The organism is Pseudoalteromonas sp. DL2-H2.2 (assembly GCF_021532535.1).
Lineage (GTDB): Bacteria > Pseudomonadota > Gammaproteobacteria > Enterobacterales > Alteromonadaceae > Pseudoalteromonas > Pseudoalteromonas rubra_A.
The window spans coordinates 173,014-230,684 of sequence record NZ_JAKGBD010000004.1 but is presented as its reverse complement, the minus strand read 5'-3'; the positions used below and the strand labels follow the sequence as shown (position 1 = coordinate 230,684).

The 57,671-nt window shown below is 51.0% G+C and carries 55 protein-coding genes (1 of these 55 running past the window's edge); 33 read left to right on the top strand and 22 right to left on the bottom strand.

The features are described from left to right. Positions 1-5 precede the first annotated feature (5 nt). The 4 genes from L1285_RS09145 to ykgO all read left to right on the top strand — a co-directional run bounded on the left by L1285_RS09145 (position 6) and on the right by ykgO (position 2,387). Positions 6-227, top strand: coding sequence for a hypothetical protein (locus L1285_RS09145; RefSeq protein ID WP_235412068.1), 222 nt, complete (start codon positions 6-8; stop codon positions 225-227). Positions 228-421: 194 nt separating this feature from the next. Next, positions 422-1,822 carry an ATP-dependent RNA helicase DbpA gene (gene dbpA / locus L1285_RS09140; RefSeq protein ID WP_235412067.1) on the top strand — a complete coding sequence of 467 codons (1,401 nt, stop codon included), beginning with the start codon at positions 422-424 and terminating at the stop codon, positions 1,820-1,822. 164 nt (positions 1,823-1,986) lie between these two features. Then, complete coding sequence (locus L1285_RS09135; RefSeq protein WP_010384175.1) at positions 1,987-2,244, top strand: type B 50S ribosomal protein L31; 258 nt, start codon at positions 1,987-1,989, stop codon at positions 2,242-2,244. Positions 2,245-2,249: 5 nt separating this feature from the next. Beyond that, positions 2,250-2,387, top strand: coding sequence for a type B 50S ribosomal protein L36 (ykgO, locus tag L1285_RS09130; RefSeq protein WP_046003577.1), 138 nt, complete (start codon positions 2,250-2,252; stop codon positions 2,385-2,387). 85 nt (positions 2,388-2,472) lie between these two features. Here ykgO and L1285_RS09125 read toward each other — a convergent pair whose 3' ends face one another. Next, positions 2,473-3,213, bottom strand: a complete 741-nt coding sequence (locus tag L1285_RS09125) for a hypothetical protein (RefSeq protein WP_235412065.1) — start codon at positions 3,211-3,213, stop codon at positions 2,473-2,475. A gap of 274 nt (positions 3,214-3,487) precedes the next feature. On the opposite strand from L1285_RS09125, the gene L1285_RS09120 reads away from it, so the two are divergent. Then, the gene (locus L1285_RS09120) at positions 3,488-3,892 is read left to right on the top strand and encodes an ExbD/TolR family protein (protein WP_235412063.1); all 405 of its coding nucleotides are present in this window, start codon (positions 3,488-3,490) and stop codon (positions 3,890-3,892) included. 33 nt (positions 3,893-3,925) lie between these two features. Here L1285_RS09120 and L1285_RS09115 read toward each other — a convergent pair whose 3' ends face one another. Continuing rightward, a complete protein-coding gene (locus tag L1285_RS09115) occupies positions 3,926-4,684 on the bottom strand; it encodes a substrate-binding periplasmic protein (protein WP_235412061.1) in 759 nt (252 codons plus the stop codon). Positions 4,685-4,779: 95 nt separating this feature from the next. After that, positions 4,780-5,166, bottom strand: a complete 387-nt coding sequence (locus L1285_RS09110) for a hypothetical protein (protein ID WP_235412059.1) — start codon at positions 5,164-5,166, stop codon at positions 4,780-4,782. Positions 5,167-5,379: 213 nt separating this feature from the next. On the opposite strand from L1285_RS09110, the gene L1285_RS09105 reads away from it, so the two are divergent. Together L1285_RS09105 and L1285_RS09100 are read left to right on the top strand one after the other, a co-directional pair. Further along, positions 5,380-6,201 carry a spondin domain-containing protein gene (locus tag L1285_RS09105; protein WP_235412057.1) on the top strand — a complete coding sequence of 274 codons (822 nt, stop codon included), beginning with the start codon at positions 5,380-5,382 and terminating at the stop codon, positions 6,199-6,201. Positions 6,202-6,394: 193 nt separating this feature from the next. Then, positions 6,395-8,839 carry a family 20 glycosylhydrolase gene (locus tag L1285_RS09100; RefSeq protein WP_235412055.1) on the top strand — a complete coding sequence of 815 codons (2,445 nt, stop codon included), beginning with the start codon at positions 6,395-6,397 and terminating at the stop codon, positions 8,837-8,839. Between the two features lie 29 nt (positions 8,840-8,868). Here L1285_RS09100 and L1285_RS09095 read toward each other — a convergent pair whose 3' ends face one another. Beyond that, positions 8,869-9,807, bottom strand: a complete 939-nt coding sequence (locus tag L1285_RS09095; RefSeq protein ID WP_235412053.1) for a LysR family transcriptional regulator — start codon at positions 9,805-9,807, stop codon at positions 8,869-8,871. A 106-nt stretch (positions 9,808-9,913) separates the two neighbouring features. On the opposite strand from L1285_RS09095, the gene chrA reads away from it, so the two are divergent. From chrA to L1285_RS09080, 3 genes are all read left to right on the top strand, one after another. Then, positions 9,914-11,062, top strand: coding sequence for a chromate efflux transporter (chrA, locus tag L1285_RS09090; RefSeq protein WP_235412051.1), 1,149 nt, complete (start codon positions 9,914-9,916; stop codon positions 11,060-11,062). Between the two features lie 150 nt (positions 11,063-11,212). Continuing rightward, positions 11,213-12,046, top strand: coding sequence for a mechanosensitive ion channel family protein (locus L1285_RS09085; RefSeq protein WP_125779564.1), 834 nt, complete (start codon positions 11,213-11,215; stop codon positions 12,044-12,046). 128 nt (positions 12,047-12,174) lie between these two features. After that, the gene (locus tag L1285_RS09080) at positions 12,175-14,895 is read left to right on the top strand and encodes a methyl-accepting chemotaxis protein (protein ID WP_235412049.1); all 2,721 of its coding nucleotides are present in this window, start codon (positions 12,175-12,177) and stop codon (positions 14,893-14,895) included. 164 nt (positions 14,896-15,059) lie between these two features. Here the strand turns inward: L1285_RS09080 and L1285_RS09075 are convergent, their stop codons facing one another. After that, a complete protein-coding gene (locus tag L1285_RS09075) occupies positions 15,060-15,308 on the bottom strand; it encodes a hypothetical protein (RefSeq protein WP_046003699.1) in 249 nt (82 codons plus the stop codon). Positions 15,309-15,392: 84 nt separating this feature from the next. Beyond that, a complete protein-coding gene (locus tag L1285_RS09070; protein WP_235412048.1) occupies positions 15,393-17,273 on the bottom strand; it encodes a monovalent cation:proton antiporter-2 (CPA2) family protein in 1,881 nt (626 codons plus the stop codon). Positions 17,274-17,522: 249 nt separating this feature from the next. On the opposite strand from L1285_RS09070, the gene L1285_RS09065 reads away from it, so the two are divergent. Next, the gene (locus L1285_RS09065) at positions 17,523-18,047 is read left to right on the top strand and encodes a cytochrome b (RefSeq protein WP_235412046.1); all 525 of its coding nucleotides are present in this window, start codon (positions 17,523-17,525) and stop codon (positions 18,045-18,047) included. Between the two features lie 125 nt (positions 18,048-18,172). Next, positions 18,173-19,354, top strand: a complete 1,182-nt coding sequence (locus tag L1285_RS09060; RefSeq protein ID WP_235412044.1) for an acyltransferase family protein — start codon at positions 18,173-18,175, stop codon at positions 19,352-19,354. A gap of 50 nt (positions 19,355-19,404) precedes the next feature. On the opposite strand, the gene L1285_RS09055 is transcribed toward L1285_RS09060, so the two are convergent. Continuing rightward, positions 19,405-21,492, bottom strand: a complete 2,088-nt coding sequence (locus L1285_RS09055) for a S9 family peptidase (protein ID WP_235412042.1) — start codon at positions 21,490-21,492, stop codon at positions 19,405-19,407. Between the two features lie 138 nt (positions 21,493-21,630). On the opposite strand from L1285_RS09055, the gene L1285_RS09050 reads away from it, so the two are divergent. Together L1285_RS09050 and L1285_RS09045 are read left to right on the top strand one after the other, a co-directional pair. Continuing rightward, positions 21,631-22,146: a hypothetical protein gene (locus L1285_RS09050; RefSeq protein ID WP_235412041.1), complete on the top strand. Its 516-nt coding sequence runs from the start codon at positions 21,631-21,633 to the stop codon at positions 22,144-22,146. Positions 22,147-22,149: 3 nt separating this feature from the next. Then, positions 22,150-22,362: a helix-turn-helix domain-containing protein gene (locus L1285_RS09045; protein ID WP_046003591.1), complete on the top strand. Its 213-nt coding sequence runs from the start codon at positions 22,150-22,152 to the stop codon at positions 22,360-22,362. A 50-nt stretch (positions 22,363-22,412) separates the two neighbouring features. On the opposite strand, the gene L1285_RS09040 is transcribed toward L1285_RS09045, so the two are convergent. Further along, on the bottom strand, positions 22,413-23,207 hold the full coding sequence (locus L1285_RS09040; protein WP_235412040.1) for a putative porin: 795 nt from the start codon (positions 23,205-23,207) through the stop codon (positions 22,413-22,415). A gap of 207 nt (positions 23,208-23,414) precedes the next feature. Between L1285_RS09040 and L1285_RS09035 the strand changes: the two genes are divergently transcribed. The 4 genes from L1285_RS09035 (at position 23,415) to L1285_RS09020 (ending at position 27,987) form a co-directional block, all read left to right on the top strand. Continuing rightward, entirely contained in the window at positions 23,415-23,735 is a 321-nt protein-coding gene (locus L1285_RS09035) for a hypothetical protein (RefSeq protein WP_235412039.1), read from the top strand. A 148-nt stretch (positions 23,736-23,883) separates the two neighbouring features. Beyond that, a complete protein-coding gene (locus tag L1285_RS09030; protein WP_235412038.1) occupies positions 23,884-25,734 on the top strand; it encodes a hypothetical protein in 1,851 nt (616 codons plus the stop codon). Beyond that, positions 25,731-27,428: a HEAT repeat domain-containing protein gene (locus tag L1285_RS09025; protein WP_235412037.1), complete on the top strand. Its 1,698-nt coding sequence runs from the start codon at positions 25,731-25,733 to the stop codon at positions 27,426-27,428. Before L1285_RS09030 ends, L1285_RS09025 begins: the two co-directional genes overlap by 4 nt. A gap of 175 nt (positions 27,429-27,603) precedes the next feature. Further along, positions 27,604-27,987: a winged helix-turn-helix transcriptional regulator gene (locus L1285_RS09020; RefSeq protein WP_235412036.1), complete on the top strand. Its 384-nt coding sequence runs from the start codon at positions 27,604-27,606 to the stop codon at positions 27,985-27,987. On the opposite strand, the gene L1285_RS09015 is transcribed toward L1285_RS09020, so the two are convergent. From L1285_RS09015 to L1285_RS09005, 3 genes are read right to left on the bottom strand one after another with little or no spacing between them, the layout of a single operon-like run. Further along, positions 27,988-28,194, bottom strand: coding sequence for a tautomerase family protein (locus L1285_RS09015; RefSeq protein WP_235412035.1), 207 nt, complete (start codon positions 28,192-28,194; stop codon positions 27,988-27,990). It lies immediately after the preceding gene. Positions 28,195-28,196: 2 nt separating this feature from the next. Then, on the bottom strand, positions 28,197-28,580 hold the full coding sequence (locus L1285_RS09010; RefSeq protein ID WP_235412034.1) for a nuclear transport factor 2 family protein: 384 nt from the start codon (positions 28,578-28,580) through the stop codon (positions 28,197-28,199). Beyond that, on the bottom strand, positions 28,580-29,188 hold the full coding sequence (locus L1285_RS09005) for a glutathione S-transferase family protein (protein WP_235412033.1): 609 nt from the start codon (positions 29,186-29,188) through the stop codon (positions 28,580-28,582). The genes L1285_RS09010 and L1285_RS09005 overlap by 1 nt, the downstream gene beginning before the upstream one ends. Positions 29,189-29,376: 188 nt before the next feature. Here L1285_RS09005 and L1285_RS09000 point away from each other — a divergent pair, with 188 nt between their 5' ends. Then, entirely contained in the window at positions 29,377-30,297 is a 921-nt protein-coding gene (locus tag L1285_RS09000) for a LysR family transcriptional regulator (protein ID WP_235412032.1), read from the top strand. Here L1285_RS09000 and L1285_RS08995 read toward each other — a convergent pair. Together L1285_RS08995 and L1285_RS08990 are read right to left on the bottom strand one after the other, a co-directional pair. Beyond that, the gene (locus L1285_RS08995) at positions 30,264-30,971 is read right to left on the bottom strand and encodes a nitrilase-related carbon-nitrogen hydrolase (protein WP_235412031.1); all 708 of its coding nucleotides are present in this window, start codon (positions 30,969-30,971) and stop codon (positions 30,264-30,266) included. The two genes, L1285_RS09000 and L1285_RS08995, sit on opposite strands and share 34 nt — an antisense overlap. A gap of 15 nt (positions 30,972-30,986) precedes the next feature. Further along, the gene (locus tag L1285_RS08990; protein WP_235412030.1) at positions 30,987-31,571 is read right to left on the bottom strand and encodes an alpha-ketoglutarate-dependent dioxygenase AlkB; all 585 of its coding nucleotides are present in this window, start codon (positions 31,569-31,571) and stop codon (positions 30,987-30,989) included. A 151-nt stretch (positions 31,572-31,722) separates the two neighbouring features. On the opposite strand from L1285_RS08990, the gene rluA reads away from it, so the two are divergent. Further along, positions 31,723-32,376: a bifunctional tRNA pseudouridine(32) synthase/23S rRNA pseudouridine(746) synthase RluA gene (gene rluA / locus L1285_RS08985; protein WP_235412205.1), complete on the top strand. Its 654-nt coding sequence runs from the start codon at positions 31,723-31,725 to the stop codon at positions 32,374-32,376. Here the strand turns inward: rluA and L1285_RS08980 are convergent. Then, complete coding sequence (locus L1285_RS08980) at positions 32,354-33,679, bottom strand: M20 metallopeptidase family protein (protein ID WP_209052525.1); 1,326 nt, start codon at positions 33,677-33,679, stop codon at positions 32,354-32,356. The genes rluA and L1285_RS08980 overlap by 23 nt on opposite strands. Positions 33,680-33,850: 171 nt before the next feature. Between L1285_RS08980 and L1285_RS08975 the strand changes: the two genes are divergently transcribed. Continuing rightward, complete coding sequence (locus tag L1285_RS08975) at positions 33,851-35,053, top strand: HD-GYP domain-containing protein (RefSeq protein WP_235412029.1); 1,203 nt, start codon at positions 33,851-33,853, stop codon at positions 35,051-35,053. 29 nt (positions 35,054-35,082) lie between these two features. On the opposite strand, the gene L1285_RS08970 is transcribed toward L1285_RS08975, so the two are convergent. Continuing rightward, positions 35,083-36,180, bottom strand: a complete 1,098-nt coding sequence (locus L1285_RS08970; RefSeq protein WP_235412028.1) for a general secretion pathway protein GspB — start codon at positions 36,178-36,180, stop codon at positions 35,083-35,085. A 9-nt stretch (positions 36,181-36,189) separates the two neighbouring features. Next, the gene (locus L1285_RS08965; protein WP_046003605.1) at positions 36,190-37,104 is read right to left on the bottom strand and encodes an ExeA family protein; all 915 of its coding nucleotides are present in this window, start codon (positions 37,102-37,104) and stop codon (positions 36,190-36,192) included. A 92-nt stretch (positions 37,105-37,196) separates the two neighbouring features. Between L1285_RS08965 and L1285_RS08960 the strand changes: the two genes are divergently transcribed. The 3 genes from L1285_RS08960 (at position 37,197) to L1285_RS08950 (ending at position 40,402) form a co-directional block, all read left to right on the top strand. Continuing rightward, complete coding sequence (locus L1285_RS08960; protein WP_235412027.1) at positions 37,197-38,303, top strand: tRNA nucleotidyltransferase; 1,107 nt, start codon at positions 37,197-37,199, stop codon at positions 38,301-38,303. Positions 38,304-38,666: 363 nt separating this feature from the next. After that, complete coding sequence (locus L1285_RS08955; RefSeq protein WP_235412026.1) at positions 38,667-39,515, top strand: alpha/beta hydrolase; 849 nt, start codon at positions 38,667-38,669, stop codon at positions 39,513-39,515. Then, positions 39,512-40,402 carry a hypothetical protein gene (locus L1285_RS08950; protein ID WP_235412025.1) on the top strand — a complete coding sequence of 297 codons (891 nt, stop codon included), beginning with the start codon at positions 39,512-39,514 and terminating at the stop codon, positions 40,400-40,402. Before L1285_RS08955 ends, L1285_RS08950 begins: the two co-directional genes overlap by 4 nt. Positions 40,403-40,407: 5 nt before the next feature. Here the strand turns inward: L1285_RS08950 and L1285_RS08945 are convergent, their stop codons facing one another. The 5 genes from L1285_RS08945 to L1285_RS08925 form a co-directional block, all read right to left on the bottom strand. Continuing rightward, positions 40,408-41,340: a glycosyltransferase family 2 protein gene (locus tag L1285_RS08945; protein WP_235412024.1), complete on the bottom strand. Its 933-nt coding sequence runs from the start codon at positions 41,338-41,340 to the stop codon at positions 40,408-40,410. Beyond that, a complete protein-coding gene (locus tag L1285_RS08940; protein ID WP_235412023.1) occupies positions 41,300-42,436 on the bottom strand; it encodes a polysaccharide pyruvyl transferase family protein in 1,137 nt (378 codons plus the stop codon). The genes L1285_RS08945 and L1285_RS08940 overlap by 41 nt, the downstream gene beginning before the upstream one ends. Positions 42,437-42,682: 246 nt before the next feature. Beyond that, a complete protein-coding gene (locus L1285_RS08935; protein ID WP_209052535.1) occupies positions 42,683-43,366 on the bottom strand; it encodes a sugar transferase in 684 nt (227 codons plus the stop codon). Between the two features lie 2 nt (positions 43,367-43,368). Beyond that, on the bottom strand, positions 43,369-44,616 hold the full coding sequence (locus L1285_RS08930) for a WecB/TagA/CpsF family glycosyltransferase (protein WP_235412022.1): 1,248 nt from the start codon (positions 44,614-44,616) through the stop codon (positions 43,369-43,371). A 199-nt stretch (positions 44,617-44,815) separates the two neighbouring features. After that, a complete protein-coding gene (locus tag L1285_RS08925) occupies positions 44,816-45,565 on the bottom strand; it encodes a hypothetical protein (protein WP_235412021.1) in 750 nt (249 codons plus the stop codon). A gap of 281 nt (positions 45,566-45,846) precedes the next feature. Between L1285_RS08925 and L1285_RS08920 the strand changes: the two genes are divergently transcribed. The 8 genes from L1285_RS08920 (at position 45,847) to L1285_RS08885 (ending at position 56,496) form a co-directional block, all read left to right on the top strand. After that, positions 45,847-47,487, top strand: a complete 1,641-nt coding sequence (locus L1285_RS08920; protein WP_235412020.1) for an LruC domain-containing protein — start codon at positions 45,847-45,849, stop codon at positions 47,485-47,487. 12 nt (positions 47,488-47,499) lie between these two features. Beyond that, positions 47,500-48,111 carry a hypothetical protein gene (locus L1285_RS08915; RefSeq protein WP_235412019.1) on the top strand — a complete coding sequence of 204 codons (612 nt, stop codon included), beginning with the start codon at positions 47,500-47,502 and terminating at the stop codon, positions 48,109-48,111. A 148-nt stretch (positions 48,112-48,259) separates the two neighbouring features. After that, positions 48,260-49,753: a sigma-54-dependent transcriptional regulator gene (locus L1285_RS08910; RefSeq protein ID WP_235412018.1), complete on the top strand. Its 1,494-nt coding sequence runs from the start codon at positions 48,260-48,262 to the stop codon at positions 49,751-49,753. A 254-nt stretch (positions 49,754-50,007) separates the two neighbouring features. Continuing rightward, a complete protein-coding gene (locus tag L1285_RS08905; RefSeq protein WP_235412017.1) occupies positions 50,008-51,261 on the top strand; it encodes an oligosaccharide flippase family protein in 1,254 nt (417 codons plus the stop codon). A gap of 13 nt (positions 51,262-51,274) precedes the next feature. Then, positions 51,275-52,297: a glycosyltransferase family 2 protein gene (locus L1285_RS08900; protein WP_235412016.1), complete on the top strand. Its 1,023-nt coding sequence runs from the start codon at positions 51,275-51,277 to the stop codon at positions 52,295-52,297. Positions 52,298-52,543: 246 nt separating this feature from the next. After that, positions 52,544-53,812: a polysaccharide biosynthesis/export family protein gene (locus L1285_RS08895; protein WP_130244272.1), complete on the top strand. Its 1,269-nt coding sequence runs from the start codon at positions 52,544-52,546 to the stop codon at positions 53,810-53,812. Then, complete coding sequence (locus L1285_RS08890; protein ID WP_235412015.1) at positions 53,809-55,200, top strand: GumC family protein; 1,392 nt, start codon at positions 53,809-53,811, stop codon at positions 55,198-55,200. The genes L1285_RS08895 and L1285_RS08890 overlap by 4 nt, the downstream gene beginning before the upstream one ends. A gap of 12 nt (positions 55,201-55,212) precedes the next feature. Continuing rightward, entirely contained in the window at positions 55,213-56,496 is a 1,284-nt protein-coding gene (locus L1285_RS08885) for an O-antigen ligase family protein (protein WP_235412014.1), read from the top strand. Here the strand turns inward: L1285_RS08885 and L1285_RS08880 are convergent. Beyond that, positions 56,430-56,936 (bottom strand): LabA-like NYN domain-containing protein, encoded by a 507-nt coding sequence (locus tag L1285_RS08880; protein WP_235412013.1) that lies wholly within the window; start codon positions 56,934-56,936, stop codon positions 56,430-56,432. The two genes, L1285_RS08885 and L1285_RS08880, sit on opposite strands and share 67 nt — an antisense overlap. 219 nt (positions 56,937-57,155) lie before the next feature. Between L1285_RS08880 and L1285_RS08875 the strand changes: the two genes are divergently transcribed. Next, positions 57,156-57,671, top strand: the 5' end (the start) of a protein-coding gene (locus L1285_RS08875; RefSeq protein WP_235412012.1) for a purple acid phosphatase family protein. The gene runs 2,133 nt beyond the window's last position; the window shows 516 of its 2,649 coding nt (coding positions 1-516); it begins with the start codon at positions 57,156-57,158; the stop codon falls past the right edge of the window.

The following is a 57,671-nucleotide window of genomic DNA, read 5'->3' as shown; positions in this document are numbered from 1 at the left end:
TAACCATGAAACTACAGATACAAAAAACCAAACTGAAAAACCTGTCTAAAGACAAAAATACCCTCGATGCAAAACGTACGGCCCAAGTTGCAGGTGGCTGGTTTGAACCAGAAACAGACAACTGTCAAAGCCACCCCTACTTTTGTCAATCGCAAGGACATTGCACGGCATTAGCGTGTGAAACACATCACTGCCCCACCAGACGAGGCGGTCCCTTATGTGGATAGTGTGAGCACTACCTTCACGATAAATACCTAGCAACATTATGGCCTTGCGAGTGCAGCAGGGCCTCTTCTTACTCTTCATAAACCTATCAACTACATATTCCGTGCCTGTCGTATGGCAACAGAGACCAACTAAAAAACACCTTGAGACGCGGTATCGTGATAAAATGGTTTTTTATCCAGATATGAAGTGTGTTATGACCAGCAGCCCTAATTCGACCCCCTTTTCTGATACTCAGCTATCTAGTGCTTTACTTGAAAACCTGACATCTCTTGGTTATCACACCATGACCGATATTCAGGCACAGACTCTGCCACAGATCCTGGCCGGTAAAGACGTTATCGGTCAGGGAAAAACCGGCTCAGGCAAAACCGCCGCATTTGCCCTTGGCCTGCTCCACAATCTGAGGGTGAAGCGCTTTCGCGTTCAGGCGCTGGTTGTTTGCCCCACCCGGGAGCTGGCAGATCAGGTGGCCGTCGAAATCCGTAAGCTGGCTCGGGCTATCCATAACATCAAAGTATTGACCTTGTGCGGTGGCGCTCCGATGGGCCCCCAAATTGGCTCGCTGGAACATGGGGCCCATATCGTTGTGGGTACACCCGGGCGCATTGAAGAACATTTGCGTAAAGGTCGCCTGTGTTTAGGCGAGGTCAATACCTTTGTGCTGGATGAAGCCGACCGGATGCTGGAAATGGGCTTTGAAGAAGCGCTGGAGTGCATCGTGTCGCACTGCCCTGAGCAGCGACAAAACCTGCTGTTTAGCGCCACCTACCCGGCCAAAATCGAGCAGCTGGTCGGCCATATAATGCGCGATCCGGTCAAAATTGAAGTGGTGGCTCAGCATGATCACAGCACCATAGAGCAACACTTTTTTGAGGTGGCCGACAACGACGAGCGAGACGCCACACTACACAAATTGCTACGCCAGCATCAACCCGATGCCGCCGTGGTATTTTGTAATACCAAGGCACAATGCCAGGATGTCAGCGACATGCTGCAAGACCATGGCTTTGACTGTGCTCCGCTGCATGGCGATCTGGACCAAAAAGACCGGGATAAAACCCTGGTGCGTTTTGCTAATCGCAGTTTAACTGTGCTGGTTGCAACGGATGTGGCAGCACGTGGAATAGACGTCGACCATGTTGATATGGTGATCAACTATCACATTGCCCACGACCCTGAAGTGCACGTCCATCGTATCGGCCGCACCGGTCGGGCAGGAAAAACCGGCGTTGCCTGCTCACTGATGAGCTATAAAGAGTCTCACAAAGTGAATATGCTGGAAGACTATCTAAAACTGCGTATCGAGCCGACGCCATTGCCAGGCGAGCAGGTACTTTCGAACCAGGTGCATCGTGCGCCTATGGTCACAATACAAATTGACGGTGGTAAAAAGGCCAAGCTGCGTCCTGGCGACATTTTGGGTGCACTTACGGCCAATCAAGCCTTGCGCGGCGATCAGATTGGCAAGATTAAAGTCACCGCCATGTCTTCCTATGTGGCGGTAGAGCGCAAATACGCCAATCAGGCGGTGAAAGTGATCAGCGAAGGAAAAATGAAAGGTCGTAATTTCCGCGCCCGTAAGCTGACCCGCTAACACGCAACATCCTTAAAGGTTGCAGCAGCGCCGATCCGGCACTGCTGCAAGGCGCCTAATCCTGCCCCAACTACAAAGACACTATTGCGAATTATTTTCATTTACTATTTTCATTACAGTTTTGTTATGATATAACACACGCATTCAATGAATTGGAGAAGAAAATGAAGCCAGATATACACCCTGATTACCACTTAGTTGCCTTTCACGACACCTCAGTAGACAAGTATTTTATTGTGGGCTCCACCATCAAAACCGACCGTACGGTAGAGGTGGACGGCGTGACTTATCCATACGTACCTATCGATGTATCGAGCGAGTCTCACCCTTTCTATACCGGTAAGCAAAAACTGGTTGCCAGCGATGGTCGGGTGGCACAGTTTAACCGCCGCTTTAAGAATCTGGCCGGTAAAAAAGGATAATCACCATGAAAGTACTCAGCTCACTGAAAAGTGCCAAATCTCGCCCGGGTTGCCAGGTGGTTAAACGCCGTGGCCGGGTATATGTGATCTGCAAAGATAACCCACGCTTTAAAGCGGTTCAGGGTAAGAAGAAAAAGCGCTAAGCGATATAAATAGTGCCGCCGGTTGTTATTCAACCGGCTATTTAGAATGTATTCCTTTTCACACCGCAGAGCAGATTGTCACACGTTATAGCTGCCTGGCATTGCGCTGTAACTGCTCGCCAATGTTATCCACCAGCGTAAACTGATTGAGCCTGGCATTACCCAGTCTGACTTGCTCGTTATCCTGGCTGCTTTGTTCCATCAGGGCTTTAAAATCAATGATGTCGGCAAAATTGCTACGGTTAATATCGTATTTAGCCCAATAATCTCCCCCCTCATTAGGCCCTTTTAACAGCTCAATCCCTTCCATCATGGTATCCTGAAAGGCTTGTGCCAGAGCCACCAGGTCCTGATTTTCATTAAGCTTGTGTTCGAGTAATTGCTTTTCACTGTCTGTCAGATCATCACCACTGACAACCAAAGCCCCCGCCTCATTGACGGAGAATCCCCATGCTTTGTCGTTCAATCTCGGGGCAAGCCGCTCTACCTCTTGCTCCACTTTGGCAAACTCGGCACTCATGTCCTCGGCAATTTTAGGAATAGAAACGGCAAACAACATCCCGGTGGCGGCATCCATCCGTTCACTATATTGCTTTGGCGTTTCCTGCTCATCAGAAACGGTGATAGCTAAGGGCCGCTCATAAACCAGTGCCGGTGATGGCGCTTGCGCACCGTGGTATACATCTTTGGCTAATGTTTGCCCATCATTGTTGGCAGCAGGCATATCGGTCTGTTTGGCCACCTTGAGGTTGGTACTGGTCGACACCTTGTTTTGCACATCAAGCTGCCCGCTTGCTCCCCCACTGCTGGGTGTAGTCACCTTCATCCTATTTTCCTTATAGATATCTGACATGTACGGTTTAAAGACACTCTAACGAATAAAGTGCCGTACTTTCAATAAGTCATCGACCGATGACGGCAATACTTGAGCGCAATGTACAGCGTCAGGGCGCACCATCCGATAATACCTAAGCAGCAACGCTGACACCCGACTTTGCACGCCCAAAGTAAAAGTTTGTAAACATTAACGGGACATTAAATCTAAACTAACAACTGCGGTCTAGGCTCTAAGAGCAACAATAAAAAAAGGACCTATCATTATGATAAAAACTGCACATCAACGTATACCTTCTGACGTCACAGTCGATATGAACCCTATGCTGGATATTGTATTTATTTTGCTGATATTTTTTATTGTCACGGCCAGCTTTATGCGAGAAACCGCGCTGCCGCTCAACCGCACCGAGCAAGCTGTGACTGCGGTTGTGCCTAACCTGACACCGGTATTTTCAATCGATGCCAAAAATCAGGTCTACCTGAACAATCGGCAAATCGATCTCGACAGTGTGAGTATTAACGTCGCCCGCCTGGGTGCACAGGGAGAGATCACCAGTATTAGCCTACGTGCTCACCCAAACAGCCAGCATGCCACGCTGGTAGGCGTACTTGATGCAATTAAGGCCCAAACCAGCGCCCCGGTTTCTTTAGGTGAAACACTGAAGTAATCACCCGTGACCCGGCAGCCTGCCGGGTCAGGATCACTGTTTTGCGACCTGAGCATAGTTAAACCACTTTTGCTGTATTGCTGCCAGCTGGCCGTTAGCGCTTATCTCTGAAAACGCCGCTCGATAGCGCTCTACCAGGTTAGGATCAGACTGGATGTTCAAGGCAATACTGAGATTGGTGTTGAGCGCCTTGAGCTCAGCAACCTTCCTCAGCGCATTGAAATCCACACCCGCCTTATTGGCGCGCTGCCAAATGGTTTCTTCTGTGCCAACCACCAGATCCAGGCGATCTTTTTCCAGCATTTGTAGTAACTGCTCTTCATAACTGAGCGGCTTCAGATCGGAAAACTGTTGCTTTGCCAGATAATGGGCCACGTTGGAGCCCCTCAACACGGCTACCCTATGCTGTTTGAGCAGCATCAGAGAATCTGATTGCACGGGAAAACGCCGTTTCAGGCCCCATAAGAAGATGGGCTCGGTTTGTACTTCGCCTATCCAATGAAAAAGTGGGCTTCGCGCCTGAGTATGCACGATAGAATAGATGAGCACGTTTTCGGTCGTCACAGCGGTCTGATAAGCCCGTGCCCAGGGCATCACACTAATGTCGGGCGTATCGCCCACCTGCTGGCACAGGGCATAGACGACCTCTGTCATAAAGCCGCCCAATGAGCCATCGTCATTTTTGATTTGGTAGGGATATAGATACTCAGTCACGACCTGAATGGTTGCGCCACTGGCAGGTCGTGCGGTGGCGAGCCACAACACCATACACAAGAGTAAACACAGTTTCACAACGCCCCCGGTACCACACGCGCCCAACTGTTAGTTTAGGGGCTCACTCTATTATTGCAAATTACAAAACAGTCTATACTAACCCTGATGTACAATTAACGGACTTTCTTCCAAATCTCTCGTTCAACAAACTGGCCATTTTCGTACAGCTCATGGTGCCATAAATCACCTTCTACTTTGTAGCTAAAGGCCATGGTTCTGCCCAATAATGACGTGACGTTGCCGTACTCATAAGTTTCGATAAACTGATCGCCCTTTAACACATAAGTGCCACCTCCCGCATATTTAAACTTGCCCTGACTCTGGGTGATATAGCTATGGTGTGTCGGGGTGATCAATTTCACCGAGGTTAATTGCGGTGCTTTGGCAGATACTATGCCCTCTGCGGTGGCGTACTGTCCTTCAACAAACTCCCAGCTGCCCAGTAACGGGTTTGCCAATGCCGTGCTACTCACCAGGGCGGTTAAGATCAGAGATTTCATATAAATTCCTTTATTAGCGTCATGTTGTTACGAGTCTTACATACCTGAGAGGGAAAAACAGTTGAGGATCTCTCAAGTCGGTACACCTCGGTTTACTTTATCCGAGTGACACAGACCGAGGACAACCTGTATATTTTTTACACTAAACGTGAAATGGCACTGCCATTGCTCAGGTCTTGTTACCAGACCCTGACTCACTTACACGAGGCTAATATGAGCACAGCTAACACATCACTTTGCGCACTTATTCTGTTTACGTTAACGGCCTGCGGCGGCGGAGGCGGTGGGGAGACAACCCAGACAAATGTCAGCAACAATACTAGCAATGAAACGAGTACAGAGACATCCAACACTGATACAAGTACGGATACCAGCACTGATACAAATACGGATACCAATACTGACACGACAACCAATGAGCAGGCAGAGGACACTGCCACCTATCAGCTGACCTTTACCCGCACCTGGGAAGCCGACAACTTTGCCACTAACTTCCCGGCGAACTCTCATTTCTCTCCCCTGGTTGGGCTCACCCATAATGCAGACGGCTTCATCTTTAAACCCGACCTCCCCGCCTCTGCAGGCATGATCAGCATGGCCGAAACGGGCGCCAAATCCCAGCTCAAAGACGAGATCAGTTCCATCCAAAATGCTGGTAACTCAAACTATCTGATTGACGAATCGGGTGTCCCAAACAGCGCCAAAAGCATTACCTTTACTTTCGAAGCCAGTCAGCAATTTCCGCTGCTGAGTGTGGTGTCTATGGTTGCGCCCAGCCCTGACTGGTTTATCGGCCTGCAAGGCGTGCCTTTGTTTACAGACAATCAGTGGCTGGACAGTCAAACCATTCAGCTCAAGGTTTACGATGCCGGCAGTGACAGCGGGTCACGCTTTGGCTCGGCTAACCAGGCTACCAGCCCCGCAGAGCCGGTAATGCTGCTCACCAGTGACCCCGCTGACAGCGACTTTGCGGCAGGTGTGCATCGCGAGTCGGGTGCTTATATAGGTATGATTGAAATCAAGCGTATGCAATAGTCATTAGCACTCTGGAATAGACTGATGCACCCCTGTTGAAGGGGCAAGCTTCAGCCTGTTCTGCACCCTCCCCATGATTGCGGCCCTTATACACGACTGAACACATCAGATTGAAAATCTCTCATTTGCACTGTTCCCATAAACACGATTTTATAGAACTTTTGTTGTTCTGTATTTCAGGGAAATGATCACTATGATGGCTCGATTAAAGACTTTGCTGTGTGGCGTGTTTATAAGCTTACTATTGGCCCCTGCTGGTCAGGCGCAGCCATTTGACCAGACGCCCATTTTGATGCCTATGCCAACTTCCTTGGTGCAGTCGGCGCAAACGCTGGCATTAGACAAGCCGCTGACACTCTCGCTCAGAGGCTTATCGCCACTGCGTAGCACGTTTATTAAAACCTACTATCAGCAACAATTCGCCGATTTCGGATATCAGGTATCGCCGGTCGCCGCTGAAACGGCTTTGCCTATCGTCGTCACCGTCGGAGACTCACAGGCACCCGCTCATCGTCTACCACAGCTTAACCAGAATGAACAGTATCAGCTGAGTATCAGCAAAACAGGCATAGTTATTAGCGCGCCTGCTGATTTTGGTGCACTCCATGCACTGGCAACGCTCAGCCAGTTATTATATTTCGCCCGTGACAGCCGCGAACTGGCGCTGTTGCAGATAGAAGATAGCCCCCGCTTTCCCTGGCGTGGACTGCTGCTCGACAGCGTCCGCCATTTTATTTCCGTTGCAGCGATTAAACGCCAGCTGCGCGGCATGGCTGCGGCCAAGCTGAATGTGTTTCACTGGCACCTGACAGACGATCAGGGCTGGCGTTTTGCCTCAAAAACGTATCCCAAACTACATAAGCTTGCCTCAGACGGTCAGTACTATACGCAGGCAGAGATCAAAGATGTGGTTCAGTACGCCAGTCATCTGGGGATCCGGGTGGTGCCGGAGTTTGATGTGCCCGGACATGCCTCTGCCATTGCGGTGGCCTATCCGGAGTTAATGACTCAGGTTAAGCCCTATCAGATGGAAGATGGCTGGGGGGTGTTTGAACCGCTACTCGACCCAAGCAAACCCCAAGTATATGACTTTATCGACGCCATGGTTGCTGAGCTTGCCACGCTTTTTCCGGACCCTTACTTGCACATAGGCGGAGACGAAGTTCATCCAAAACACTGGCAGGAAAGTAAACGGGTGCAGGCCTATATGGACAAACATCAGCTCGCCACAAGCGCCGACTTACAAGCACATTTCAACGCTAAGGTGCAGGCTATCTTGCGCCGTCACAACAAAAAAATGATGGGCTGGGATGAGATTTTCCACCCGGCACTGGACAAAGATGTGATGATCCAGTCGTGGCGCGGCAAGGCCAGTCTGAGCCAGATTGCCGCCCAAGGCTACCCAGCGCTGTTGTCAGCCGGTTTTTACATCGACCAGCCACAGCCGACTGACTTCCATTATCGCAATGAGCCATTTGATACCGGTTTGCAGCGCGCGCATCCGCTTGAAGAGAGTGAGACCATTCAGGCCTGGGACTTTACTATGCCCCGGCTCAAAGGCAGTGCAGTGACAGGCAAACTGGTGCTGGTGTCTGAGCAAAATACGCTGCGCCATGCCTATATCCAACTCAACGACCAACCATTTAAGCAGGCGCAACTCGATACCCACTTAATACCCTATAATGCCGGTATGTCGCGGCTCAACGCCACCATCGACAGCTGGATGGGTCCGACCCGGACACAGCTCACACTGAGTTCTGAGTCAGGGTTGTCGGGCCGGATCCTTATCGGTAACGCCGTTTATCCGGTCACGGGAAGTTTGGATCCACATTTTACTCATGCTGACTTGACCAATATGCCATTTTTGAGCGCGATGAGTGCACAGGCGCAGCGCAATATTCTCGGTGGCGAAGCGACCCTCTGGAGTGAGCTGGTGACTGAACAAAACCTGGATGTACGCAGCTGGCCGCGTTTGTTTGCCATCGCAGAGCGACTTTGGTCTGAGCGTGCTCGTACAGACACAGAGCACATGTACCACAGGTTGTTACCTGTCTCAGATTTTGCCGATGCCATTAGCCTGCATCATAAAAAGCAGTTCAGACACGGGCTCAGTACCGTGCTGGCAAAGCACAACAGCCCGGACAACCTGGCATTGCTGATGCGTTTTGCCCAGCAACTTGAACCTGCCAGCTATTACACGCGCCATCATATAAAATATCAGCAAGGCTTGTATCATCAAAATGCACCACTGACTCAGCTGGTCGACTTTCTGCCGGTAGAAAGCCCGGCTCTGATCCAGCTCTATCAGCAATTAACACAATTCAGACGCGGTGATCGCAGCATATTACGGCGCATAGAGAGCCAGCTGACAATCTGGCACGCAGACTATCGCCAGTTAGCGCCCTTGCTGCAACAGACCCCGGACCTGAACGCGCTTTCAAAACCGCTCGAGCAGGCACGGGAAATTAATGACATCAGCCTGGCAGTGATCCGCAGTTGCATAGTGCAGAAATCTCTACCAGAAACCAAAGTACAGCAATTGGCGACTCGATTGCACAGCATTCAGCGTCACGGCGCACAAGTGGTGGTCGCGACCGGACTATTCAGCGAGCATTTACTCAACGCTTGCCGTGGCTAAAGTGCGGCCAGGCACATTACTGCTAGCGGCTAGCGCTCAGCCACTTGCACAGGCTCAGACATCGCACCCTGTACCAGGGTTCTGAGCCAACTATTTTTATCATCCGTGCTGCGCTTACTCAGCCACAGCATGGCAATATCAAAATCCGGCACCGGCAGTGGTGGTGCAAAGTATGTCAGGCCAGCCTCATCGCATGCCAGCTGGGCCATTTTTAACGGCACTATGGCCACCAGACGTCGCCCAATGAGCAGGCGCTGTATCGTCAGGAAGTTACGACTTGCAACCGTGACCCGACGCGTCAACCCGGTGCTGGCAAGTAACTGATCCACCTGAGTAGTGAGTCGACCGTCCGGGCTCACCAGCGCATGTTCGATCTGAGCGAAAGTGGCCAGACTCAGGGGGATCTCTGCGGCAAATACGCCCGGATCGGCCAGGCAAACATGGCGCTCGGTATACAGCACCTGGCGCTCAAAGGCTTGTCCCGGCTCTGTGATACTGCCAATCACCAGGTCCAGCTTTTCCTGTTCGCTCAGCGCCATATAGTTGCTGCGATTCACATTCACGAAGCTGACCTGGGCATGGGGTGCCTCGGCGCGAATACGGTCGTAAATCAATGGAGCGAAGTTCAGCTCGGCATAATCTGTCAGGCCAATGCGACACACTCCCTGGTACTCACCAGGAACAAACTGTGGCGTATGCAGCAAATTGTCCGACACCATATCCAGCAGCTGCTCTATCACAGGCGCGACCTGGTTTGCGTAATCGGTGGGTTCCATGATATGCCCTTTACGCTCAAACAGCACATCGTCCAGTAACCGGCGAAGTCGCGCCAACGAATGGCTCATTGCTGACTGACTGACACACGCCTGCTCGGCCGCCACACTGACACTGCGACAACGATACAAATAGGCAAAGGCCACCAGTAAGTTTAAATCTATCTGCCGCCACGGCACATCATCAAAGCGCATTACGTAAATCCCATATTATTCATAGTTACAATCAAAACTATTAATTTGAATCATTCTACGTCATTTTTTACCCTAGCGGCAGTCGTGATAACAGAGCACCGATACTATGTTTGCTATTTTTAAAACCTTCTTTTTGCTGGGCTGGATTAGCTTTGGCGGCCCGGCTGCGCACATCGGCTATTTTCGGCAAACCTTTGTGGAAAAGCGCAAGTGGCTGGATGACGCAGACTATGCCCAACTGGTGGCGCTGAGCCAGTTTTTACCCGGCCCCGGGTCGAGCCAGGTTGGATTTGCCCTCGGCTATAAGCGCGGAGGGCTGGGCGGCGCTTGTGCAGCCTTTGTCGGCTTTACCTTACCCTCAGTCATTATCATGGTGGCCCTTGCCCTGATGGCCAGTCAGGTAACCGACACCAGTGTCTTTCAAAACCTGGTGCATGGGCTGAAATTACTGGCTATTGTGGTTGTCGCCGATGCTGCCTGGGGGATGTACAAAAACTTTTGCCAAAGCCGCCTTACCGTCAGCCTGTGTCTGGGAACGGCTATCGCCTTGCTGCTGTTGCCTGGCATTGCCAGCCAAATGGCGGTGCTGTTGTTGGCGGCGCTGATTGGCGTACTTTATCTGAAGGGACAAGCGCAGCCGAACCCAGACAGCACGGCGTTTAAAGCAAGCTGGCTGCCGTTACTGATCTTTGTTGGGTTATTTATAGCCCTGCCATTTGTTGCCCACCTGAGCCCTTCCACCGCCCTGTTTAATGATTTTTATCAGGCCGGCAGCTTAGTGTTCGGTGGCGGTCATGTGGTGCTGCCACTGCTGCAAAATATTGTCGGTGACAGCCTCTCTCAGGATACCTTTTTGACCGGTTACGCCGCCGCTCAGGCTGTGCCCGGCCCGATGTTTACGTTTGCCACTTATCTGGGCTATGCATTGATGCCGGCAAACCCCATCGCAGGCGCCTTGATTGCAACCCTGGCTGTATTTTTACCCGGCTTCTTACTGCTGCTGGGGGTGCTAAAAAACTGGCAACTGCTCGCCAGCCGTCCTGCTGTGGCGGGTGCCCTGAGCGGTGTCAATGCCGCCGTGGTTGGTCTGCTGGTTGCCGCTCTGTATCAGCCGGTATTTACCAGCGCAGTCACCAGTGCGCAGGATATTGCACTGGTGCTGGTCGGTTTTTACCTGCTTAAACACCTTAAGCTACACATAGTCTGGCTGGTCGCCACCTTTATGCTGGCCGGTGTGATTATGGGACTTATCTGATACTCAACAGCCAGGTGGCCTCAGTGCCACCTGCATCGACTTCCTGTTTAGCTTGCATTGAGGTTGAACTATCTCCTCTGTGCAACTAACTTTTAAGCGCATCACTGCACACGCTCTGCAACTCTTTTAACCTTTAACCGAGGTCGGTGTATGGACAGCTTTCTGGAAGAAATCGATATAAATCAATATTTACCCGTTGCCGTTGACTGGGCTACCAATCTGGTGCTGGCTCTGTTAATTCTGCTTATTGGGGTCTGGCTGGCGGGCAAAGCCTACAAGGCCGTTGTTTCTGTGGCGAACCGCTACGACAAACTGGATGATACCTTGTTTAAGTTTTTTGGCAGTGTTGCCAAATATACCGTGCTGGCTTTTGTCGGTATCGCGGTACTCAACCGCTTTGGCGTGCAAACCGCCTCAATCATCGCCCTGCTCGGCGCTGCCGGACTGGCCGTGGGGCTGGCCTTACAGGGTACTTTGTCTAACCTCGCAGCTGGCGTCATGTTATTGATTTTCAGGCCTTACAAAGTCAATGACTTTATCGACACCGCAGATCAGTTTGGCAAAGTGACTGAAATCGACATGTTTACCACGATATTGCAGACCTTTGATAACCAGCAAATTGTGATCCCCAACAGTCACATCTGGGGCAGCAAAATAGTGAATCACTCTCACCATGCGGTTCGCGGTGTTGATATGCGCTTTGGCATTGCCTACGACGAAAGCATTGATGATGCTAAAGCCGTGATCCTCTCTGTGTTACAGGCTCATCCCCATATTTTGTCCGAGCCTGCGCCTTTTGTTGAAGTAGAATCGCTGAACAACAGCTCTGTGGACTTTCTGGTCAGGCCATTTTGCGATGGCGCGCATTATTTTGACGTACTGTATTCGGTGCCTGAGCAGGTTAAAAAGGCCCTGGATGACGCCAATATAGAGATCCCCTTCCCGCACCGTAAGGTCATTTTGGTTAACGAAAGCGACACCTGATACCGATATTTCGGGGCCGCTTGCCCTTTGGCGGCCCCTTGGCAACACTTTCTGCGCTGCAATCTTTGGGGGGCGGTTATTCCTTGTCTATAGTTTTAGTGTTAAATGACAACTTACTAGGATGTGATATGGCGCTCTTCGGCTTTTCCGGCACAAAAAAAACTGAACCACAAGTTACCCTACCGCAGACCTTACCCTGGCTAAAGTTAGACAGGCAAGGTGATATCACCGCCACCAGCCAGGCCTTTTTAAGCATGCTGGCTTTTTCTCACAGCGCAGCGCCAAAAACACTGGCGTCGCTGTGCAATAACAAACGCGACTACCAAATACTGCATGCAGCACTGCAAAACGCCCAGCAAGATGGCGCGCAGATCTGCGCCATGCACAATACCGAGGGCACGCTGTATTATGTCTCCGTGCAGATCTGTCCGACAGACCATGCGCAGTGCTTTGCCATACTTCAGGACGTGACAGCCCAGTACCGTCCGCTGCTGGATAGCAAACTCACCACACAGTCGCTGTCCAACGCGCAGGCTCAGCTTGAGCTGGACCTGCAAGGCACTGTGCTCAGTGCCAATGAGGCGTTTTTAGCCCTAGTCGGGACAGCAAAAGAGCAGGTGATTAACCAGAAGTGCCAGCAATTTATCACTAATGAGCAATTGAGTGCAGCCAGCTGGGACACGCTCAGTGCAGGCCAGGCCGTTGAGTGTGACTTACAATGGCAAAGCAATGAACACATGTCATTCTGGTTGCATGCCTGGCTGGTGCCAGTGCGCGACGCCGAGCAGCGTATCGCAAAAGTGGTGTTATTAGCCTGTGACATGTCGAAACAACACCAGACTTTGCTCAATCTGCACAGCCAGATTAAAGGCATACAGCAGGCTCAGGCTGTGATTGAGTTTACCCTCGATGGCACCATAGTGACCGCAAACCAGAATTTTCTCGATGTGATGGGCTATCAGCTTGACGAGATCCAGGGTCAGCATCACCGCTTATTTGTCACCGCCGAAGAGGCAGCCAGTAATGAATACGCCGCATTCTGGCAGGCGCTGGGCCGTGGCGAGTTGCAGTCCGGGGAGTTTAAACGCATCAACAAACATGGCGAGGCGGTGTGGATCCAGGCGCACTATACACCACTTTTTGATGAGCATGGGCGACTCTGTAAGATCATGAAGTTTGCCTCGGATATCAGCGCGGAAAAACTCAAAGCCTTTGAAGCGCAAGGGCAGATAGACGCAATTAACCGCTCAGGCGCCGTGATCCAATTCGACTTAGAGGGCAACATTTTAGATGCCAACGACAACTTCCTTGCCGCCATGGGATACAGCAAAGCAGAAATTGTCGGCCAACATCACAGGATCTTCGTCGAGTCCAAATATGCGCAAAGCGACGAATATCAGCAGTTCTGGGCTGACCTGAAAAACGGCCATTTCCACTCTGGTGAATTTTTTCGTCTAGGCAAAAATGCCAAACCAATCTGGATCAGTGCAACCTACAACCTGATCCGCGATGATGAAGGCAACCCGCTTAAAGTGGTCAAATATGCCATGGACATTACACGCCAGAAGGAAATCGCGGCCGATCTGGAAGGCCAGGTACAGGCCATCCACAAGTCGCAGGCGGTGATTGAGTTTGCAATGGATGGCACCATATTGTGGGCTAACGAATTATTTCTGACCACCATGGGCTATACGCTCGATGAAGTCAAAGGCCAGCATCACCGTATCTTTGCCACCGAAGAGCAGGCACAAAGCGACGAATATCAACAATTCTGGGCGCAGCTGAATCGCGGCCAGTTCGATGCGGGGCAATATATGCGCATTGCCAAAAGTGGCCAGGAAGTGTGGATCCAGGCAACCTATAACCCCATTCTCGACCAGCATGGCCGGCCAGTCAAAGTCGTTAAATACGCTACGGATATAACGGCCCAGAAACAAGCCGTTCAGCATATTCAGGAGGCCATTTTTGCCCTGGAACAAGGCGATTTAACCCACCGTATCAACGCAGATCTGGGCGCCGATTTCTCTGTGTTAACGCAGGCAATGAATGGCCTGTTTGATAAGCTCAGCGAGCTGGTTCAGACCATCAATAATGGCGCGGCACAGGTGTTCGAGATAGCCAGGCAGATAGCCTCTAATAATGATGAGCTCAATAGTCGGGTGGAAAGCCAGGCAGCCAGCCTGGAAGAAACGGCCGCCACAATGGAGCAATTAACGGCCACAGTTAAAAACAATGCGATCAGCGCAACCACAGCGTCTGAACGCGCAGCCATAGTGCGCGAAAAAGCGCTCAGTGGTAAGCACACCATCGAAGATGCCATCAGTGCCGTTGGCAACATTGAAGACTACAGTCGCAAAATCGCTGATATTGTGGGGGTGATAGATGAAATTGCCTTTCAGACCAATCTGCTGGCACTCAATGCATCCGTTGAAGCCGCAAGGGCCGGTGAAGCTGGCAGAGGGTTTGCGGTGGTGGCCAGCGAGGTGCGTAACCTGGCGCAGCGCAGTGCCAGTGCGGCAAAAGAGATCAAAGACTTGATCAAAAACAGTGTGGATGCTGTCACCGAAGGCAGCAAACTGGTCTATGATTCTGGCACCACCTTCGACGAACTGACCCAGTCAATCTCGCAGGTCAGCGAAATGGTTGCCAACATTGACGATGCCAGCAAAGAGCAGGCATCCGGTATCGCGGCCGTTTGCTCAACCATAGCGCAGATGGATGGTATTACCCAGCAAAACGTCTCTTTGGTCGAGACCACCTCCAGGTCGGGTAAAACCATGGAGGATCAGGCCCGGGTATTGACCGACCAGGTGGCCTTTTTCCAGCTGGAAGAAAGCCATTTACCTTAATGACTGATATGCACCAATAAAGCGGTGTATCGCTTTAAGTTAGGTGCTTGGGAGCAGCGTCAGGGCCTGGCTCAGAATGATGTAAACTCTGTAGCCAGAGGCATTATCACACCAAGACTTTGGGCACACAGATCCACCCTGCGTACCTGCTCAGACGTCGAATTTTAGTGCGCTTTATTCGGCCCCTGACGGACCAGATCTTTGCCGTTATCGAATACTTCCTGAGTCACCCAGCGGCCCAGGATCAGCTGATGATTATCGTCCAGTACTGCCACGAAGGGGCGACCATTGCTGTTATTGGTTGCCAGTGCCACACCCGCAGCGTTGTTCAGGCCCAGCCCGCCAGTCTCTACCAGTCTCAAAAAGGCTTCCAGTTCGTCCAGTGTGCTGATCAGTTCTTTATCGTCAATCATGTTTTGTACTCGGTTGTCGCTAAAAGCGCGTAGCATATCAGGTCTGGCGCCCTCTGCACCAGTACCACAAGCCGACTTACTCACTTAGCCTTGTTTAGTGACGTCATCCTGGCTTTGCTCACCCGCTTTATCAGCCTGCATGGCTGCTCTGATGGCCTCTTCAGTCTGAATAAACAGCTTACGATAGTCATGATCATATTGCTGACCTTCGCTACCATGTTGCCAGGTATCATAGAGCTGCTCGGAGGCTGCTTTTTCAGTTTCGCGAAAGGCACGTTTTTTCTGCTCGGCGATCTCAGGGGCAAAGCCCAAACAGGAGAGAGCCTGGGCACCCAGGTGCAGCGCAGAATGATAGGTTTCACTGACAATCACATCGGCACCAGCGTGTTTCAGTTCATAATGGTGGCCCCTGTCGAATGCTCTGGCCAGTACTTTTACGCCGGGGTGGCTCTGCTTAACGGCCTGTACCAGTACCTTCGCGCTTTCCCGGTCATCAATGGCAACAACCAGCAGTGCCGCTTGTTCAATTCCGGCAGTGTGCAACAACTCCGGCCGGGTGGCATCACCAAAGTAGGCCTTAACCTGTATTCGGCGCATTGATTCAACCTGAGTTGCATCCAGATCCATCACCACGGTATGGACGCCATTGGCTATCAGCAAACGATTGACAATCTGACCGAAACGACCAATACCCGCAATGATCACCTGTCCTTGTTCATCAATATCATCGAAAGCCTGCTGATTGCTTGTGTACTGATATCGCGGCAAAATCACTTTGTCGTAAAGAATAAACAAGGTCGGTGTCAGAAACATCGACAGGGCCACAACCAGTTGCAGCAAGCTCGCTGTTTCGGGTGGGATGACATGATTTTGCAGCGCATAACTTAACAGCACAAAACCAAATTCACCGGCCTGAGACAGACTCAAAGCAAACAGCCAGCGGTCACTGTTGCGGATTTTAAACAACATAGCCAGAACCCACAGCACAGCGGCTTTAACCAGCATCACAGTGAGTGTCAGCGCCAGGATCAAGAGGACGTGCTCAGACAGTATAGTGAAGTTAATGCCCGCCCCTACCGTAATAAAAAACAATCCCAGCAACAGGCCTTTAAAGGGCTCAATATTGGATTCAAGCTCATGACGGAACTCGCTGTTAGCCAGCACCACCCCGGCCAGAAAAGTCCCCAGAGCTGGAGAAAGCCCAACCAGGCTCATCAAGGTCGCGATACCAATGACGAGCAACAAAGCCGTTGCAACGAATATCTCCCTAAGTCCGGAGTTAGCAACGTAATGGAACAAGGGACGGCTCAGATAATGGCCAACCACGACCACGCCGGCGATACTGGCAAAAATGGCACCCGCATAAGCCCAGGTTGGCAAACCGGCAACCAGGCTCAGAGATTCGTGGTGCTGCGCGGTGGTTTGCATATCCCGGGCCGCTTCCACTAACTCGGGCAAGGCCAGCATGGGAATAAAGGCCAGTATGGGAATAACCGCAATATCCTGCATCAGTAAAACAGAAAATGCATTTTGTCCACCCTCGGTTTTTGTCAGTCCTTTTTCGTTTAATGTTTGCAGCACAATCGCCGTAGACGACAAGGAGAACACCAGGCCGATTGCGAGCGCAACTGACAAAGGCTGGTCTAAAAGCCAGGCAATAAGTGCCAGCAAGAGTGCACTCACCACTACCTGTAACCCGCCAAGCCCTAACAACCGGTGACGCATTTTCCAGAGCATCTGAGGGTGCAGCTCCAGCCCCACCAGGAACAACATCATTACGACGCCGAATTCTGCAAAATGCTGAATTGTCGCGGTTTCCTTGCCTACCATACCTGCCACAGGGCCAATCAAAACCCCGGCTATCAGATAACCTAGTACCGACCCTAACCCTAACCGTTTTGCCAGCGGCACCATCACGACGGCCGCGGCCAGATAGATAAAAGCCTGAATAAAATAACCGGTCATGAGATGTTTACCCCCCGAGTCAGGCACAGCGGCTCAAAGCTCGCTTCAGAGATAGCATTCGATCGTTGTTGATTAGTTTTTTTCATTTTCAGACATCTCAGATTAATGCGCAGACCTTCTAAACTTTAGTACGAAATGGATGACCGTGCCGACAGAAGGCGCTCGTGATGTAGTAATGGCGCCTTGCCCAAACGTTAACCCCGCTTTAACTGTCAGCAAAGTAGTGTGATTAAAAAAAGGACACTTGTTATGACTCACCCGACCGATGCCGCAAAGTTTGATTGCACAGCGCGTGCCTTGCACTGGATCTCAGCCAGCGTGATCCTGTGGGCGTTATTGTCGGGCTTTTATATGACGGTATTTGAGCTGGACAACCCGACAAAAACCACGCTCAGTCGGTTTAATGTCGCTTTAACCTTTGTCTATTGCCCGGTATTTATCTGGCGTGTGGTGCACAGGGTATTGTGTCCGCCCCCAGCTCAGATTATTACGCTCAAGCCGCATCAGGTTCAGCTGGCAAGCACCGCACATGTTGCCATTTACCTGCTCACCGCCCTTGTACTGTGCTCGGGCGTGCTGATGATGAAGCACCCGTTTAGCATCTTTGGCTGGATTTTAGTGCCACCCCTACTTTCAGACGCCCAGGTGCTGGATTGGTTTGCCCAGCTCCACCTGATCAGCAATATATTGCTGCTGGTGATAGTGACACTACATATTCTGGCTGTGATAAAGCACCAGCTTGCTGGCCGGGCGATATTGCAAAGAATGTTGTAAGGATGACAGACTGGCAGTTGTGCCAGGGTAGATAACTTTCAGCCACATCGTGTTCCTATATAGGTATGCGCTCAAGACAATTGATGTTAATCTGTTCACAGTGGCAGTTTTTAAGGATAAACGTTATGCACACTTCTCCTCGTTTTCATTATATAGACAATCTGCGTAGCCTGGCCCTTTTACTGGGTGTGGTATTTCATGCCGCGCTGGCCTACGGACCTTACTTCTCAAACATCTGGTTTACTGCCGACTCGACAAATCACGTTGCCTTCGATTACTTTGCTATCTGGTCACACTTATTCAGAATGCCATTGTTTTTTGCTATTGCCGGATTTTGTGCTGCGCTGTTGATCAGTAAACGCGGTGGTAATGGCTTTGTGACCAACCGGCTTAAGCGAGTATTGCTGCCATTTGTGCTGTTCTACCCCTTGACCATGCTGGTGCTGTTCCATGCGCTCGGCTGGGGAGCAGACATCATGCATGAAAGCCCCGCCCTGTTTAGCGTTTTTGAGGCTGTCAAAGAGCCGGTTATCTCAACGATGCACTTATGGTTTTTGTGGAATCTGACCCAGTTCTGTTTGCTGTTCTGGCTGCTGCAAAAACACACCAGCCTGTATCAGTCGATATTAGCTATGGTGGTAAGGCCCGCTTTTTTGCTTGTCGCTTTACCCATTTTGCTTACCGTGGCCCTGTATCATCAGCTGGTGCCGTTCCCGGCGCCGGATAAGCTTTACCCACAGTTGTGGTCCTATGGCTTTTACGGTGTGTTATTTTTGATCGGTGCCGGGCTTTATCACCATCATACCCAAGTAGTGCAGTATGCCCGTTATTTTACGCCTTTGCTGATAGTGGCGTGCCTGTCGTTAGTGCCTTATTTTTATCTGATGCCACTCCCGCCTTCTTTAGACGCAGTGATCCGAGCGGCCAACACCGGCGTCACAACCCCCGATCACATCGATATTTACGTTGTTATCGCTCAGTCGATTGCGATTGTCAGCTGGACCGGGGTTGCCTTTTTAGCAGGCTATAAGTGGCTCAATCGATTCAGCCAACTGAACAAATATATATCGGATGCTTCTTACTGGATCTACCTCATCCATGTACCGGTATTAATGTATATCCAGTTCCCGCTGAGCAATACGGCCCTGTCGCCCTGGCTTAAAGTGCTCATTGCCATCTCTGCGACCATGGCACTGGGCCTGGTGAGCTACCAGCTGCTGGTCAGGCACACCTGGCTGGGGGTCTTATTGAATGGTAAAAAAGTCAAAACTGCGGCCGTTCAACATCAGACAACCACAGCATCATAGCAGTAAATAAGAAAGCAGCACGGTATATCCACCGTGCTGCTTTTTATCACTTAGAGTTTATCCAGATTAACACGTAAAGTCTCTAGATGTGCTGTGATAGCCGGGTCAACCTGCTTCGATGCGCTGCCCCCCAGGTGCTTGGCAAAGAACTGCTCCATCGCCACAATCGAGGCCAGTTTATTATCTGGTTTCAAGAAACCATGTCCTTCATCCTTTGCCAGAAGATAGTCAAGAGGATGATTTTTGGCAGCCAGAGCTCGGGCAATATTGTCCGACTCACTCTGTGTCACGCGGGGGTCGTTTGCCCCTTGCAGCAGCATCAAAGGTGCCTTGATTTGGTCCACAAAGTTAATCGGTGAGCGTGCGTGCATATCGACTCTGTCCTGCGCCACTTCAGGATCTCCCACTGACATATACCAGGTACCCAGATAAGGGCGGAAATGCGCAGGGAAAGACTCCATCAAAGTGATCAAGCTGGACGGGCCACAATAAGAAACCACCGCTTTATACACATCCGGGGTAAAGGTTGCACCAGCCAGTGCTGCATAGCCGCCATAAGAGCCCCCCATAATACCAACGCGCTGTTTATCAGCAATGCCCTGCTCGACCAAATAGTTGACGCCATCAGTCAGGTCCTGTTGCATTGTGCCTGTGCCCCAGTTTTTCTCGGCCAGCTGAACAAAGCGCTTGCCAAACCCGAGTGAGCCGCGAAAGTTAGGTTGTAATACGGCATAACCACGGTTAGCAAAATAGTGGGCTACGGGCACAAAGTAATCGCTGCTGTAACCCCAGTGATCGCGTACCCAGGGCCCACCATGCGGCAGTACTATGGTTGGCAAATTCTTTTTAACATGTTTGGGCAAAGTCAGATAAGCCTGAATTTCAACGCCATCAGAGGCCGTATAGGTAATCGACTTTCTGTCTCCCAGCAGTGCAGGGTCAAACTCAGGTACGTCATTGAGCATCCCTGTCAGGGTGTTCTGAGCCGGCGAATAGGTATACTTCTCATCCGGTCTGTCTGCATAGGACACAGTCACCATCCACTGCCCTTCTTTATTCACTTCTTCCACTTTAATTTCAACGTCTTCAGTGAAGTAGCTTTCAATGTGCGCCAATGCCTTGGCCGCCTCGTCTGTCATAGCGTAATTACGCAGTCTCCCTCCGTAATAGGACGCTATCAGAAGCTGCCCTTGCCCATCGAATACCACATGATGAAGATCAGACTCTCCCAATGGATCCCTGTGCTCAGTCACAATCGTTTTGTCTGTCAGATTGATCCGCAGCAGCTCCAGCTTATCTCGCCCCTCAATACTGGCCGCGATGTAGGCCGTATTGGTCGCTTCATCAAAGCTGATAATATCCAGAAATTCAGCACTTTGTGTTCTCAGCACGCTTTGCCACGCCTTTCCGTCAAACTGATACAAGCTGCGGGAATTATCGTCATTCATGCCTACGCCAAGGATAACCGTGCCTGTGCTGTTAAGGTGAGCATCATTCAGGTTGAGGTCATTGATCTGAGTCCGCTCAAGGTGACCTGTGTCCATCGCCAGATGGAAGAAGTCCTTGCGCGCTGCAACAAGGTGGTTTGCTGCCACGACCAATGTACTGGCATCGTGCTGCGACTGCTCCAGCAATTTGTAATCCACCTTGTCATTATGTGTTAGGCGGGTCATTGCACTGCTTGCCGGGTTTTGGCTGTTTAACGCTAGTTTATATAGCTGGCGATTCTCATTGCCGTGATGGTCTTTGCTAAAAATGATCTCATTTTTGCGTGCTGACCAGATAAAGCTGTCAACTGAATCCGTCAGGGTCGTTACAGCAATAGGCGTTGCATCCGGCGTATCGGCTGCAACTAAAAACAAATTGTGTGCGCCATTGTGCATTTTCAAGAACGCAATCCATTTGCCATCGGGAGAGAGTGTTACTGCACTTTTATCGCTACCGCCGAACAAGCTTGCGACATCGACAAAAGCCGGAGCCTGAACCAATGCGCTTTGCTGCATAGCGGGTTGCGCACCCGCTTGTACACCCTGTTGTGCAGTGCTTTGCGCACACCCCGACAGCATAGCTGTGCTAAGAATAGCACTTAAGGCAACACTTACTTTCAGTCTGGTTAATTGTTTTTTATTCTTCATCATGTCACTCCTTCCATTTGTTGAGAACATCATTACACGAACTTTTATTATTGTAAAACGATAATTTATTTTATTTTTACAGAAATTAGTTTCTGTGTGATATGATTGGTATCAATAACAACATCGAAAGAAGAGAGCTTTATGGTCAAATCGACAGACAAAATTCAGCGCTGGTGCGGCACCTTTCGTGCAGCGGTATTGGGGATCAGTGGCATCGTATTTTCGTTTCTCGCATATCAGCTGGCTATCAATGGACAGGTGCGCTATGTCGAAGGCGAATCATTTGATTTACTTTGGCAAAGTGAACAGGCAAGCAATGGCGTGTTGTTTGGTCTGAGTGTGCCATTGCTGGCGGGCATGCTATTGAATGTGTACTGGATCATTCGGCTCCTGAAACTCTTTAGCAACGGGCAGTTTTTCCATCACAGCTGTTATATCTGCTATCAGGGCTTTATCTGGACCAAAATTGCCTTGGTACTCTATTCGTCTGGCCTGACTTTTTCACTGGATTATTGGTATCACACGCTCTACCACTCCAATCAGGTGGTACTGAAAATCCCCTTTGGTGAACTTATGACGCTCGGACTATTTGCTGTGGTGGCCTACCTGCTAAAAGCAGCAAAAGAGATAGAAGATGAAAACAAGGAGTTTATTTAAGCCATGGAAATTGTTGTCAACTTAGATGTGGTGATGGCAATGCGCAAAGTGTCATCCAAAGAACTCGCCAAAGCCATTGGGATCACCGAAGCCAACTTGTCTTTGCTAAAACGCGGTAAGGTGAAAGGGGTGCGCTTTGAAACGCTGGCACAGATCTGCCACTACTTAGATTGTCAGCCCGGAGATCTGCTGGCCTTTAAACCAGATGGAGAGTAAAAACATAGGGTTGCAAGATGCACTGCAACCCTAAATTTCACACAGGTAAGTTAGAACTGAGCCACAAACTGCAAGCTGGTTTCTTCACCGGCATCACGATCTATGTATTGCGCTCTTAGGTAGTAGCTGTCGTTAAAGAAGTACTTACCTTCCAGTGCTAAATCAGAGTCATAAGAGCCCACGCCCACGGCAATGTTGCGGTTAAAGTAGAAGTTAACCAGAGCATTGTTATACGAGAAATCAGTGGAACCTAAATCGACCTCATGGTGGGATACATCAACGCTGATGTAGCGCTCTGCGTCCAGGTGCATAAAGTAGCGGCCAGATACCGTGTAGTTGTCCATTTCATCATCGGTATCAATTGTGACACCTAAATAGTCGGTGTCATTGAGCTGATGATTATACTCGGCTTTTAACCAGGTGCTGTCGGCACCCAGATCAAATTCATTGCGACGAACACTGAGCTTCAGCTTGTCGTTATACAGATAGCCTACCCCGTAAGTATAATGGTCGTCTATTTCACCCAGGTCACTAACCTGACCAACCACGAATACTTCTTTGCTAAAGTATCCCTCACCGGCGAAAGAAAAGCGGTTCGTAAACTCATCGTTGTAGTAGCGCAGGCCAACATTGCTGTCGGTATCCAGGTAACCATAGTCATCCCAAACACCTGAACTCTGCTGTGGTGCAAAGAAATATCGGCTGCTCAGCATCAACGCATCGTTATCAAAAGTGCGATCCTGTTCGGTATAGGTTGCACTGTTAAACCATTGCTTGGTTTCAGTAGCGTGAGCGGATGTGGCACTAACAACGGCGAGTGCCGCAAGTGTGAGTAGCTTTTTCATAAAAACCCTTTATTTCCATATAGTAAAGCGGTAATGCTCACCACCTTAGTGAGCGCGGCGGATGGTATAAGAACGAAACTGAACGCGCAATGACTTTTATAGAAATCAGCCTGATAAAACCACCTAAAATCAAAACCGATGCACCATTGATAATTACATCAAAAAAGTACAATCATCTTTTATTCACACTTATTTAAAGGATTATTTATGTTAAAGAAAGCAATTGCCTTTGCGTTAGCCCTGACAATGTTCAACGCAATGGCGGGCATGACGAATCACAATGGCGAGATTGCAAATATGAGGACCTGGGTATCAGGTTCGGACACATATGGTGCCTGGGTGAGTCTGAAAAACAACCCTAGTATTTGCCCTGGCGGCTTTTTCCTGCCCCATACTTCAGACAATAAACAGCTGGTATATAGCACACTGCTCGCAGCACACCTTTCTGGTAAAGCCATTATGATCCAGACGGCAGATAGCGCCCACAAAATTGGCAATCGCTGCCGCATTAACTACGTCATGCTTTAACAGCACTGCTCCCAGGTGCCTATCGCGATTTAAGCTAGGCACCTCATACTTCCCGACTAGCTGAGTAAAGTAATCCCGTCCAAACTCATTATTCCTCCATATTTTTGCGATATACTCAATATTGGGTAAGAATAGAGTAGGAAATACAATGCGCCATTTTACACGTGCCATGTTAGCCGGTGCGATGCTAACCATGCTGTCTGGTTGTCAGCTAGGCAGTAACGACGAAGTACAAAGCAATATTGCCATCACCAAAGTCTCCACAGGTCCGCTTGAAACACTAGAGCCAAATACCGCTGTGAAGGTTTACTATGAGGTCGACATCCTCGGCTTTAAAGACATTGATGTTGATGTACACTTTTATATGGTTCATGCCGCCGAGCTGGATACCAGCACTGGTGAAGAGACAGAAATTGAAGAAGTACACAAAGTGGGCGCATTGGAGCTGACTCAGGTCAGTGAAGGCAGCCACAGCTTTGAAACCGAGATCACCATTCCGGATACCCTGCTGGGTGGCCACTATCACTTAATCGCACAGATTGACCCTCATGATGACCATGTGGAAGACGTCGAAGAAGACAACCATCCATCGGTTGATCATGCGCCTTTTGCTGATGGCGAATTTCCATTTGCAGACGTACATGTCCGTGTCTTAGAAAGCCATGATTACAAACTGCTGGATGCACAGTTTGGTCAGCAGGCTTTGATCCTGGATGTGCCTGACAATACCGATGGCACCAGTGACCATCATTCCGACTTAGTTGGCTACCTGAGCGCGGATTACGAAGGTTCGAACCTGGGTAGTACCGCTATCACAGCAGAAGTGTTGGTAAACGGCAACTGGCAAGCAACCCATTTCTGGAATGCCGAAAATACCGCGTACGAGGCGCAACTCACCCATAACTTTACTGCCGGCTTGCACGATGAGCACATTGGTTTTGACATTGCCCTGGATGACGCCCTGCTTCGCCAGATTTATCAGGGTTATGACGCAACTGTGGGGCAGTCTTTGCAAGTTCGTTTTACCTTAACGGATCTGGCGCAAAATGCAGAAACCATCACAGACAACAATGTGATCGAAACTGAGATCCCTTTGTACTTCTTTACTGGTGAGAGCACAGATACAGAGCAAAGCCTGGCGAAGCGTGATGCTCAGTATTCAGTGGGTCTGGCGAATATCAAGCTTGAGAAAGAATTTGATAAATCCTACGGTAACAAGTCTAAGTTCAGTGTTGGCGTTGATTTAAGCGGCCAGCTGTTTATTGTGCCGACCGGCGATCCGGGCGGGCGCATTGCAGGTGAAGGCGTGGTCGAGGCATACTTCTTCAACGCACAAAACACCCTGTTCAGTATTTCCTACGATGGCAGCGCTTATATCAGTGGCCAAAACACCGGCTACGCGTCTGAAATGATCATCTTTAATAACGTTGCGTTTGAAGATGAGAAATACACCACTAAGTACGAAAAGTCCTGGGAAAAGTCCTGGGAAGAAGAAAAAGTACTGGCACAGGCCCGCTTTACCATAGGTCCGGTGCCTATGAGTGTTGAAGCCGGTGTTACCGGTAACCTGGGTTTTGAGCTGACAGTCGGCTACAACGCAGAACTTTATGCTGAAGGTGACTTGTTCCATGTCGACTTTGGCGCCTTCGGTCGTGGCGGTGTGAACCTGGGCCTGGTCTCAGCCGGTATCCAGGCGATTTTGACCTTAATCGACAACACTTTTGCCATGGAGTCCAATGCAGGCTTTGCTCTGGTCTCAACTGGTAACAAAGCACCGCACATTTATTATGGTATTGAACTGAAGAACGACCTGGATGTGATCTCAGGTAAATTTGGTTTATACGCCGAAACCATTGGCGTAAAGTGGTGTAAAAAGTGGGGGATCCCTTACCCGTGTGGTAAGAAAACTCACCGTTACGACCTGTGGCTATACCAAACGCCAAGCGTGTATAACAAATCCTGGACTTTATATTCCAAAGAGGACGAAATCGAACTATGACCTTGTGTCGATTGACTCTGCTTGCAGCGCCCTGGGTGGCGCTGACAAGCGCTCAGGTAATGGCTGGCACACTCTGCCAGCCACAATACCAGTTTGATATCCAAACCCAGACTTCCTTTGATTACATTAAGCTGCAAAGTGCCCCGCAAATGTCGACTGTGCACTTGCAGGGCAAACTGTCGCTTAAAGCCGCGAAAAAAGGCGACGAGAAAAACTGGTGGGCTATCAAGGCCGATCAGGTTGCTGCCGTTCAGGGTAAAACGCGTATTCCGCTGCCCAGTTATGAACATGCTTTTGCCTTTAAATTAACGGACAAGGGGCTTATCAGCGACTTCTACTTTGCCACTGAGCTGGATCAGCAGATCCAGGACAAGCTCAAAGGGCTGGCTTATTACATGCAATATCAACGTGATATCAGTCAGGTAAGTAAAGAGCCCGATACGCTTGGACAATACCAGCCGGCATACCAGCAAGCCGATAAGCAACTAAAAATGGTCAAACAACACTACAGCGACTTTGACCGCACTGTGCTGAGCACCTTTAATCGCATTGAGGTGCTCGATTCAGACCACCTGATCACCCCGGATAGCTGTTTTTTAGCACACCGTGAAGGCAATGAAGCGCTGGCGCTGAGCGGGACCGACCTGCGTTTTGGCTCCCGGCAAAACTATACGCTGACACGTGTTGCCCAGACTTTTAACACCCCCTTATACGAGCTGGACGACGACCTGACACGCTGGCAGCGCACCCAGGTTGAACTCAGTGAAGCCGAAAAAGCGCGCCTTGCCGCCGAGTTACAACAGCTGATCACAGGCCAGGACATCACCCAAATCGATGCTCATACCCTGTCGATTTTGCTAAAAAAATACGATGCTGTGATTGGCACCCTGGGCCCATTAATGCTCTCTGGTACGCTGAACGACAAAGCTCAGATGCGGCTGTTTAATGCACTCGGGCAGCTGGACTCAGCAACCAGCCAGCATTTACTCAGCAGTCTGTTGCAAGCCGAGAAGCAACCACTCACTCAGTTCCGTGCACTGCGTGCTCTGACCCAGGGCAATGCGCCGCTGTCACAGCAAGCCACGGATATGCTGCTGGAGATGCTGGTCAATGGGTTTAGCACGTTAGATGCGGAAGTTGAATCCAGTTTCTACATGACACTGGGCATTTTACTCAACAATCGCGACACCTCTGCTACTTCCGCGCAAATTAGCCAGGCTATCACAGAGCAGATAGCGCTTGGCGAGAGCGAAGGAAAAACCGCCAATCTGCTGAGCGCATTGGGGAACAGTCGCGACCCGCAGCATGAGCCATTGCTCGCAGCTCACCTGTCTGACAACAGCGCCCGTATTGAGAAAGCTTCTATCCGTGCGCTGGGCATGATGAAAACCGACACGGCCTATCAAAACCTGGAACAGCACTTCTTCAAGTCGCCTGAGCGGAATAAAAAAGCGCTGCTCAGTGCCCTGGGGAATTATCAGATGAGTGCGAAAACCAGTGATACCGTGCTGAATATGGCGGTTAGTGATCAGGACGACGCCGTTCGCCTGGCCGCTATCAAAGCCTTAGCGACTCAACAGCAAAAAGACGGTATAAAACCTATACTGCGTCAGGCTCTGCAAAACGAAACCTCACGGCGTAATTTTAAGGCCATCATAAAACTGCTACACAGCAAAGAAGAAAAGGCACAATAGCGCCTCAGATTGATAATAAACCCCACTTTTTAAAGTGGGGTTTATTTTTTCAGTCGTCAGATGGTATTTCTCCGGCGCTATTTGTCTTCATTCAAGGCTTCCACCTCTTCAGTTACTTATATATATTTAAGCACTAAAATAAGTATAGCAACCTATAAAGTCAGGAAATAATCCTATGAGTCACACAAGCCCCGCCCGCCGGGTCTTTGAGCAAAACGAGCGCTGTCCGATCCGCAATGTGGTCGCCCAGATAGGCGACAAATGGTCAATTTTAATTCTGTTTGCACTGGTCGATGGCCCGGATCGTTTCAACGCCCTGAAGTCACGGATCAAGGGCATATCACAGCGGATGCTGACACAGACCTTGCGCGATATGGAGCGCGATGGCTATGTTAAGCGCACGGTTTATGCTGAGGTTCCCGTTAAGGTCGAATATGAGCTCACTGAGCTGGGACGCGGGCTTGCCAAATCCGCCTGGCAACTGGTCTTGTGGGCCGACGATCACTTCGATGAAATAAGCGCCGCCCGTACTCGGTATGACGAGGCCAATAAGCAGTAATTATTGTGCTTGTCGTAGCCTGAGCGCCGTGACCTGTTCAAAGCCAACCCCCCAGTTGTCAGTTGGGACTTCGTCAATGACCACAAAGGTCGTCTGTGGATTTTTACCCAGTACATCAACCATCAGCTGGGTGGCGCCTTTGATCAGTGATTGCTTCTGCGCGTTGGTCACACCCTCATCGGTGATTTGAATATGGATATAAGGCATAGCTACTCCTGATCTGTGTGTGGTAAATTCGCATACATTTTGTTGACTATCCGCCACTGCCCCTGCTCTTTCAGCAGGCCCAGAAAGTCGATATAGTGATGTTCAAATAGCGGGCATAACACCTTGACCATAGCCTGCTGCCCAAGCAAGTCTATCGCCAGTATCTGATAGACAAATTCATCGCCGTTTTCTGCCGGTGACGTGCGGTCGCTGACCAGTTTCAGCCATTCATCCCGGGTGCGCCTCAAACCCGGGGCTTTGAGCCAGCAGTCGGGGTGAAACAGGTTTCTTAATGTCTCACTATCGCCCTCATGTAGCCCTATAAAGTAACACTGCATCATGGCCCGGATCTCGCTCAGATCCCTTTTCATCTCTACGTGATCCATTATGCCCCCTGCGCCTGTTCAGCCTGTAAGGCTGCAACAAAACCTGGCATGCAAGTAACCGCTTCAATCATGCGCGTAGTGCGAGGGAGAATTACAATGTCGACAGGAAAGATGGCTCCCCAGCGCGAATAAACAGCCAGCAAAATATCGGCGACACAGGCATGCTGGCCACCCAGAAATGGCTGTGATTGCAACTGAGATTCAACCTGCTCCCATAACTGATTGATCACCTTTGCGGCCGCCTCAAATAACTGCTGACGCACTGGCCCCTCTTCTGTAGCGTGCACAACAAAAAACAATTTGGAGTAGGCTGGGTGCATGGTGGCATTGGCGAACAGCAAGCGCTCCACTGCACGGCGGCGAGCGGGCCCCAGCTCTGTGGGAAACAAACGACTGGGGTGCTTGCTGGTAAGATGAAGCATAATCGCAGCCCCCTCAACCAGCTTTTCGGCGCCATCTATCAATACAGGTACCTTTAGCCCAGGGTTCACGGCGGAGAAATCTCTGAGACTGTCGGCGCGGATAAGCGTCACATCCTGCCTAAGCTCACGCAATACGGTGTGTACGGCCAGTGAGCAGGCTTCTTGCTTGTAGTATAAGGTGTACATAGTCATAGTCCTTCTTGTTGTGTAATACAGATGAATTCAGCGTTCCTCAGCTGCGGATATGTTCAACCCTGTTAGTCTATGACTTGTGCTTTGTTTGATATATAACTACAAAAGAAACCAAGTGTTCACACACAAGAAACAGTATATCCTTGATTTGATATGCTCCACTGCACCAAAGGATAATTTAAATGAACAAGCTACGTGCCATTGAACTCTTTGTGAAATTGGCGGAGGTTGGCAGCTTTACTCGGGTTGCTGAACAGTTCAACACATCAAAATCGATGATCAGCAAAGAGATTAGCCGCCTTGAGGATCAACTTGGTGCGCGCTTGCTCCATCGCACCACCCGCCATCTCCAGCTGACCCAAGTCGGTGAGGGCTACTTACAACGTGCCAGAGATATTCTCAGTAAACTGGAAGAAGCGGATTCCTTTGTTCTGTCAACGCAGCAGGCGCCCAAAGGCAAGTTAAAAATTAATTTACCTATGGTGCTGGGGATCACAGATTTGGGGAAAGTGTTTGCAGACTTTATGCAAGCCTACCCGAATATAGAACTCGACATTCATCTTGGTGATGAAGATATAGACCTGGTTGAGCAAGGGTTTGATCTGGGTCTGCGCGCCACCAGCCGACCCATCGACAGTAATTACATTGGACGTGAAATAACCCGTTTTGACTATCATATTTGCGCCAGCCCCCAATACCTGGCAACCAACCCAGCCATTGACCACCCGCGGGATTTAGCTCAGCATAACTGCTTTGAATACCGCTACTTTAAAGGAAAAAATATCTGGCCTTTGGCTGAAGGAGTGAAGATTTCGGGCACACTAAAAGCGAACAACGTCCTGTTTATGCTGGAGTCCATTAAAGCTGGATTGGGTATTGGTATCTTACCTGAATTTGCCTGCCGACAAGCAATGGCGAATAAAGAGGTAGTCAGTATTCTGCCAGACAGTAAGAAGCCACAACTCACCCTGCTGGCACTCTATCCTGCCCGCCATCACGTTCCGGCCAGCGTATTGCAATGCATTCAGTTTTTACAGCACTGGTTTAAACATAATTATCCAGAACCTGATCAAAACGCCAGTTCAATCACCCGCAATTGCTGAGACTCGTCTCCCTGCACCAGGACTTTGCCTTGCGGGTCAACAATCAGGCTGTTGCCAATAAAGCGTACTCCCGTATTACAGTCGTGATCCATACCCAAACGGTTGGCTGCGATCACATACACGCCGTAGTCTTTGGCCGCCTTTTTGATCACAGCCAGGCTGTCTTCTCCGCAAAAGTTCGACGGATTCAGGATGATCTGCACGCCCTGCTCTTTGAGGCTGGCCAGGCCATCTTCAAACCAGATGTCGTAACACAACAGGACACCTATTTTGACCCCCTGGACGTCATACACGCAGAAGTCCTTACCAGGCACAAATCGTAACTGATCTGTCGGTGCGAGGTGCACTTTGCGATGCACCCCGAGCAGACCATCTGGGCCTGCAAGCAAGGTACTGTTATAGAGCTGCCCCTCATAGCATTCGGCCAGCCCGGCAACAATACATGCCGACTTTTCCCGGGCCAGGGTTTGCAGCAGCTGTGAAGATGGCCCATGATACAGGTCTTCGGCCAATTCACTGACCTGATGGCGGTCGAAGAAAATACTCCCCGTGGTGCACAGCTCAGGTAGCAGCATCAGGTCAAACTCATGACTTGTCAGCGCAGCTCTTATTGCCTCACGGTTTTGCTGAGGCTCGGCGAACGCGACGTCAAACTGAAAAAAACCTATTTTCATCATATTCCTTACAGGCTAGTACGGACCAAACTGACGAAAAGTCAGGTTAAAACGGGGGCCGGCTCCGGGTGCCCTTGGCACCGCATGCTGATACTGTGTCTGAAAACCACTGCCCATGATAAACAAGGAGCCGTTTTCCAGCTCAATTGAGTGTAGATCCTGATGATCCGCCTGGCTACGGACCTGAAAAGTCCGTTTTGCGCCTATGCTCAAAGAAGGAATGACATTGGTAGAACCAAACGCTGGTAAATCACAGTGAAAATCCATCCATTCTTCTCCGTCAGGATAATACAGGCATACACACACAGGAAAAACTAACCCAGTCTGCTCTGTCAGGCGCTGGTGGATCTGCTCAATTAATGCAAACCAGGGTTGTTGCCTGCCGTGAAAAAGGCCGAACTGGCCAGATTGGGCAAGTGCAGGCTCTAACAGATTAACTTTCCAGGGCCGAATAGCAGCCTTTGAGCCGTCCCCCATGGTTATGGTTTCAGGTTGTGACAGGTCAAAGTGGTCTGTCAGCCACTGAAACAAAGCCTGGCTTTCTTCCTGAGTTAAAAAATTGGGGTCGTAGCTGTATTCGCAGTGTAATGGTAGCTTCATACTTGATTCCTTTACGCGCTTAGGTTTTGCACTTTCCCGTATCTTCTGACGGGTGTCAATAACAGGACATTACGTGTATTGTGATTGGCCTTTTCGCCAGACGCTAGGTAAAATGTTGGCCCTTGAAGTCGATGCCAGTTGCAGGTTATTTGTGTTAGTCAATTACGCTCCCCCCACCGATCCTTATCTTGATATTCTCTATCAGGACGACCATATGCTGGTGTTAAACAAACCCAGTGGCTTGCTGAGCGTGCCGGGTAAAGATCCAAAGCACTGGGACAGCGTGATCAGCCGGGTTAATCTGGTATATCCCAACGCAAAGATAGTCCATCGTCTGGATATGGCCACATCTGGGGTGCTGTGTCTGGCAATGCACAAGGCAGCACATCGCTTTCTCAGCATTCAGTTTCAGGACCGCCTGACCGCCAAACGCTATATTGCCCGGGTTCATGGCAGACTAGCTCAGTCCAGTGGCTCGGTAGACCTGCCCCTGATCTGCGACTGGCCAAACCGCCCAAAACAAATGGTCTGTCACGAGAGTGGCAAGCCTTCGCTGACGCATTTTGAAGTGTTATCCCACGAGACACACGCCACCCGGGTTAAATTAACGCCCATCACCGGACGCTCACATCAGCTGCGTGTACACATGCTGTCTCTGGGTCATCCCATTTTGGGCGACCGGCTTTATGCGCAGGGCGAGGCACTGGCGGCGGCGTCCCGGCTGCAATTGCATGCCGAGATGCTGCAGATCTGTCACCCAATATCAGAGCAAATGATGACCTTTACAGCGCCGGTGCCGTTTTAAACAAGTCCAGCGCGCTGGCTGTCATCGCGCGCACACCGGTTTTGATGGTCAGCGGATAATCTGGCGCAAACTTGCTTGAATGCAGCGATGGCAAAGGCTCACCCGAAAACTGGGCCTGGCGATAGGCGTCTGGCTCAACGCCACCCAGCCAGAAGATGGTGGCCGGGATATTTTCCGGTGTGCGACCGTACAAACCAAAGTCTTCCCCTGCCATCACAGGCTCTGCTTTTACAACCTGTTCATCGCCCAGCTCGGCACGAATGCTTTTTTCTACCCGCACAGCCAGCTCAGGCGTATTGTAGGTTGACGGAATGCTCTCTTCTTCATGCACATACACGATGGGAGCCAGTTCCGGCGGTAACCCTGCACTTTGTGCAATCCCCTTGGTCATGCGCTCCAGCGCGGCAATTTGCTGTTCACGCACTGCGGGGTCGTAAGAGCGCAGTGTCAGCTGAAGCTTCACTTCATTAGAAATGATGTTGTGTTTCGAGCCGCCGTGAATGGACCCCACCGTGATCACCGAGGGCTTCAGTGGTGAGATCTCCCGGCTGGTAATGGTTTGCGCCGCAAGTACAATGCGTGATGCCAGCACCACAGGGTCTACCGTGGTATGAGGATAGGCACCGTGACCGCCTTTGCCGCGCACTATGATGTCTACCGAGTCAACATTGGCCAGCGCATAGCCCGGAGCAATGGCCACCTGACCGGCTGGCAAAGAGGCACTGACATGCAATCCAAGTACATGATCGGGTTTAGCAAAGCGGCTGAACAGCCCTTCTTTGAGCATGGCTTTGGCGCCCGCGCCCACTTCTTCTGCCGGTTGCGCCACCATCATTAATGTGCCCTGCCACTGATCGCGATTATTAGCCAGCTGCTGGGCGGTGCCGATAAAACTGGTCATGTGAATGTCATGGCCACAGCCATGCATCACCCCGACTTCATTATTGCTGGCATCTTTCACCCGCACTTTGGAAGCATAGGGTTTGCCGGTTTGCTCAACAATCGGCAGACCATCGGTATCGGCGCGGATCATCACCGTTGGCCCCTCGCCGTTGCGCAGCAGTGCTACCACACCATGGCCGCCAATCTGCTCAGTGACCTCAAAGCCCAGTTGTTTAAGCTCAGACGCCAGCCGCTTGGCCGTTTGCGCTTCCTGATAAGAAAGTTCGGGATTCTGATGCAAGTGTAAATAGAGTGCTTCAAGCTCAGGTAAAGCCCGCGCAACTTCGGTATCCAGTTGATAAGCCAGCGCGCCATGGCTTGCCAGCACCAGTGATAATGCAGATAGTAGTGTTTTCATCATTGTTATTCTTAGTGTTTTTAAGGGATAACCAGCTTGCGAAGAATTGCTATAAAATGCAACCTCTTTGCGTTATCGCGGAGGTAGTACAACGGATAAACATAGCGGATTATTCCTTTCTTTCTGCTTAAGCTTTGCTAAGCTTAAAGTCTGAACCACTATCTTATAGCGTCCGTGAAAACGATAATAATCAATGAGTTAAAACCAGGCATGTTCGTTGTGGGTGTAACCCGCCAAGAAGGCCATGTGCGCGTCAAAAGCCAGGGTTGGGTACGTACGCAGGGCGCCATTGAGGCTTTGCACAAAGCCGGCGTGCTGGAAGTCGAAATCGATCCGGACAAAGCCTTGCAAGCCAAGCAGCAAACACCACCCGAGCACTGCGAAGCAGCCCACAAAGACAGCGTCACAGTACACGACCCCTGGCACAAAACCACCAGTGTTGACGCCGAGCTGGACCTGGCCACCACCCTGTATGAAGAGGCCAAGGGGATTCAGGAAAAAGCCTTTGCGGATGTCAAAGCGGGTAAGGCCATCGCCGTCGAAGAGTTTAAACAAACGGCGTCCGGGTTCATTGATTCGATATTTCGTAATCAGGATGCCCTGGCCTGCATTGCCCGGATCCGCGAAAAAGACAGCTACTTACTCGAGCACTCTTTAAACGTCTCAATTTTAATGAGTATTTTCGCCAAACACCTTGGCCTGGAGCGCAATATTATAGAGCAGCTGGCCACCGGCGCGCTGTTACACGATATAGGCAAAATTCAAATCTCCAACGAGCTCCTCAATAAGCCCGGAAAGCTCAGTGACGATGAATATAATTTAATGAAGGATCACGCCAAATACAGCTATGACATTGTTGCCCAAAGCGGGCTCGGACAGATAGCTACCGAAATTGCCGGGTTTCACCATGAACGACTGGATGGCAGCGGCTATCCGTTTGGCAAAAAAGCCGACGAGCTGTCTCAGTATGTTCGCATGGCGGCCATTGTGGATGTGTATGATGCACTAACCGCCGAGCGGGTGTATAAGGCCGGCCTGACCCCAATCCGTGCCTTTCGTATTTTAAAAGAAGGCACGCCTAGTCATTATGATGCAGAGCTGCTGGCACACTTTATCAACTGCATTGGGGTCTACCCGGTGGGCACCTTGGTGAAACTCAAAAGTGAACGCATTGGTATTGTCGCATCAAGTAACCCAAAAGAGCCACTCAAGCCGGTGGTGAAGGTGTTTTATCACGCCAAAAACATGCTGTACACCGAGGTAAAAGACATCGACCTGGCCGACAAGCGTGTGACCGATGAGCTGGAAGCGGCGATAAAACCGGAAGAGTTCAGCATTGACCTGATCCGTTTTTTCCGCCACACCATGATGCCTTAAAAGGCGTTGTTACTCGCCCTCGGGTATTACTAGCCTTCGGGCCAGTCCTGCATGGCCTGTAAGGTAAACTCGATACCATCAAAGTCAAACAACGCCTGCTCGGGGGTGATCTCTACCAGTTGCAGGGCACCCATGTTGTCGCCCTCGTACAGCTCCCGATTATTGAGCTTGATCCAGCGTTTCTCGGCGTCAGTGGCATAAATATGTGCCTGGTAGCGCAACCTTGGTAAGCTGTTTTGCAGCTGCGGGGGCAATAACTCTACCGGTGTTGCCCGTGCAGATCCTTTGGTGCTGGAGAGCACCTCAGAGACAATGCGCTCCGACTTGGGCGCGGTTTTTTCCACCGCCTGTTCAAAGGCTTTTTTCAGCTCGTCTGGCACATCTGCCAGAGCTTCATCTTGCTGGCGCTGTGCTTCCTGTCGGGCGGCATTCGCGCGGGCTTGCTCAAGTGGCACACCCAGCACCCGATAACCACTGAGGTCGTCAAGCGGCTGTTGAGCCACTTGTCCCTGATTGGTGGCAAAAGCAGGGACATTATTGGTCTGGTAAGCCGGTTGCGTAGCCGCATACTGAGCGCCTACAGGCTGCTGGATTATCTGGCCATTGGCAGACACTGGCACCAGCTGTTGTGAGTAAACGGGCTGCCCCTGGGAGTCAAACCCGACCTGAACCGACATCCACTGATAATGGATCTGACGCTGCGCACTGTGCATCACAGGATTGATTGCCGGATTAGCGCCCTGATTTATAGGCTGATTTACAATTTGTCCGCCTTGTACCACAGCTGGATTGGTCGCCACTACCTGATTAACCGGCGCCGGGGCAGGTGTGTTTACTGCCTGGGGCTGTGCGCTTTGCTGCGTCTCGGCCTGCTTATCGCCTGCCACCGCAGTAACGTCAGTGCCTTTGTCTGCAACGCTTGCGATAACTTCTTCTTGTGGCTCTCCCTGAAAGGCTTCACCGACAAAATAACCCGCTCCCAGCGCGCACACGCTAATGAGTGCACCTCCCAGAGTAAGGCTTAAACGGCGATAAAAGCGAACCTGTTGCTCATGACGTGATTGTTGGTAATCCTGCTCTGAGTCGATTTGTTGAGATTGTTTTAATGCATTGATTAGGTACGACATATCACACCACTAAAAAATATACGAAAGACCGAAGCCACACATAAACATGGCAGCTACCCAGCCTGAAACCAGCACCGGCATATTGACTTTTTTCTCACCGGATTGCGGCACCAAATCAAGCGGCAGCGCTTCTTTGGCGGCCTGCATGGCAATGGTCTTAGTCACAACCTGTTGCTGTGCGGAGTATGCGCCCAGTAAACACCGGTCGGCCAGCAAATTGATCAGCCTGGGGATCCCGGCCGTCACCTGATGCATATAAGCAATGGCCTGAGGCTCAAACAAACTACTCTGGCAGCCCGCCTTATTAAGACGGTGCTTCACATAAGCAAAAACCTGCGATTCAGTCAGCGGCAGCAGATGATAGCGCGCCGTAATGCGCTGTGCCAGCTGACGCAGCTCATTGCGCTTGAGCAACTGTTGCAACTCGGGTTGACCCACCAGCACTATCTGCAGCAGTTTTTTATGGTCGGTCTCCAGATTAGTAAGTAATCGCAACTGCTCCAGCACTTCTGCTGCGAGGTGTTGTGCTTCGTCGATGATCAACATAGTGTGACCACCGCGCTGATGATTATCCAGCAGCCGCGCCTTAATCACATCGGTGAGTGATTTCAGGGTTGCGTTTTGCGCATCATAGTCGATGTTCAGTTCGTCACAGATACTTGCAAGCAGCTCCATTTCCGACAACGCCGGATTGAGGATAAACGCCACCTGCGTGGACTCAGGTAGTTGCGCCAGCATGCTGCGGGTTACGGTGGTTTTACCCGTCCCCACTTCGCCGGTTAGCAGCACAAAGCCGCCGGCATCACCCAGGCCGTAAGTCAGATGAGCAAGCGCTTCCTTATGGCGTTCGCTTAAGAACAAAAACTCCGGGTTTGGTGCTATCGAAAACGGCTTTTCGGTCAGACCAAAATAACGTAAATACACGGCTCGTCTCTTTCTTGTTAGAATGGGGCCTATAATGGCAAAAAAACGGCACAAGTTAAAACCTTGTTTGCTTTTTCAATACGGAATTTACCATGAAAATTTACCTGGTCGGTGGCGCAGTACGTGATCAACTCCTTGGACGTCCTATTCTGGAGCGCGATTATGTGGTGGTGGGCGCAACCCCTGCGCAAATGCAACAGCTTGGTTATCAGCAGGTTGGCAAAGACTTCCCGGTCTTTTTACATCCCGAGAGTAAAGATGAACACGCACTGGCCCGCACCGAACGAAAACAAGGACAGGGCTACACCGGGTTTATCTGTGATTTTGCCCCCAGCATTACCCTGGAAGAAGACTTAATGCGCCGCGACCTCACGGTCAATGCCATTGCCCAGGATGAGGACGGCACCCTCATCGACCCTTATCATGGCCAGCAAGACCTTAACGCCCGGGTACTGCGCCATGTCAGCGACGCATTCGGCGAAGATCCCTTGCGGGTATTGCGGGTTGCCCGTTTTGCCGCACGTTATCATCACCTTGGGTTTACCATTGCTCCCCAAACACAGGCGCTGATGCAACGCATGGTTGATGACGGCGAACTGGCTACCCTCACTAAAGAACGGGTATGGCAGGAAATTGAAAAATCCCTCAAAGATGGCGCCATTGAGGTGTTTACCGACGTACTGGCCAGCCTCAGCGCGCTCGCTTTGGTCATGCCATGGCAGAATACCTGGACGAGCGACGACAGCCAGCGCCTTAAAACCTGCACCAGCAAGCTCGATAAGCAAGATGATGACTACCTGCTGATAAGCTTTGCACTATGGCAGCATCGCGCGCAGCTCAATGGCTATAACCTCGAGCAGGACTTTAAAATCCCCAAGGCCTATAGCGAAGCACTGCGCGACCTGCAAACGGCGTTACCTTTATTGCAAAGTACTGACTGGCAGACACACACGATAATGCAGCTTTTCAGTGCACTCGATGCCTGGCGACGACCACACCGCCTGACACTGATGTGCAAAGCCGCCAGGACCTTGAGCGATAAGCTGGCACAGCGCTGTGACATGCTGGCACAAGCCCATCAGCTGGGTGCTAAAGTGAATGCGCAAGAGGTTATTGCGCTCGGTTTTAAGGGCCCGCAAATTAAAACCGAAATGGACAAACTCAAAACGCAAGCCATCAGCGCCTTGTTTGAGGGTTAGGACACTACAGCAATCAGCGAACTATCGCCTGCAACGATCCTGGCGGTATTGCGCATGATCATGACAGCTATTGCTATGCAAACTGACAGAGCAAAGCAATAGCTTTACCACCTTTCACTATGTCAGTATCCACCAAAGACACGTGCTCAGCCTGACGGAACACGCCCATACCGCCTGGCACCCAGCCCCAAACTGTTCGACATAAAAAATAACCTTTTGAAAGTAATACTTTTAATACCAAAATAAAAAATTCAGCCGAATATCAAGGAAACATCATGCGTTTTTCCGGCTGGCAAATACAGTGTCGTTATCTGCGGTGATAAACCCGTTCACACCGCGACCTTTAATAACTGAGGAACGACCATGACACAAAGTATTATTATCTTGATTTTTGCACTGCTGTTGCCGATGAAGCTGCTGGCCAGCAACAAGTCTGTGCCCTATGAAATACCCCGCACCCAGGTTGTTCAGCTGACTCAGGCTGGCACCGAACGGACGTATGAGCTGGTTATTCAGCTGCCCGAGAATTATTCGGCACAAAAGCAGCACCCGGTGCTGTATTACACCGATATGACCTGGCACATCGAAATGCTGGCCTCTGCCGCCTACTTTTTGATGGAAGACACGATCTTGGTCGGTATTTCCTGGCAAACTAATATGCCAGCGCCTTTGCTCAAAGAAGAAGGCGCGCACGTCAGCCGCTACCGTGATTACTCCTTTGCCCCGTCAACTAAGCCCGAGAGTCAGGCAAAATATCAGTTTGGCGGGGCCAACGCACATATCGACTTTATTCGCAATCAGGTCAAACCCTACATTGCACAGCACTATCGCGTTAAACCAGGCAGCGACAGCTACTTTGGCTACTCCCTGGGCGGGTTATTTGGTGCCTACACTTTGCTGACCCGGCCCGATACCTTTAACAACTATCTGCTTGGCAGCCCGTCGGTATGGCGGCTAACACAGCTACTCGAAGTGCCCAACCAGACAAATGCCAAAGCAAAAACCCATGTCTATTTGTCGTACGGCAGCCTGGAAGACAAGCTGAGCCCGCATGTCAAAGGGCTGTTTAACTTTCTTAAATCAACAAACAATCCCCAACTAGATATTGAGCTGGCCGAGATAGAAGGCACCCATCAAACCGCTGCCCCGCTGACGGGGGTGCGTGCAATAAAATGGTTGTCAGAGCGCACAGCACAAGGAGCAACACTATGAAGAAATCATTAGTACTTACGACCATCGCATTAAGCACCTTGCTCAGTGGCACGTTAGCGCAGGCAAAGGATGAGTTTGGCACCATCACCGGCCCACTGATGGGCCAGAAACCACCAGGCATGACCGCAGAGCCCTTTGCCCCTGGCATTGTTTCAAAGGCAGGCTGGGAGCTAGAAGGCGTCTTTGCCCCCGGTATGCAGGAGTTTTACTTTACTCTGGACCGGGGTGTCTATGAAGGGCCGAAAAAAACCGGATTTCGCCCGACTGTGATTGGCTTCAGACAACAGAACAACACCTGGGTGAAGTTCACCGAGTTTTTACGCATCGGCGAAGTGAGCTTCTCGCCCGATGGCCAGCGCATGCATATGGCCGAAGGCTACCGGGATCGCGTGGGCAACGACTGGGCAGAGCGGCAAAGTCTGGGCCCCATGTTTGACCGCGAAGACTTTGGCATTATGCGCTTATCGGCATCCAGTAAGGGCACTTATGTCTTTGACGACTATAAAAATAAAGTAGTGCGTATTTCCGAGATTGAGAATGGCCAGCGACAAACACCACGGGTAATGAGTAAAGTGGTCAACTCCGGGAAGATGACCGCTCACCCCTTTATCGCCCCCGATGAAAGCTACCTGATCTGGGATAGCGAACGCGAAGACGGCTTTGGCGACTCCGACCTCTATATCAGTTTTAAGCAACAGAACGGCGGCTGGGGGAAAGCAATCAATATGGGTGCAGCCGTCAACTCAGATAAGTGGGATGCCTACGCCACAGTCACCCCAGATGGTAAATACCTGCTCTTTAACCGCGGTGTCAGTGACGACAACAGCAATGTTGATGTCTACTGGGTCGATGCCAGCATCATAGACACCCTGAGGGCCAAACAGTAACGGCCCTACCGAATAAGCCCAAACGACACTCTGGACAAGGTGCTGCGGCAGACGCTCAGCACCAGGTAGGCACTCCAGTGCAATGGCTTGGCACGCGCCACCGGGTTGGCCAGTAGTCGCAACGCCTGGCCATATAAGCGATGCTTAATGTTGCGTTTGGCCAGGTCGCAGATGTGGGTCGCCACATATTTATGCGCCATCGCAGTGTGCGCCACCTCGCCGTTTTTAATGGCGCTGAGCAGGCGCTCGGCAAACGGACAGAGCTGGGTGGGTGGTGCCTTATCACAGGCACTGCCCGGCGCGCCCAGAAAATAAAAGCTCTCAATGGCGGGAGAATACGCGATGCGCGACTTAAGGGCCGCCTGCACATAAAAACTCTGATCTTCGCCCATCCATTCACCGACCACAAATCCGCCTAACTGGTTGAACGCGGTTTTGTCGACCACTAAACTCGACATGGTAAAGGGTAGATCACCATTCGCCGCCACCTCAAAGTAGTTGTCCATTTCATAGCCCTCGGGTGCCCAGTTGGTCAATGCGATTTTGGCGTCGATATACTCGCCGTTATCCAACACTTTCTGGTAACGCGAGGCAAACAGGCCCGCCTGCGGAAAACGCTGGATCAGCTCAGCCATACGTGCCAAAAAGAACGGGCTCCAGGTGTCATCGGCATCCAAAAATGCCACGTAATCACTGCTTGCCGCTTTAACCCCTTTATTACGCGCAGCAGAGACACCCTGATTGGTCTGACGTACCAGACGTAAATTGGGCAAGCCCAGATCAATCACTTTTTGCGGGCTATCGTCGGTCGAGCCATCGTCAACGACTATGATTTCCGCGGCCTGATGGTGCTGCGTGTGAACACTTTGCAGTGCCCGGACAATGCACTCGCTTTTATTATACAGCGGAATAACGACTGTGAATTGGATGGTGTTCATAGTGTTCGCTCCAGTTAGAAAGGGATAAAGTAGTGGCTTGACCTATGGCCAGGCGCGGCGCGTCAAAGCCGCGATCCAGACCCCGATACATCACCCGAAACAGGGTATCCGGGTTAAACTCATTGGCATCAAACGCGTATTGCTCGGGCAGACCAATTTGCTCACACCATTGTGTGCATTTGGCGTGATATTGCAGGCTGATAAAGGGCGTTTGCGTCATATAGGCATAAATTTGTGCATGTAATCGCATGCCAACGACCACCCTGAACATCGCCATACACTGCAAGATACTGGCTGGGTTCGGTACATAACGAATCCGTTTAACTGTCACGTAGTCAGGCAGGCGCGCCTCAATTTCGTCGTGAATGGCCCGGTCGCTGCCCTGAGCCTGGTCGTTCAGATCAATCAGATAGATGTCTTCGTTGGTAAAGCTCCACACCGTGGTGATCAGGTCCACCGCTTTGGCAATCCGGCGCAGCTCGTTGTGCTCATTGACCGCACCAAATGCATCAATGGATTGCGGACAAAAGTTAAAGGCAATGCCCTGACGCGCCACCGGATTCAGCTTGCCTTTAAGATGGTGCAATAAAGACGGCGCCAGGTCGAAGGTGTGCTTCAGATTGGCATGCGGGGCCAACGCCTCTGCAATGTCGTAGCTTTGCTTATCACGCAGTGTGACCAGGCCACATTCGTAGAGAAACTTTTTGCATTGCAGTTCGTCATCCAGGGTTTTAAACGGCTCAATGCCCACGCCCAGCGCCATCGCCAGGTTGCGACCACTCAGTGCCATCATGTGGCGCTTCAGTGCGATATCGCGGCTACTGTGTAGCACAGAGCCACCACCAAAAATCACATGCTGTGCGCCATAAGCATGGCGATAGTGCCACAGTCGCTGATGACCTCGAAACAACAGGGCTTGTTGCCCACTGCAATTTAACTGGTTCACCAGAGGGTCGCCTGCTGGGGCACTGACCGTCACCTGCTCGCTGTTCAGAAAATGCCTGGCACCCATCACCGATGCCAGCATGAGCGCATCATCACCGCTGTTACGCATGCCGTAGTAGCCAACAATATAAGCTTTGTTTTTTGCTGCCATTGTGCTGCCTCGTTAAGTTAAGATACTGAGTTACTGCAGCACTCATGCCAAAATTTACACCGCTGTTTTTATTGAGTTTTTTGTGTTTTTCTCGTTTTTTTCAGGACTAATTTGCAAAAGGCAACGCGTTATTTTTTCACAATTAGCAAAATAGAAATGGACCTGTTCAAAATAAAAAACCACCGGCTGAGCGGTGGTTTTATGGCAAAACACAAGTTAAGTGCAACATTATCACTCCCGTTGGGGTTAATAGGCTCCTTTGGCGCCCAGGACACAAGGAATGGTTTTAAGTAAAATCGATACATCGTTCAACGCACTTTGCTCCACGATATACTGTTTATCCAGCTGAACCTGCTGCGCAAACGTGGTATCGGCGCGACCTGTTACCTGCCACAGACCCGTCAACCCCTGCTCACTGTTCAGACGTCCCAGCTCGTGTGGTTGATACGCATTGACTTCATTTTCCAGCGCCGGACGCGGACCGATTAACAGCATGTCGCCACGTGCCACGTTCATTAACTGGGGTAACTCATCAATGGAATATTTACGAATAAATGCGCCAATGCGGGTAATACGCGGGTCATTACGATACTTTGCACAGACCCCTTCGCGGTCGCTTTGTGCTGGATCCGGATTGCGAAAGCGCGGATCGCTTGGCAGGTACATAGAGCGGAACTTATACATGGTAAAACGACGTCCCAACTTGCCTACCCGCACCTGCTTGTACACACACGGGCCCTGGCTCTCCAGCTTGATCAGCACTATCACAAGCAATAAAAACGGGCTGAGCAGTAATAATCCGCTGATCGCAGCCAGGCGTTGTAAGCAGGCCGGGATACCATGGTGACGACCGTCCAGTTTTGTCTGTTCAGAAACAGATGATGACACCGGGGTGAACTGAGTTGCTGTGGTTTTTTTGATGCTATACATGATTAAAGTCCTCGCAAAGCTTGTTGTAAAACGTAAACACGAAAGAGAAAAATGGGGTTGCCGAGTACATAACGATGAAACTTGGCTTTAGGCTCCTGGATAAGACGCCACACCCATTCAAGGCCCAGCTCTCTCATCCACATAGGCGCACGCGCTATGTTGCCCGAGAAAAAGTCGAACAAGCCGCCAACCGCCAGCGCACACTGGGCGTGGAGCTTGTGTTTGTTACTGTCTATCCAGATCTCCTGGCGCGGCGAGCCGAGCGCGACCAGCACTATGTCGGCGCCAGTTTGATTGATCTGATCGACAACGGCCTGGTCGTCATCGAAGTAGCCATGCTGCACGCCCGCGATGCGCAGCCCCGGATAGGCATGGCGCAGGTTATCAGCGGCCAGGCGTGCAACGCCCGGCTGAGCACCCAACAGGAATAACGAACGTTGATGTGTTACGGCGGCGCGGCACAGTACAGGCAGCATGTCGGTGCCATTATTGTTATCAGCCAGGCTCATCCCCGCCTGACGCGCCGCGATCCGCATGCCCGAGCCGTCGATAAAATTACGGTCGCTGGCTTGCAAAACCCGATACAACTGCGCGTTACCGGCTGACAGGTTGACCGAGTTAACATTGATGTAATAGGCCGAGCGACATGCTTGCTGCTCGCTGCCCTGCACCACCCAGTCAACCGCGTTTTGCATCTGTGTGTTGCTAAAGGGAATACCAAATAGGGTACTGTGCTGTGGCATGTTTGCAGACTTGCGATACAGGCACAGACACAACAGGATTTTGCTGATCAGCAGCGCATCGGTTGCTGTACCCTGGCGGCTTTGTTGCTGTAATAATGCCAGTGGTGTGTCGGTATTCAGCCCGGTCAGGCTGCGCAGCCACAGGCCATCAAATAACCCGGGCATGTGACAAGGTGAGCGCAGTCGCGTTACTTTAGGAATATTGACTCCGGCGCGTACCAAAGGATTACCAACAAAGTGGATTGAGCCGCTCAAGACATTGAACAGCGCCGCGCTGCGTTTACAGATGCCGACCTGCCAGCTGAGCAGACGCACGGGCCGCGCACTGATATCAATCCAGGTTTGGCGACGCAGCGGTGCTTTAAAACACAGCAGTGCCGCGGCCGTATTGACGATAAACAGCGGTAACAGGGCGATGACCAGTAACAGGGCTGCGCTAACACGCAGTGCTGTATTAACGCTGGCATGACCTGCCTGTGATGACTGAGTATTAAGATAGGGTGACATCGCATCCTCCGCTGTTTAGTGAATTACACTAAGGAGATAGCGAAGACCGTGCCAAACTTTAATTTATTGTTTTATAACGACTATTTTAAATTTACCAGGAACATGAAGCGCGTAAACTGCATTGCATTTTGATAATTTTTTTATTTTGAAAAACCCTCAGCACTTTTTCATAAAACCCTCAGCACTTTTTTAAAAAACCTCAGCATTTCGCAAAGTAATGCGGATATAGGGTTTGGATCTGTGCCAGAGCCCCAGGGACACGTGACTGGACTACAGCCAGTTTATCTGCCTGCTCTTCGGGCCGGGACAAGCTATAACCCAGCAGCAGGCGCGAGCATTTGAAGATGGCAGTATGAAAGCACTTATCCAGCAGCGAACACTTCAGGGGGCCATAGTTAAAGTGACGAATATAGTCATCCAGCTGTGCATCAAAGGTATTGTTCCAGTGCTTTTGCAGCTCGGCCACGCCTGCGCAGCCCGTGGCATAATGGATCACATGTCCGTTTTCGCCCCAGCCAATCCCCTGTGACTCGACCACGGGTTCCGTCATAGACGTGATGAGGGTATCCAGCCAGGCAATCGCCTGCGGACAGTTACGCATTAACATGACACCTGAGTTAAACGCCCCGCTATACCCTCTGGCAAGATACAAAAACTTGTCTGGCTGATAGAGGGTATCCAGCGCCGGGCAGAGTGGCTGAATACAGGCATCGGCATCCACAAACAACACCTGCCGGTAACCGGCCTGTAGCGCCGCTTTGAGCAAAAATAATTTAAGCCAGCAACACTCAGCGCCAAGCCGGTTCAGCCAGGGGCGGGTCACCACCACGTAATCGTACCCCATCCGCTTTGCGTACTCGCGCTGGCTGTTCAGATAACGGCGGTAGCGCCACTGATAACCATTCAGTGCCACAGAGAATATTAAAGTGTCTGATTGAGCAAAGTGCATACTTACCTCCTTTGTGTCTTATCCCTGTTAAGTAAGCAAGTATTGCACCGATCATTGAAATTATCCTGCGGCGCGCTGTTGGCAGACTACTTTGTTTGTTTTACCGCCCTTCCTCAGCCATTTTTTGTTTGCAAAGCGCAATGCAGTGCAATTTGCGAAAAGCCCGATAACGACAACAAGAGAAAAACATAAACCACTGAAAGTAAACAGGTTAAATTTTGGCACGCTTCATGAAATATCGAACACAGAAAGAAAAAACCTAACTTTCAATCGGAGCGACTATGATGAAATTACCTAACCCACTTTATCCCTTGATGGCCACTGGCTTAATCGCCTCAGGGCTATTATCGTTTGCAGCTTGCGCTGTAGAGCAAGTCGATGGTCAGTATGTCTGGCAATTCCAGTCTGGCCAGGCCTGGCCCACAGGCTATAACCAGTCCACGGGTAAACCCGACTCACTAATCTATGCGCGTGACGAATATAGTTCGGATTTCTTCCAGCGGATTCAAAACGCACTGCCTGAAGCGCGGATTAATGAGGCTTTCATTACAGGTGACGAAGGTTCTACCATACACCTGGTTGAAGACGCCGAAGTATTTGTTACGTTTATCCATGAAGGTGCCGGTTACAAAAACTCATTTGGTTACTTTACCTTCGACCCGGAGAATCCGCCGCAATCACCCGAAGAGGTGCAGGAGACCATTGTCTTTCCGAACCTCAGCTACCCTCATCTGACCAACGGGCACCGAGTCAGCATAGGTGAATTTCCGGCAGGCACCAGCATTGGCTTCTTTATCGCGGCAAATGGGTTTTGGTATTACACCGGCGTAAAACCATTTCAGATCCCTTATTACTATTCATTATCTGATCTCAATCCGGAAAGTAACGAGACCTTGCGTCAGCACTGCGTGTTATTGCTGGATGAAGAAGAGCAAGAAGTAGTCATCGGCTTTGAAGACTTGCCACGCACCTGGGGCGACAACGATTTCAACGACGCCGTATTCAGCGTGAAAAGCTCGCCAGCTTCTGCCATTTCTGCACTCAATCTGACCGTTATGCCCGAGCAAAACGACAGCGACGCCGATGGCATTGAAGACGAGCTGGATGAATTCCCCAACGACTTTAACCGCGCTTACAGCCAGTACTTCCCCAGTGCACAAGGGGTAACCACTTTGGCTTTTGAAGATAACTGGCCTGCGCGAGGCGACCATGACCTCAACGACTTAGTGGTGAAGCAGCGTATTCGCATGACCTACAACGCCGATAACCAGATCAGCGGCTTTATCATCAATGGCTGGATCACTGCACGCGGCGCCGCCTATCAAAATGGCTTTGGTCTGCGTCTGATGAACAGTGAGCCCGGGCTGATCAAACAAGCCAGCCTGACCATAGACGGGCAAAGCTTCGACAAAACCGCTGAAAGCGGACAGAGCAACGCGGTTTTATCGCTGTGGAGTAACACCCATGTATTCACCACCACGGGGCAATCTGGCCAGTGTCAGCACTTTAATACGGTGATGACCTGTGATTACTTTGAGCCGGTGCCTTACACCTTTGATGTGAGTTTTGAACAAGGGCTGGATACACTCAGTATCAGTGACTTTGATTTCTTCCTGTATCGTACCCAGGATCGCTCACTGGAGATCCACCTGGCGGACTACCCGCCAACAGACAAGTTTGATAGCAGTCGCTTTGCCACCGCGGATGACACCTCTAATGCGCAAGCCAACCGCTATTTCAGAACCGCCGAAAACCTGCCCTGGGCACTGATGATCAGTAACGACTGGCACTACCCCAGAGAATATCTTGATGTCATCTGGGCCTATCCTGCCTATGAAACTTGGGTAGAAAGCAACGGCGAACAGGCGCAGGACTGGTTTATGACCAACGAACGCACCACCCACACATTCAGCGCACACTAAGAGGACACGACCATGACAACATTTAACCAACTTTCGACCCTGACCTTACTGTGTTTAACCTTGTGCGCCTGCGGTGGCGGTGGTGGTGAAGGCGGCTCATCCGGGCCAGCCAGCACCAGTCCGGCAAGTTCATCCAGTAGCACGGTTACGACACCGGCACCGACTGCGAACACGCAGCCACAGGCGCAAACGGATGACAGTGCCGCAACCCCGGCACAACCTGCCGAGCCTGCGCCAAATTACGACCCGGATCCAGCACGGCTGGACAGTGCAGCCGAAACGTCCAACGACTTGCACGTCAAAGCCGATTTTAACTTCAGCACCAGTAAATCCGTGACCCTGGACCTGGGCGGACAAGATGTTTTTGGTGACTCTCTGGCCAATAAAATGGTCAAAATCTACGCCCTGCATAAGGTGGTTGAAAGCTATGAAGATCAAGCTCTGGCCGACAAAGCCCTGCTGGCAACCACGCGCTTTAACAGCGCAGGCCAACTCACGCTGACACTGGATGTGCCGGTCAATTACCAGACCCTACTGATAAGCGTTGATGGCATGTTGCAAAGCAATCATTTACTGAGCGAACTCACAATGCAGGCAACCACAGTAGCACACCAGTTTAACTGAGCCGTTTAATCGCTTCCTCGCCAAACCGCTGCTCAGTGACTACTGAGCAGCGGTTTTCTCATTGTGCCGTTGCTTGTTTATTAATGCTTCAATTTGTCTAAGACTGTGTAATACTTGTATTAACACGCGTTAAATTAGGCAGGATTACATGGACCCGGTTACTAACATCACCTTGCTGTTCGTCGACGACGAGCCCCTTATTCTACGTTCACTTACGCGGGCGCTAAAACACGAGCCCTACACTGTATATACCGCGCAAAGTGGCGAGGAAGGCCTGGCCTTGTTAGAACAACACCCCATTGATGTGGTGGTATCGGATAAAATGATGCCCAATATGTCGGGGATAGAATTTCTCGCTCAGGTTGCCGAGCGCTTTCCTGATACCATTCGCATGATGCTCACCGCCTTTACCGAGGTTGAAGACCTCATTGATGCCATTAACCAGGGCAAAGTGTGGGGCTATATGCAAAAGCCCTTCGAGATGAGCAATATCAAACTGACGCTCGAGCAGGCCGTGCAAACCAAAATGCTGGTGGCCGAGCGCAACATGTTACGTGCCAGCCTGCAACGTTATCGCAGCTCGATCAAGTCGCAATTTTACCGCTTTGTGGGTGACTCCATCGCCATGCAAATGGTCTACAAGGCGATTGAAAAAGCCGGTCCCAGCCAGGCCAATGTGTTTATCACCGGGCCCAGTGGTACCGGTAAGGAATTGGCCGCGGACGCCATTCACCGCGCCAGCACCCGCAAAGATAAGCCGTTGGTGTGCATTAACTGCGCCGCCATACCCAGCGAGCTGATGGAGTCTGAGATCTTCGGCCATATAAAAGGCGCCTTCTCAGGGGCGGTTACCAACCGCGACGGGGCAGCAACTCAGGCCGATGGCGGCACCCTGTTTCTCGATGAAATTGGTGAAATGGATATGAACCTGCAAGCCAAGATCTTACGCTTTGTGCAGTCTGGCACCTTTCAGAAAGTGGGCAGCGGTAAAGAGGAAAAGGTCGATGTACGATTTATCTGTGCCACTAACCGCGAGCCGCACCAGGCGATTGCAGATCAGCGCTTACGGGAAGACTTATTTTATCGCTTGAATGTGATTGCCATTGATTTACCGGCGCTGCATGAGCGAGATCACGATGCGCTGCAAATTGCACAGCATTTTTTGAGTAAGTTCAGCGAAGTTGAAAACAAAGTGTTTGTGGGCTTCTCACCCGCCGCCGAGCAGCTGATCTTACGCTACGACTGGCCGGGTAACGTACGCCAGCTCGAAAACCTCATCCACAGTTGTGTGGTGATGTCTGACGGGCCGCTGATCACCGAAGACACGTTGCAAATGCAGCTTAAACTTAAACCCTGCGATGCCCAGGCCCTGCTCAACGGCCAATCAGGCGAGATGCGCAGCAGCCCACCGCAGCCATCGCTGAGTGTGCAGCAAAGCGGCTATGCAGCACCTCAACAGGCTGCCGAGATCCCATCTGAAAGCCAGATCTGTTCGCTGGCAGAGGTCGAACGTATCGCCATTGAAAAAGCCATTGCCGCGTGCGACGACAACGTGGTAAAAGCCGCCAGCTTGCTGCAAGTCAGCCCCTCGACCTTATACCGCAAAATGCAGCAATGGGGAGATAAAAATACGGGTGCCTAATTTTATCGGGCGCTCTCCCATTCGCAGATCGCAAATTGCAAAACCCCTGTCGCAAAATGCGATCTGCACACCGTAAGCTTTACCAAAATCCCTTCCGTATACACCCCTCGCCGTCAAATCAAGTAATCTAGATTACAAATAAAGTATTTAAAAAACAGATAGCTAGTCGACTTTATTGAATTCTTTTACAGCCTCAACTCGCCTTGGTACGGATTTTGGTTAGTAAAGGTATCCGATAACAAGAGAGCAATGCCATGACACACCCAACCAGCACAATGCGGACCCTGCTCAGCAATACCTCTTACCTGATTGGTGCCGAGGTGGTTGCCAAGGCCTCGCGGCTGATCAGCATCATGGCGATGGCGGCCTGTTTGTCTGCCACTGAGTATGGCACGGCCATGCTGGCGCTGACCGTGCACGAAGTGCTGAGGCTGCTACTGCGCTCTGGTGCTGGCGCACAGGTGATCCGGGCCAGCGATGACGAATTACCCGCTTTTTTGAAAAATGGCCGGTTATTACAGTGGCTGCTGTGTGTAGCCCTATGCCTGGTGCAAATTCTGGTGGCACTGGCCAGCAGCTGGCTGTTTCCAGGTCAGGACATGACTGTGCTGATTGCCTTAATGGCGCTGACCTATCTGGTATTTCCGCTGGTCTGTAATCAGGTTTTCCTGATGCAACGGCGTAACCAAATGGGCCTGTTCGGTCTGATCAGCAGCGTCTGTATTATCACCGAAAACTTAGCCCTGGCTGCTGCACTGTACCTCGACGCCGGACTACTGGCCGTGGTGATTGGCAAATGGGCTTTTACTGTACTTTGGCTTGGCTGCTTTGCCTTTGTCCCCACTTCAGCCATGACGGGCCAGTTCAGCAAAGCAGTATTTACCCGGTTACTTAAAGCATCCACCCAACTCGCTGGCAGCGAAATCCTGCGCTCGCTGCGTGTCAATATGGACATGTTTGTTGCCGCTCGTTTGCTGAGCCCGGAACTGTTCGGTCTGTACAGCTTCGCCAAAAGCGTGGGAGTTGGGCTGGCGATATCGGTTGCTCAGGCTTACACCACGGCCCTCTACCCCTTTGTTTGCAAACTGAAAAACGCAGGCAATTTTGGTAGCAGGCACAGCCAGGTGCTGCTCGCCATTACGACGGCTGTGTCTGCCATTTTTATTATTCAGGCGTTGCTGGTGCCCTGGTATGTGCCAGTGCTTTTCAGTGAACACTGGCAGGGCAGCTTTACCACCAGCGCGCTGCTGTGCCTGATAGCCACCAGCACAGTGTGGACCGACAGCTACGCCGTGATGCAACGCGCTAATGGCCGCTTTGCACGAGAGTGCCAACTGAATGCTTACTGTTTACTGATCTCACTGGCCGGGCTGTTAATGCTACAGCCCGACCAACCCGTTTTACTTGCCGCCGTACTGGTGAGTTGCAGCGCACTGTGGCTGCTCTTCCCTTTGGCAGACTTTGCGCTGAAACGCTGTGATGTCGGCGCAGCAAAACCTTCCTCATGATCCGGAGCCCATTATGACTAACTATGTGATTAACTCGAAACCCGTTGTCAGTATCGTCATCCCTATGTACAACGTTGAAAAATACATTGATAAATGCATCTGCTCGGTGCTCAACCAGACCTATCACAATTTTGAAGTGATCTGCGTTGATGATGGCTGTAGCGATAACACTCTCAACTATCTGAGAGACTATAAAGATCACCGGATCCATATTATTCGTCAGCAAAACCGCGGCCTGTCCGGAGCACGTAATACCGGGATCCGCAACGCCCGCGGGGTTTACATTGCTTTGCTGGACGCCGACGACTACTGGGCAGTCAATAAGCTCGAAAAACATGTTGACCATCTGAACCGTCACCCCAGTGTCGACGTCAGCTACTGTCCATCCTTGTTTGTTGACGATGACAATAGACAACTGGGGATTGGCCAGTTTCCCAAATTAAACAACATAGATGCCAAAACCATTTTTTGTCGCAACCCGGTAGGCAATGGCTCTGCACCGGTAATACGCGCAGCCGCATTGGAAAATGTCGCCTTTCACGACGAGACGCGCAGCTGGCGGCAGTATTTTGATGAAAACCTCAGACAGTCTGAAGACATTGAAATGTGGCTACGTCTGGCGCTGTACAGCGATGCCGTTTTTGCCGGGATCCCTGAGCCGCTGACCTTTTATCGCGTTAATGCCAGTGGCTTATCTGCCAATTTGCAAAAGCAATATCAGAGCTGGGAAAGCGCGGTTAATAAACATAAACACAGCCATGCGCAGTTTTTTAAACAGTGTGGCTCGCTGGCGCGTGCTTATCAGCTCAGATACCTGAGCCGTCGTGCCGTGCAATCGCGCAATACATGGGCGGCACTTAAGCTTATCCATCAAGCGCTGTTTACCGATATTCGCATTTTGTTTGAAGAGCCGGGACGCACTGCCTTGACCTGGTGCTGTGCCCTGACCAGCATATTACCTAAATCCTTGTACGATCGTGCCGAAAAGCTGGCCATGCGTACTCTTGGTCAGGCGAACAAGCACCCAACCAGCTAACCCTTCGCTCCCGGGCCTGCACCGTTATCAGGCAACTGATAACGCACCTCGCATCAATGGCCCTTAAGCCAGCATTTGCTGGCTTTTTTTCATTTTGAAATTGCTTTGCAAAATACAAAAAAACACCATACAAAACGCCGTTAAAAAACCATAGACCACTGATTAATAAGGAATAGTAAAATTGGCTTAGATTATGCTCCTGTCATGCTAAGAGCACTGATTAAGACCACTGCCAAGGAGCAAACCATGACACAAGCGACTTCAACAACCACTCTGATGACCCGCATCTCTGCGCTTGTACTGTGTATGCTTGGCACTGGCTGCACACTCAGCCCCGATTACGACGAGGACGACTTCTATGGCATGCCACATGCCACAGGCACTCAGTTCAACCAGTCACACTCGGTGTTTGCATCACGCTTGAGCTGCACCGACGCCGACAATTTTGCAGCGGCGGCTAACTTTCGGGTTGACCAGCCTATTCCACTGGCAGCGCCGGGCCTGAGCCCCAATGAATCAAGCTACCGAGGCGCGTTCGGTGCAGCACCGTTAAGCCCGGGCGACCTTATTCAGGTCAGAATGGAATACGGCGAAGGCTTTAACGGCGACTATGTGTTGGACAGCTCAGGCGCACTGACATTACCTGTGATTGAACCCATCTACGCCGCTGGATTAACCACCAAAGCACTGGCGCAAAAAGTAGAGCTGGCGCTTATTCGTGCCAAAATCTTCAGAGCTCAGACGCTGGATGTCACTGTCAAAGTCAAAACCTGGGCCGCCATCGAAGTGCCTGTCTCAGGCGCGGTTTTTTCGCCGGGCCGGGTTACCATCAATGCCAAGTTACCGGAACAGCTGCTAGATCAGCAGGTGGCGGCGTCGGGCGACCACTCAAAACAGCGCCTGCTGTCAGAAGCCATTCGGGCTGCCGCCGGTGTCCGCCCCGATGCTAAACTGGATCAGGTGATCCTGGTTCGCCAGGGCTGGCGCATCGAAGCGGATCTGACCGGCATTATGACCGGCCAGCCGGTCAAAGATCATGTCCTCATTGCTGGCGATCAGGTGATAGTGCCCAGCACCGGCTGTTTTCAGCCCAACCTGGTGAAGCCGTCGCAGATCACACCAAAAGGCTTCCGAGTATTTATGTCTAACCTGATTGACTCGTCAATGAGTAATGCCAATGCCGCCATCGGCCGCTTCTCGAGCAACCTGCCTTACGGCACCAGACTATTACAGGCCGCTATTTCTGCCAACTGTGTGGGTGGTAAAGAATATACCAATGCACCGCGTCGCATTGTGCTGGTCAGCAACCACCCGCTGACCGGCAAAACCCAGGTGATAGAGCGCTCGGTAGAAGAGCTGATGCGTAAATCTTATCGTGACCACATTAACCCTTATGTCATGCCGAACGATGCCATCGCCTGCTATGATTCAGATATTACCAATCTACGTGATATCGCCCGGACGCTGTTAGATATCGTTTCACCCTTCTCTTTGCTGAGTAAGGAGGATTCATGAACACGCAACTTCAAGTAACCACGCCCTATTCACGCTTCAGGGCCGCGATTTACCGCACCCTGCGCAAGCCCTATCTGGTAACTTGCCTGGCCAGCTACGCGATTATTTTACTGCTGGTATTTGCCTACCTGCAGCAACCAGCTAAATACCGCAGCGATCTGGATATGGTGCTGCCCGGCACCGGTGCCAACAGCAATGTCTCGCTTGATGAGGTGGGCCAGGTGGTGTCATCCACCAGTGCACCGTTTGGCAAGGGGTATAACCCCAGAGTCAATTACAAAGAAATGCTGATGAGTAAAAACCTCATCGACAATGCAGCAAGTTCAATGGGCCTGTCGGCTAAAGAATTTGGCCGCCCTAAAGTACGCCTGACCGAGCAAACCTCGATTTTAAAAATTGAGATCACCGGTGCCAGTCCGCGTATTGCCGAGAAAAAAGCCTGGGCTTTGTACAACGCATTGCAGGACCAGCTGGACCACCTGCGTGCCGACGAAGTACAGCGTCGCGATGCCAGCATTAAATCAGTGCTGGACCAGTACCGGGAGCGCCTTAACCTGACACGCAATAACATCACGGACTTTCAGCAACGCTCTTTGCTGATCAGCCGCGACCAGCTTGACCAGCAAATGCGCACCCTCTCTAACCTCAAAGAGCAGGTGGCTATCGTTAAAGCCGAAATTGGCCGCGCTGAGTATTTTGTCAGCCAGCTCAGTGTCGACTTAGGGGTATCGCCCTCCATGGCGGGCCAGGCCTTTGTGCTGCAATCGGATGGTGAATTCAGAGCTTACCTGTCTGAGCTAGACAAAAGCGCCGCCCAGCTGAGCGAATATCGGTCTCGCTGGGATGATGGTCATCCTATGGTGAAAGCCGAGCTGGCGCGGTTTGAACAGTCGAAAATGGCGCTCAGAACCCGCTCAGAAGGCCTGGTTGGGATCAACGCCGCTCATGCGTTTCATACCACAGATCTTGCCTCTAACCCCAATCGCGCGCAATTGTTTGCCGATTTGATCAGCGCCTTTGCAGCTAAAAAAGGCTCGGAAGCAAAACTGGTTGAGCTGGAAAACGAAGTACAGCTGCTGAATGAAAAGCTTAAGGTCTACGCCAGAGAAGCGGCAGAGCTGGAACGTCTGGAGCGTGAGTTTGATTTGGCCAAAGCCGTATTCACCTCAGCGGTCGCGCGTCTCGAAGCCGGTAAAGCGGATATTTTTGCCTCTTATCCAGTGATCCAGCTGATGTCACCACCGTCATTGCCTGTGAATTCGTTCTCACCGAAAAAGTCTATTGCCGTCGCCGCAGCACTGGCCGCAATGATCTTCTTATCAATGGGCGTGTTAATGATCAACAAACGTCGAGTGATCATTTCCGCTGTGATGAAACAGCCAGACTAGCCGGAGGCAAGCATGCTATTCACCGCCTATCTCCCCTTCAAGGACAAGCGCTTTATCAGCACAGAAGAAAAGCTGGTCTGGGCGGGTCTGGTGCTTACCTACCCCACTTTTATGCTGGGCTTGATTTATGTGATGGGCTCCATCATTGGCTGGCTGATTTTTATGGTGGTGTTGATGCGCTGCTACCTGGACTTAAATGCCAAGCCCCGGCCGCTGTCGCCAATGATCTGGATGTGGATAGTCGCCATGTTACTGATGCTGGTGGCTTTGCTGATCGCCCACAGCGACTGGTCTTTGGGCGTTGGGCAAACCATAAAATCGACCATTGGCTGGATGAAAGGCTGGGCGCTGCTGGCTATTTTCCCTGTGATTGCCGCTTTAGCAAAAATTCGCAAAGAAGTAGTGATCCGTGGAGTCTGCATTATTGCCATCCACACGCTGATCTTCTCACTGATCTCCGTAGCCTTCTATGTGGTTAAGTTACCGGGTGACATCTTCCTGTCGCCTTTAAAAGTAATTGGGGGACCCGGGGAGAGCTTTTTTATGGTCAGCTTTTACGGCATTAACCCTGAAACAGGTGCCGGACGCTGGCGCTTCTTTACCCCCTGGGCACCGGCTGCCGGCTTTATGGCCTGTATCTACCTGGTGTTTTGTCTGCAAGAAAAAAACGCCCGTATTCGTCGCTGGGCCATCGCAGGCTGTTGGGCCATGCTGATCTTGTCACAATCGCGCGCCGGTATCGCGATTTTCATTATGTTGTTTCCGCTGGTGTTGTTCAGCGATAAGTTTAAGGAACCCTGGATGTTGCTGCTGCTCGGTATCACCATCCCGCTGATTTTACTGCTGGGCGAGCCCATTTATAATGCGGTGATGGACTCCTACGAGGCGGTAAAGCAACAACGTCCGGGCTCTACCCGGGTGCGCAAAGCGCTGGCCAATATTGCCATTCAGCGCTGGCAGGCCGAAGCGCCCATCTGGGGGCACGGCATTGTTGAGCGCGGTCCAAAAATGGTGGAATTTATGCCTATCGGCTCGCACCACAGCTGGTACGGACTGTTGTTTGTAAAAGGCCTTGTCGGGGCGGTGGCGCTGGCCATTCCTATGCTGGTGTCGAGTATTTATTTGCTGTGGGCGTCGCAGGACTCTAAAACTGCACAGACCGCTTTGTGCCTGATGGCGGTGCTGATCTGCTACAGTTTCTTTGAGAATTTAGAGATTTTATCGTATCTCTACTGGCCAGCCTTATTGTGGTTTGGCTTTGCATTTAGCAAGAAGCGTTCGTCAATGGCCATGTAACGGGTGGCCGCGCGCTTGAGCGAGTTGGCAGTCAGCTGAGGGACGCCATATACCTCGACCTCACAGTTATGACGGCTTTGAATACGCTCGGCCAGCAAGTCAAAGTCACCATCCCCGGTCAGTAACACCACCACATCACAATGAGGCGCGCACTCCATGGCATCCAGAGTGATCCCCACATCCCAGTCACACTTGGCGGAGCCATCCGCTCTTTGAATATAGGGTTTTTGTTTTACCTCAAAGCCGATGGCTCTGAGAATATTCTGAAACTGTTGTTGCTTAGGCGCATTGGGCTCGCTGGAATACGCCAAAGCCCGGTATAAAGTGCGGTCTTTAAGCACTTGCTGCCAAAAGCCGTTGTAATCAAAGCTTCTGCCATAGGCCTGGCGAGTGGTGTAGTAAATATTCTGGACATCGACCAGAATGGCGATTTTTTTCATGGTATTACGGACCTTTTTTGTTTGTGGAGAAGGCCGCGTACCACACAGAGTGTGAATGAACGCATGAATGCCCTGGTGGTAAAAGTGGCTGTCACTATATCACAGAACCCAGACGATGCGGGTCATAAATAAGACGTTAAAAATTCACACCGTTTACACTTTTAATACACCTGTTCCCCGGATAATCCCGCCTTTCGTTCAAATACCAAGGAAACCAACATGACATTGAATCTGCGGGTACTGTCGCTCAGTGTGTTACTGGCGGCAGGTCAGGCGCACGCCCACACCGAAGGGCTGGCAGTCCACCCCTATTTGCAATCAGCCACCCCAACCAGCATCTGGATCAAATGGGAAACCAGCAGTGGTGATGAGTCCATTGTAGAATGGGGCACCACCGCTGAGCTGGGCCAGCAAGCCAGCGGCTCCAGTGAAACCGGTTATCTGCTGAGTCGTATCCATGAGGTCCAATTAACAAATCTTGCACCGGATAGCGTGTATTTCTACCGGGTCAGAACCGGTGATACTTACAGTCATGTTCACCAGTTCAGAACCCCACCGCTGGCCTCTGCCGAGAAGCGCAGCCGTATTCTGGCAGTCAGTGACATGCAGCGAGACTCGGGGAACCCGGGCAAATTTGGCGAGATCATTAACCAGGGTGTATTGCCTTATGTGCAACAGGCATTGGGACTTGCGTTACACGATGGCCTGAATATGACCCTGATCCCCGGCGACTTA

Excerpts from the sequence above, each read along its gene's own strand:
- L1285_RS09145 (WP_235412068.1), top strand. The coding sequence starts at position 6 with ATGAAACTACAGATACAAAAAACCAAACTGAAAAACCTGTCTAAAGAC.
- dbpA (WP_235412067.1), top strand. The coding sequence starts at position 422 with ATGACCAGCAGCCCTAATTCGACCCCCTTTTCTGATACTCAGCTATCT.
- L1285_RS09135 (WP_010384175.1), top strand. The coding sequence starts at position 1,987 with ATGAAGCCAGATATACACCCTGATTACCACTTAGTTGCCTTTCACGAC.
- ykgO (WP_046003577.1), top strand. The coding sequence starts at position 2,250 with ATGAAAGTACTCAGCTCACTGAAAAGTGCCAAATCTCGCCCGGGTTGC.
- L1285_RS09125 (WP_235412065.1), bottom strand. The coding sequence starts at position 3,213 with ATGAAGGTGACTACACCCAGCAGTGGGGGAGCAAGCGGGCAGCTTGAT.
- L1285_RS09120 (WP_235412063.1), top strand. The coding sequence starts at position 3,488 with ATGATAAAAACTGCACATCAACGTATACCTTCTGACGTCACAGTCGAT.
- L1285_RS09110 (WP_235412059.1), bottom strand. The coding sequence starts at position 5,166 with ATGAAATCTCTGATCTTAACCGCCCTGGTGAGTAGCACGGCATTGGCA.
- L1285_RS09105 (WP_235412057.1), top strand. The coding sequence starts at position 5,380 with ATGAGCACAGCTAACACATCACTTTGCGCACTTATTCTGTTTACGTTA.
- L1285_RS09100 (WP_235412055.1), top strand. The coding sequence starts at position 6,395 with ATGATGGCTCGATTAAAGACTTTGCTGTGTGGCGTGTTTATAAGCTTA.
- L1285_RS09095 (WP_235412053.1), bottom strand. The coding sequence starts at position 9,807 with ATGCGCTTTGATGATGTGCCGTGGCGGCAGATAGATTTAAACTTACTG.
- chrA (WP_235412051.1), top strand. The coding sequence starts at position 9,914 with ATGTTTGCTATTTTTAAAACCTTCTTTTTGCTGGGCTGGATTAGCTTT.
- L1285_RS09085 (WP_125779564.1), top strand. The coding sequence starts at position 11,213 with ATGGACAGCTTTCTGGAAGAAATCGATATAAATCAATATTTACCCGTT.
- L1285_RS09080 (WP_235412049.1), top strand. The coding sequence starts at position 12,175 with ATGGCGCTCTTCGGCTTTTCCGGCACAAAAAAAACTGAACCACAAGTT.
- L1285_RS09075 (WP_046003699.1), bottom strand. The coding sequence starts at position 15,308 with ATGATTGACGATAAAGAACTGATCAGCACACTGGACGAACTGGAAGCC.
- L1285_RS09070 (WP_235412048.1), bottom strand. The coding sequence starts at position 17,273 with ATGACCGGTTATTTTATTCAGGCTTTTATCTATCTGGCCGCGGCCGTC.
- L1285_RS09065 (WP_235412046.1), top strand. The coding sequence starts at position 17,523 with ATGACTCACCCGACCGATGCCGCAAAGTTTGATTGCACAGCGCGTGCC.
- L1285_RS09060 (WP_235412044.1), top strand. The coding sequence starts at position 18,173 with ATGCACACTTCTCCTCGTTTTCATTATATAGACAATCTGCGTAGCCTG.
- L1285_RS09055 (WP_235412042.1), bottom strand. The coding sequence starts at position 21,492 with ATGATGAAGAATAAAAAACAATTAACCAGACTGAAAGTAAGTGTTGCC.
- L1285_RS09050 (WP_235412041.1), top strand. The coding sequence starts at position 21,631 with ATGGTCAAATCGACAGACAAAATTCAGCGCTGGTGCGGCACCTTTCGT.
- L1285_RS09045 (WP_046003591.1), top strand. The coding sequence starts at position 22,150 with ATGGAAATTGTTGTCAACTTAGATGTGGTGATGGCAATGCGCAAAGTG.
- L1285_RS09040 (WP_235412040.1), bottom strand. The coding sequence starts at position 23,207 with ATGAAAAAGCTACTCACACTTGCGGCACTCGCCGTTGTTAGTGCCACA.
- L1285_RS09035 (WP_235412039.1), top strand. The coding sequence starts at position 23,415 with ATGTTAAAGAAAGCAATTGCCTTTGCGTTAGCCCTGACAATGTTCAAC.
- L1285_RS09030 (WP_235412038.1), top strand. The coding sequence starts at position 23,884 with ATGCGCCATTTTACACGTGCCATGTTAGCCGGTGCGATGCTAACCATG.
- L1285_RS09025 (WP_235412037.1), top strand. The coding sequence starts at position 25,731 with ATGACCTTGTGTCGATTGACTCTGCTTGCAGCGCCCTGGGTGGCGCTG.
- L1285_RS09020 (WP_235412036.1), top strand. The coding sequence starts at position 27,604 with ATGAGTCACACAAGCCCCGCCCGCCGGGTCTTTGAGCAAAACGAGCGC.
- L1285_RS09015 (WP_235412035.1), bottom strand. The coding sequence starts at position 28,194 with ATGCCTTATATCCATATTCAAATCACCGATGAGGGTGTGACCAACGCG.
- L1285_RS09010 (WP_235412034.1), bottom strand. The coding sequence starts at position 28,580 with ATGGATCACGTAGAGATGAAAAGGGATCTGAGCGAGATCCGGGCCATG.
- L1285_RS09005 (WP_235412033.1), bottom strand. The coding sequence starts at position 29,188 with ATGTACACCTTATACTACAAGCAAGAAGCCTGCTCACTGGCCGTACAC.
- L1285_RS09000 (WP_235412032.1), top strand. The coding sequence starts at position 29,377 with ATGAACAAGCTACGTGCCATTGAACTCTTTGTGAAATTGGCGGAGGTT.
- L1285_RS08995 (WP_235412031.1), bottom strand. The coding sequence starts at position 30,971 with ATGAAAATAGGTTTTTTTCAGTTTGACGTCGCGTTCGCCGAGCCTCAG.
- L1285_RS08990 (WP_235412030.1), bottom strand. The coding sequence starts at position 31,571 with ATGAAGCTACCATTACACTGCGAATACAGCTACGACCCCAATTTTTTA.
- L1285_RS08980 (WP_209052525.1), bottom strand. The coding sequence starts at position 33,679 with ATGATGAAAACACTACTATCTGCATTATCACTGGTGCTGGCAAGCCAT.
- L1285_RS08970 (WP_235412028.1), bottom strand. The coding sequence starts at position 36,180 with ATGTCGTACCTAATCAATGCATTAAAACAATCTCAACAAATCGACTCA.
- L1285_RS08960 (WP_235412027.1), top strand. The coding sequence starts at position 37,197 with ATGAAAATTTACCTGGTCGGTGGCGCAGTACGTGATCAACTCCTTGGA.
- L1285_RS08955 (WP_235412026.1), top strand. The coding sequence starts at position 38,667 with ATGACACAAAGTATTATTATCTTGATTTTTGCACTGCTGTTGCCGATG.
- L1285_RS08950 (WP_235412025.1), top strand. The coding sequence starts at position 39,512 with ATGAAGAAATCATTAGTACTTACGACCATCGCATTAAGCACCTTGCTC.
- L1285_RS08945 (WP_235412024.1), bottom strand. The coding sequence starts at position 41,340 with ATGAACACCATCCAATTCACAGTCGTTATTCCGCTGTATAATAAAAGC.
- L1285_RS08940 (WP_235412023.1), bottom strand. The coding sequence starts at position 42,436 with ATGGCAGCAAAAAACAAAGCTTATATTGTTGGCTACTACGGCATGCGT.
- L1285_RS08935 (WP_209052535.1), bottom strand. The coding sequence starts at position 43,366 with ATGTATAGCATCAAAAAAACCACAGCAACTCAGTTCACCCCGGTGTCA.
- L1285_RS08930 (WP_235412022.1), bottom strand. The coding sequence starts at position 44,616 with ATGTCACCCTATCTTAATACTCAGTCATCACAGGCAGGTCATGCCAGC.
- L1285_RS08925 (WP_235412021.1), bottom strand. The coding sequence starts at position 45,565 with ATGCACTTTGCTCAATCAGACACTTTAATATTCTCTGTGGCACTGAAT.
- L1285_RS08920 (WP_235412020.1), top strand. The coding sequence starts at position 45,847 with ATGATGAAATTACCTAACCCACTTTATCCCTTGATGGCCACTGGCTTA.
- L1285_RS08915 (WP_235412019.1), top strand. The coding sequence starts at position 47,500 with ATGACAACATTTAACCAACTTTCGACCCTGACCTTACTGTGTTTAACC.
- L1285_RS08910 (WP_235412018.1), top strand. The coding sequence starts at position 48,260 with ATGGACCCGGTTACTAACATCACCTTGCTGTTCGTCGACGACGAGCCC.
- L1285_RS08905 (WP_235412017.1), top strand. The coding sequence starts at position 50,008 with ATGACACACCCAACCAGCACAATGCGGACCCTGCTCAGCAATACCTCT.
- L1285_RS08900 (WP_235412016.1), top strand. The coding sequence starts at position 51,275 with ATGACTAACTATGTGATTAACTCGAAACCCGTTGTCAGTATCGTCATC.
- L1285_RS08895 (WP_130244272.1), top strand. The coding sequence starts at position 52,544 with ATGACACAAGCGACTTCAACAACCACTCTGATGACCCGCATCTCTGCG.
- L1285_RS08890 (WP_235412015.1), top strand. The coding sequence starts at position 53,809 with ATGAACACGCAACTTCAAGTAACCACGCCCTATTCACGCTTCAGGGCC.
- L1285_RS08885 (WP_235412014.1), top strand. The coding sequence starts at position 55,213 with ATGCTATTCACCGCCTATCTCCCCTTCAAGGACAAGCGCTTTATCAGC.
- L1285_RS08880 (WP_235412013.1), bottom strand. The coding sequence starts at position 56,936 with ATGAAAAAAATCGCCATTCTGGTCGATGTCCAGAATATTTACTACACC.